At 68.3% G+C, this 55,478-nt stretch carries 53 protein-coding genes and 2 pseudogenes (2 of these 55 running past the window's edge); 34 read left to right on the top strand and 21 right to left on the bottom strand.

The features are described from left to right. The 3 genes in view from BM249_RS12315 to BM249_RS12305 are tightly spaced (each overlapping or abutting the next) and all read right to left on the bottom strand, a layout consistent with a single transcriptional unit that may run on beyond the window. Positions 1 to 999, bottom strand: partial view of an RNA ligase gene (locus BM249_RS12315; RefSeq protein ID WP_244528725.1) — the 5' portion only. Its footprint begins 141 nt before the window's first position; 999 of the gene's 1,140 nt are visible here — the first part of the coding sequence; the start codon lies at positions 997 to 999; the stop codon falls past the left edge of the window. Further along, the gene (locus BM249_RS12310; RefSeq protein ID WP_091972202.1) at positions 996 to 1,226 is read right to left on the bottom strand and encodes a hypothetical protein; all 231 of its coding nucleotides are present in this window, start codon (positions 1,224 to 1,226) and stop codon (positions 996 to 998) included. Before BM249_RS12310 ends, BM249_RS12315 begins: the two co-directional genes overlap by 4 nt. Continuing rightward, the gene (locus tag BM249_RS12305; protein ID WP_091972200.1) at positions 1,226 to 1,819 is read right to left on the bottom strand and encodes a hypothetical protein; all 594 of its coding nucleotides are present in this window, start codon (positions 1,817 to 1,819) and stop codon (positions 1,226 to 1,228) included. The genes BM249_RS12310 and BM249_RS12305 overlap by 1 nt, the downstream gene beginning before the upstream one ends. Positions 1,820 to 2,207: 388 nt before the next feature. On the opposite strand from BM249_RS12305, the gene BM249_RS12300 reads away from it, so the two are divergent. The 4 genes from BM249_RS12300 to BM249_RS12285 are packed head-to-tail and all read left to right on the top strand — an operon-like array spanning position 2,208 to position 5,629. Further along, on the top strand, positions 2,208 to 3,848 hold the full coding sequence (locus BM249_RS12300; protein ID WP_091972198.1) for an AAA family ATPase: 1,641 nt from the start codon (positions 2,208 to 2,210) through the stop codon (positions 3,846 to 3,848). A 14-nt stretch (positions 3,849 to 3,862) separates the two neighbouring features. Then, entirely contained in the window at positions 3,863 to 4,477 is a 615-nt protein-coding gene (locus BM249_RS12295; RefSeq protein WP_056354985.1) for a hypothetical protein, read from the top strand. After that, positions 4,470 to 4,781, top strand: coding sequence for a hypothetical protein (locus BM249_RS12290; protein ID WP_056354989.1), 312 nt, complete (start codon positions 4,470 to 4,472; stop codon positions 4,779 to 4,781). Before BM249_RS12295 ends, BM249_RS12290 begins: the two co-directional genes overlap by 8 nt. 17 nt (positions 4,782 to 4,798) lie before the next feature. Continuing rightward, entirely contained in the window at positions 4,799 to 5,629 is an 831-nt protein-coding gene (locus tag BM249_RS12285) for a metallophosphoesterase (protein WP_056354992.1), read from the top strand. Between the two features lie 628 nt (positions 5,630 to 6,257). Here the strand turns inward: BM249_RS12285 and arsH are convergent. Beyond that, the gene (gene arsH, locus BM249_RS12280; protein ID WP_091972197.1) at positions 6,258 to 7,010 is read right to left on the bottom strand and encodes an arsenical resistance protein ArsH; all 753 of its coding nucleotides are present in this window, start codon (positions 7,008 to 7,010) and stop codon (positions 6,258 to 6,260) included. 50 nt (positions 7,011 to 7,060) lie between these two features. Between arsH and BM249_RS12275 the strand changes: the two genes are divergently transcribed. From BM249_RS12275 to BM249_RS12245, 7 genes are all read left to right on the top strand, one after another. Then, positions 7,061 to 7,420 carry an ArsR/SmtB family transcription factor gene (locus BM249_RS12275; protein ID WP_056355295.1) on the top strand — a complete coding sequence of 120 codons (360 nt, stop codon included), beginning with the start codon at positions 7,061 to 7,063 and terminating at the stop codon, positions 7,418 to 7,420. Continuing rightward, positions 7,413 to 7,940 (top strand): arsenate reductase ArsC, encoded by a 528-nt coding sequence (locus BM249_RS12270; protein WP_056354998.1) that lies wholly within the window; start codon positions 7,413 to 7,415, stop codon positions 7,938 to 7,940. Before BM249_RS12275 ends, BM249_RS12270 begins: the two co-directional genes overlap by 8 nt. Beyond that, positions 7,940 to 8,365, top strand: a complete 426-nt coding sequence (gene arsC, locus BM249_RS12265) for an arsenate reductase (glutaredoxin) (RefSeq protein ID WP_091972195.1) — start codon at positions 7,940 to 7,942, stop codon at positions 8,363 to 8,365. The genes BM249_RS12270 and arsC overlap by 1 nt, the downstream gene beginning before the upstream one ends. Positions 8,366 to 8,401: 36 nt before the next feature. Continuing rightward, the gene (locus tag BM249_RS12260) at positions 8,402 to 9,697 is read left to right on the top strand and encodes an arsenic transporter (RefSeq protein ID WP_091972193.1); all 1,296 of its coding nucleotides are present in this window, start codon (positions 8,402 to 8,404) and stop codon (positions 9,695 to 9,697) included. Between the two features lie 7 nt (positions 9,698 to 9,704). Then, positions 9,705 to 10,877, top strand: a complete 1,173-nt coding sequence (locus BM249_RS12255; protein WP_056355007.1) for an MFS transporter — start codon at positions 9,705 to 9,707, stop codon at positions 10,875 to 10,877. A 109-nt stretch (positions 10,878 to 10,986) separates the two neighbouring features. After that, a complete protein-coding gene (locus tag BM249_RS12250; protein WP_091972191.1) occupies positions 10,987 to 11,373 on the top strand; it encodes an ArsR/SmtB family transcription factor in 387 nt (128 codons plus the stop codon). Next, positions 11,370 to 12,347: an arsenic resistance protein gene (locus BM249_RS12245; RefSeq protein WP_056355013.1), complete on the top strand. Its 978-nt coding sequence runs from the start codon at positions 11,370 to 11,372 to the stop codon at positions 12,345 to 12,347. The genes BM249_RS12250 and BM249_RS12245 overlap by 4 nt, the downstream gene beginning before the upstream one ends. Positions 12,348 to 12,474: 127 nt before the next feature. On the opposite strand, the gene BM249_RS12240 is transcribed toward BM249_RS12245, so the two are convergent. Next, positions 12,475 to 12,888, bottom strand: a complete 414-nt coding sequence (locus tag BM249_RS12240; protein ID WP_056355016.1) for a MerR family transcriptional regulator — start codon at positions 12,886 to 12,888, stop codon at positions 12,475 to 12,477. 44 nt (positions 12,889 to 12,932) lie between these two features. Here BM249_RS12240 and BM249_RS12235 point away from each other — a divergent pair, with 44 nt between their 5' ends. The 9 genes and pseudogenes from BM249_RS12235 (at position 12,933) to BM249_RS21700 (ending at position 21,351) form a co-directional block, all read left to right on the top strand. Further along, on the top strand, positions 12,933 to 13,370 hold the full coding sequence (locus BM249_RS12235; protein ID WP_177232402.1) for a mercury transporter MerT: 438 nt from the start codon (positions 12,933 to 12,935) through the stop codon (positions 13,368 to 13,370). A gap of 8 nt (positions 13,371 to 13,378) precedes the next feature. Beyond that, on the top strand, positions 13,379 to 13,609 hold the full coding sequence (locus BM249_RS21985) for a GDCCVxC domain-containing (seleno)protein (protein WP_056355022.1): 231 nt from the start codon (positions 13,379 to 13,381) through the stop codon (positions 13,607 to 13,609). A gap of 193 nt (positions 13,610 to 13,802) precedes the next feature. Beyond that, positions 13,803 to 14,198, top strand: a complete 396-nt coding sequence (locus BM249_RS12225; protein WP_056355025.1) for a hypothetical protein — start codon at positions 13,803 to 13,805, stop codon at positions 14,196 to 14,198. An 82-nt stretch (positions 14,199 to 14,280) separates the two neighbouring features. Continuing rightward, positions 14,281 to 14,676 (top strand): FixH family protein, encoded by a 396-nt coding sequence (locus tag BM249_RS12220; RefSeq protein ID WP_056355028.1) that lies wholly within the window; start codon positions 14,281 to 14,283, stop codon positions 14,674 to 14,676. Then, entirely contained in the window at positions 14,673 to 16,178 is a 1,506-nt protein-coding gene (locus BM249_RS12215; protein WP_091972187.1) for an efflux RND transporter periplasmic adaptor subunit, read from the top strand. Before BM249_RS12220 ends, BM249_RS12215 begins: the two co-directional genes overlap by 4 nt. Further along, positions 16,175 to 19,342, top strand: coding sequence for an efflux RND transporter permease subunit (locus BM249_RS12210; protein WP_056355035.1), 3,168 nt, complete (start codon positions 16,175 to 16,177; stop codon positions 19,340 to 19,342). The genes BM249_RS12215 and BM249_RS12210 overlap by 4 nt, the downstream gene beginning before the upstream one ends. Before the next feature lie 16 nt (positions 19,343 to 19,358). Continuing rightward, the gene (locus BM249_RS12205) at positions 19,359 to 19,835 is read left to right on the top strand and encodes a DUF411 domain-containing protein (RefSeq protein WP_056355038.1); all 477 of its coding nucleotides are present in this window, start codon (positions 19,359 to 19,361) and stop codon (positions 19,833 to 19,835) included. Between the two features lie 79 nt (positions 19,836 to 19,914). Next, a pseudogene (locus BM249_RS12200) lies at positions 19,915 to 20,685 on the top strand (cobalamin-binding protein); the annotation flags it as partial. Positions 20,686 to 21,009: 324 nt separating this feature from the next. Continuing rightward, the gene (locus BM249_RS21700) at positions 21,010 to 21,351 is read left to right on the top strand and encodes a hypothetical protein (RefSeq protein ID WP_056355041.1); all 342 of its coding nucleotides are present in this window, start codon (positions 21,010 to 21,012) and stop codon (positions 21,349 to 21,351) included. Between the two features lie 66 nt (positions 21,352 to 21,417). Here BM249_RS21700 and BM249_RS12190 read toward each other — a convergent pair whose 3' ends face one another. Further along, the gene (locus BM249_RS12190; protein ID WP_082487871.1) at positions 21,418 to 21,681 is read right to left on the bottom strand and encodes a hypothetical protein; all 264 of its coding nucleotides are present in this window, start codon (positions 21,679 to 21,681) and stop codon (positions 21,418 to 21,420) included. A 289-nt stretch (positions 21,682 to 21,970) separates the two neighbouring features. Here BM249_RS12190 and BM249_RS12185 point away from each other — a divergent pair, with 289 nt between their 5' ends. Next, positions 21,971 to 22,309, top strand: coding sequence for a type II toxin-antitoxin system RelE/ParE family toxin (locus tag BM249_RS12185; RefSeq protein WP_056355047.1), 339 nt, complete (start codon positions 21,971 to 21,973; stop codon positions 22,307 to 22,309). An 18-nt stretch (positions 22,310 to 22,327) separates the two neighbouring features. Then, positions 22,328 to 23,422, top strand: a complete 1,095-nt coding sequence (locus BM249_RS12180) for a HigA family addiction module antitoxin (RefSeq protein ID WP_056355050.1) — start codon at positions 22,328 to 22,330, stop codon at positions 23,420 to 23,422. 60 nt (positions 23,423 to 23,482) lie between these two features. Here the strand turns inward: BM249_RS12180 and BM249_RS12175 are convergent, their stop codons facing one another. The 3 genes from BM249_RS12175 to BM249_RS12165 form a co-directional block, all read right to left on the bottom strand. Continuing rightward, positions 23,483 to 24,553 carry a L,D-transpeptidase family protein gene (locus BM249_RS12175; RefSeq protein ID WP_056355301.1) on the bottom strand — a complete coding sequence of 357 codons (1,071 nt, stop codon included), beginning with the start codon at positions 24,551 to 24,553 and terminating at the stop codon, positions 23,483 to 23,485. Positions 24,554 to 24,641: 88 nt separating this feature from the next. Continuing rightward, on the bottom strand, positions 24,642 to 25,160 hold the full coding sequence (gene lspA, locus BM249_RS12170; protein WP_177232401.1) for a signal peptidase II: 519 nt from the start codon (positions 25,158 to 25,160) through the stop codon (positions 24,642 to 24,644). Further along, the gene (locus tag BM249_RS12165) at positions 25,157 to 27,322 is read right to left on the bottom strand and encodes a heavy metal translocating P-type ATPase (RefSeq protein WP_056355056.1); all 2,166 of its coding nucleotides are present in this window, start codon (positions 27,320 to 27,322) and stop codon (positions 25,157 to 25,159) included. Before BM249_RS12165 ends, lspA begins: the two co-directional genes overlap by 4 nt. A gap of 117 nt (positions 27,323 to 27,439) precedes the next feature. Here BM249_RS12165 and BM249_RS12160 point away from each other — a divergent pair, with 117 nt between their 5' ends. After that, positions 27,440 to 27,841: a MerR family transcriptional regulator gene (locus BM249_RS12160; protein ID WP_056355059.1), complete on the top strand. Its 402-nt coding sequence runs from the start codon at positions 27,440 to 27,442 to the stop codon at positions 27,839 to 27,841. 365 nt (positions 27,842 to 28,206) lie between these two features. On the opposite strand, the gene BM249_RS12155 is transcribed toward BM249_RS12160, so the two are convergent. The 7 genes from BM249_RS12155 to BM249_RS12125 all read right to left on the bottom strand — a co-directional run bounded on the left by BM249_RS12155 (position 28,207) and on the right by BM249_RS12125 (position 35,136). Further along, positions 28,207 to 28,548 carry a hypothetical protein gene (locus BM249_RS12155; RefSeq protein ID WP_056355304.1) on the bottom strand — a complete coding sequence of 114 codons (342 nt, stop codon included), beginning with the start codon at positions 28,546 to 28,548 and terminating at the stop codon, positions 28,207 to 28,209. A 5-nt stretch (positions 28,549 to 28,553) separates the two neighbouring features. Further along, a complete protein-coding gene (locus BM249_RS12150; protein WP_056355062.1) occupies positions 28,554 to 29,264 on the bottom strand; it encodes a hypothetical protein in 711 nt (236 codons plus the stop codon). A gap of 28 nt (positions 29,265 to 29,292) precedes the next feature. Next, a complete protein-coding gene (locus tag BM249_RS12145) occupies positions 29,293 to 32,550 on the bottom strand; it encodes an efflux RND transporter permease subunit (RefSeq protein ID WP_056355065.1) in 3,258 nt (1,085 codons plus the stop codon). A 14-nt stretch (positions 32,551 to 32,564) separates the two neighbouring features. Next, positions 32,565 to 33,989 carry an efflux RND transporter periplasmic adaptor subunit gene (locus BM249_RS12140; protein WP_056355068.1) on the bottom strand — a complete coding sequence of 475 codons (1,425 nt, stop codon included), beginning with the start codon at positions 33,987 to 33,989 and terminating at the stop codon, positions 32,565 to 32,567. Between the two features lie 135 nt (positions 33,990 to 34,124). Next, positions 34,125 to 34,487 carry a hypothetical protein gene (locus BM249_RS12135; RefSeq protein ID WP_244472794.1) on the bottom strand — a complete coding sequence of 121 codons (363 nt, stop codon included), beginning with the start codon at positions 34,485 to 34,487 and terminating at the stop codon, positions 34,125 to 34,127. A 65-nt stretch (positions 34,488 to 34,552) separates the two neighbouring features. Then, the gene (locus tag BM249_RS21695; protein ID WP_082487856.1) at positions 34,553 to 34,786 is read right to left on the bottom strand and encodes a hypothetical protein; all 234 of its coding nucleotides are present in this window, start codon (positions 34,784 to 34,786) and stop codon (positions 34,553 to 34,555) included. 101 nt (positions 34,787 to 34,887) lie between these two features. Beyond that, a complete protein-coding gene (locus BM249_RS12125; protein WP_056355073.1) occupies positions 34,888 to 35,136 on the bottom strand; it encodes a hypothetical protein in 249 nt (82 codons plus the stop codon). A gap of 579 nt (positions 35,137 to 35,715) precedes the next feature. Here BM249_RS12125 and BM249_RS12120 point away from each other — a divergent pair. The 7 genes from BM249_RS12120 (at position 35,716) to copM (ending at position 42,802) form a co-directional block, all read left to right on the top strand. Beyond that, the gene (locus BM249_RS12120; protein WP_056355076.1) at positions 35,716 to 35,925 is read left to right on the top strand and encodes a heavy-metal-associated domain-containing protein; all 210 of its coding nucleotides are present in this window, start codon (positions 35,716 to 35,718) and stop codon (positions 35,923 to 35,925) included. A 122-nt stretch (positions 35,926 to 36,047) separates the two neighbouring features. Then, complete coding sequence (locus tag BM249_RS12115) at positions 36,048 to 36,491, top strand: hypothetical protein (protein WP_342029856.1); 444 nt, start codon at positions 36,048 to 36,050, stop codon at positions 36,489 to 36,491. Between the two features lie 90 nt (positions 36,492 to 36,581). Next, complete coding sequence (locus BM249_RS12110; RefSeq protein WP_091972256.1) at positions 36,582 to 38,321, top strand: efflux RND transporter periplasmic adaptor subunit; 1,740 nt, start codon at positions 36,582 to 36,584, stop codon at positions 38,319 to 38,321. A 12-nt stretch (positions 38,322 to 38,333) separates the two neighbouring features. Continuing rightward, on the top strand, positions 38,334 to 41,480 hold the full coding sequence (locus tag BM249_RS12105; protein ID WP_056355082.1) for an efflux RND transporter permease subunit: 3,147 nt from the start codon (positions 38,334 to 38,336) through the stop codon (positions 41,478 to 41,480). 26 nt (positions 41,481 to 41,506) lie between these two features. Continuing rightward, complete coding sequence (locus BM249_RS12100) at positions 41,507 to 41,872, top strand: hypothetical protein (protein WP_056355086.1); 366 nt, start codon at positions 41,507 to 41,509, stop codon at positions 41,870 to 41,872. Between the two features lie 158 nt (positions 41,873 to 42,030). Further along, positions 42,031 to 42,273 carry a hypothetical protein gene (locus BM249_RS12095; protein ID WP_056355088.1) on the top strand — a complete coding sequence of 81 codons (243 nt, stop codon included), beginning with the start codon at positions 42,031 to 42,033 and terminating at the stop codon, positions 42,271 to 42,273. Positions 42,274 to 42,370: 97 nt separating this feature from the next. Then, the gene (gene copM / locus BM249_RS12090) at positions 42,371 to 42,802 is read left to right on the top strand and encodes a CopM family metallochaperone (RefSeq protein ID WP_056355092.1); all 432 of its coding nucleotides are present in this window, start codon (positions 42,371 to 42,373) and stop codon (positions 42,800 to 42,802) included. Here copM and cueR read toward each other — a convergent pair. After that, positions 42,738 to 43,223, bottom strand: coding sequence for a Cu(I)-responsive transcriptional regulator (cueR, locus tag BM249_RS12085; protein ID WP_082487872.1), 486 nt, complete (start codon positions 43,221 to 43,223; stop codon positions 42,738 to 42,740). The genes copM and cueR overlap by 65 nt on opposite strands. A 77-nt stretch (positions 43,224 to 43,300) precedes the next feature. Between cueR and BM249_RS12080 the strand changes: the two genes are divergently transcribed. Next, positions 43,301 to 45,697: a heavy metal translocating P-type ATPase gene (locus BM249_RS12080; RefSeq protein WP_091972183.1), complete on the top strand. Its 2,397-nt coding sequence runs from the start codon at positions 43,301 to 43,303 to the stop codon at positions 45,695 to 45,697. Between the two features lie 104 nt (positions 45,698 to 45,801). Here BM249_RS12080 and BM249_RS12075 read toward each other — a convergent pair whose 3' ends face one another. The 4 genes from BM249_RS12075 to BM249_RS12060 form a co-directional block, all read right to left on the bottom strand. Then, a complete protein-coding gene (locus BM249_RS12075) occupies positions 45,802 to 46,635 on the bottom strand; it encodes a hypothetical protein (protein ID WP_056355102.1) in 834 nt (277 codons plus the stop codon). A gap of 17 nt (positions 46,636 to 46,652) precedes the next feature. After that, entirely contained in the window at positions 46,653 to 47,198 is a 546-nt protein-coding gene (locus BM249_RS12070; RefSeq protein ID WP_056355105.1) for a hypothetical protein, read from the bottom strand. A gap of 211 nt (positions 47,199 to 47,409) precedes the next feature. After that, positions 47,410 to 52,365, bottom strand: coding sequence for an AAA domain-containing protein (locus BM249_RS12065; protein ID WP_091972180.1), 4,956 nt, complete (start codon positions 52,363 to 52,365; stop codon positions 47,410 to 47,412). A gap of 132 nt (positions 52,366 to 52,497) precedes the next feature. Further along, positions 52,498 to 52,920, bottom strand: a complete 423-nt coding sequence (locus BM249_RS12060; RefSeq protein ID WP_056355111.1) for a MerR family transcriptional regulator — start codon at positions 52,918 to 52,920, stop codon at positions 52,498 to 52,500. 239 nt (positions 52,921 to 53,159) lie between these two features. Here BM249_RS12060 and BM249_RS12055 point away from each other — a divergent pair, with 239 nt between their 5' ends. From BM249_RS12055 to BM249_RS12045, 3 genes and pseudogenes are all read left to right on the top strand, one after another. Beyond that, positions 53,160 to 54,137 carry a cation diffusion facilitator family transporter gene (locus BM249_RS12055; RefSeq protein ID WP_056355113.1) on the top strand — a complete coding sequence of 326 codons (978 nt, stop codon included), beginning with the start codon at positions 53,160 to 53,162 and terminating at the stop codon, positions 54,135 to 54,137. A gap of 7 nt (positions 54,138 to 54,144) precedes the next feature. Beyond that, positions 54,145 to 54,830 (top strand): annotated as a pseudogene (locus BM249_RS12050) (ZIP family metal transporter). A gap of 12 nt (positions 54,831 to 54,842) precedes the next feature. Next, positions 54,843 to 55,478 carry the 5' portion of a response regulator transcription factor gene (locus tag BM249_RS12045; protein ID WP_091972178.1) on the top strand. It continues 114 nt past the right edge of the window, so the window shows 636 of its 750 coding nt (coding positions 1-636); its start codon is at positions 54,843 to 54,845; its stop codon lies off the right edge, out of view.

Raw genomic sequence — 55,478 nt, 5'->3', positions numbered from 1 at the left:
GAACAGGAACGGGCGGATCGGATCGGGCACCTCGGACAGGCGCAGGCCGAGCTCCTTGTCCGTGAGGCCGGCGGCATCCTCGGCGGCATGGCAGACGCTCGCGGCCAACCTGATGAACCGCGCCTGCAGGATCTTGGCGATCTGGTCGAAGTCGGCCCAGAACTCCTCGGGCAGGTCCCGGCGCATCTCTTCGAGATCCCCGCCGGCGGCCATGACGTCCCACACCGCGAGAGGGGTGCATCGGCTGATCAGGCCGTGGATGCTCTTGTACGCGTTACCCTTGACCTTGACCCTGGTGCCGTCTGCGAAGCGGATCACGAAGCCCTCGCGGTCGCGGGGCAGGTCCGTCGCGGTCGAGACCATCTCCGCCAGACTGGCGAAGGCGTGGCGCGCTGCGACGGGGAACCCGATCACGAAACCGACCATGTCCAGGACGTCGGATGGCATCTCGCGTCCGTTGGCGAAGTAGGCAGCCAGCAGCGACAGGCTCGCCTCCGGGTACCGGACGACGATGACGTTCTCCGGGTAGATCGCCTCGAACAGGTACGTCGTCCCGGGCACCAGGCGTGAGGTGTCCATCGCGTCGAGGCGCGTCTGGGCCCACACGGCCTGGGAGCTGTTTAAGGCCCCCTTGGTCGCGGTGCGCCACTTGCCCGAGTGATGGAAGGCGATGATCAGGCTGCCGTCGAGCTTCTCGAACGCCTCGAACGGAAGGTCCGGGACGGTCGCGTGACGCTCGCCGATGTTGAAGAACTTGGGGAAGGGCGTCGCGACGACGACGCCGGCGGCCGGGTCGATGATGAGGCCCCGAGCCAGCAGAGAGTACCGGTCCCAGCCGTGGTCGTACACGCAGCGCTGCGTGTAACAGTAGAGGACCAGCCCGGTCGACCGGCACACCTTCCGACTGACGAGGGCGTCATGACGGGCGCGCTCCAGGCCATCGATCAAGTCGTCGAAGGGAATGGCGCGGGCGGGGTGAACGATGGAAGCCTCGCTCACGCCCGGCCTCCCGTCAGGAGCCCATGGCTCGCCAGCGCGGCGTAGACGCCCCCGGCGATCTGGGTGTCATCGAGGCCGTCCTTGCGTCCCTGCGCGAGGACGGAGCGGATCAGCTCCCACGGGGCGGCCGCCGGCTCGGGGGCTGGGGGCTGCCAACGGGGGCAGCGGGGGAACCGCCTGTGGAGGCGGTCCCGGAGCTCGGGGGTGATCTCGGCGCGGGGGGCCATCAGGACCTCACGCGGCTGCCGAGCCGCTCCAGGTCGCGGATCGAGATGCCGGGCGGCGCCTTCAGGTCAGCGTCGGCCTCATAGTCGAAGGTGCGCTTCTTGCCCTTGGGCTCCCCCTCCGGCTCGTCCTCCTCCTTCTCCCGGGCACGGTTGAAGAAGACCTGCACGCCGCCGACCTGGATCGAGTTGAGGTGCTTGGCGTCGAGAAAGACGCCTCCGCTCTCACCTTCCGCCCCCTTATGTTGAGGGCCTTGCCCGCGAAGGGCCGCCGGAACGAGATAGGCAATCCGGGCAAGCAGGTCGGTCTCATCGGCATAGATCGTGACGTCGCCGGCGAACTCACTCCACCCAAAGAGACACGCATCCCGGGTCGACTTGGCGTGAGGGTCCGAAACCCTAACAGCTTGCCGGACGCCGTCGACGTCCTGGGCATCGATCTCAAGAACCTCGCCCGGACGCAGATAGATCTGCCCCATGTCGAGGGCGCTTGCCTTGACCTGCTGCAGCCCGTCCGGGCTAACGAGCACCCGGGCACTGAAGCAGACCTTGGGGACGTGCACCCCCGTGACCATGAATTCCAGCTTCTTCGACATGCGTCCCACCCGTCCTGTGATCCCAGGACCAAAATGCCACGACACGCCGATTCGCACTGGACGCTGACACTGCAAAAACGCAGCGGACTGATTCGCGAGGGCGGCTCTCCCTAGGGAAGGGGACTTTTCGGGGAGGGCGGAGGGGTGGACAATATTGTCGCACCCCCGATTGCCGCCATTTGAGCGACCCCGTTAAGGCTGTCCACACCCTGTTCGTAACGCCCTTCGGAAGCCGGTTGCCCGCCGGGTCCGCTCAGGGCAGGGTGGCCTCTCACCTCCCGGGACCCCCGCCGTGAACGCTCGCATGATCTCGAAACGGATAGCCGTCGCCGCCTGAGCCTCCGCTCGGCCCCTTCGCGCGCCCTCCGTTCGATCCTGTGAGACCCCCATGTCCGAGAAGCTTTCCGCCGCCGCGGCTGCGGCTGCGTCCGTGCGCGCCGCCATGCTCGATCCCTCGAAGCTTGCCGGGCCGCGCCAGACGAAGACGCCGCTCCCCTTCGTCCAGCGCCTCGCCGGCGGCGAGATGCAGTCGTGGTGTGTCACCACCGACCTGCAGGCCGTCCTCACCCCGCTGCTCAGCCATCCGATCAGCCCACCGTGCCAGCGCGCGGTCGAGCGGGCTATCGTGGCCGTGTCCATCGTGACGATTGCGCGGGCGGAGCGTGTCCTCCGGCGCGAGGCGCTTCGCCGGGATCTCCCGCCCGGCGTATGCCCCGTGCTCCGGGCCGCAGCCGACGTCCTCCCATTCCACATGGCGGAGCTCGGGTGTCGTGTCTCCGCAGCCCGAATTGCCTCGATGGCGCTCGCGAACGCACATCTTGCAGTGCAGACCGGGCGTCTCGACCGGGCGTTCCTCCTGTTCCGGCACGCCCTGTTCCGGGCAGAGGAAGCGGACCACGGCCGCGGGGAGGACGCCGAGCTCGCACAGGGACCCCTCTACCAGTTCCTTGAGGCCTTCGATGAGCGGGCTGGCCTCTGGCTGCAGACCATGACGGCGTTCGAGAGTGCGGACCGGATGGTGGAGGACGAGCACGACATCCTCAGGGGCGGCGTCGGCATGGTGGCGCCCCCGCCGTCGGACCTTGCGGTCCTCGACCTCATCCTAGGGCAGGCGAGGGAGGCGAAGGTTGCTGCGGCATCCGGCCGGACGCTCGTCGTCTTCCCGACAATGGGGCACCTGCCGACGCCGTCGAAGTCCACCTCCGACCGGGGGGACTCCCCGCGCGCGATCGCGGAGCCGTGGGCCGGTAAGGGCATGCCCCTCACCCCGGCGCCGGATCCGTCGCCGTTCGCCGCGCGGCTGCGGGCTCTATTCCCGTGGGCCGAGTCCGTCATCGAAACGTTCGCCGGCGACCTCGTCGGGGCGCCCTACGCCGCGGTGCGGCCGCGCATCCTCCTCGGCCCGCCCGGCTGCGGGAAGACCGCCTTCGCCAGGGCGGTGCTCGAAGCGGCCGAGCTGGACGTCACCGTCTATGGGTGTGCGGGCCAGATGGACGGCGGCGCCTTTGCCGGCACGAGCCGTCAGTGGGGCTCGTGGCGCCCGTCGACGCCAGCGCAGGGCTGCCTTCGCCATGGGAAGGCGAGCCACGGCATCGTCGTCGACGAGGTCGAGAAGGCGGGCGACAGCCGTCGGTGGGGCAGGCTCGACGAGACAATTTTGCCCTTCCTGGAGCGCGGATCCACCGCGCGGGCGATCCACGACCCGGCTTTCGAGACGGCACTGGATCTCAGCGCAGTCTCCTACGTCCTGACGGCGAACTCCCTCGGCGGCGTCTCCACGGCGCTGCTCGACCGGTGCCAAGTCCTGACATGGCCGGCCCCCCGGGCGGAGGACCTTCCGGTCGTGGCGGCCGGGATCCTCGCGGAGATCCGGCGGGACCGGGGGCTGGATACCGCCTGGTGTCCTGACCTCGACGGCGAGGAGATGGGGATGATCCCCTGGGTCGGGGGGAGCATGAGACCGCTGAGGAGGATGGTCGAGGCGGTGGTCGCAAGCCGGGAGCTCGAAGCTCGCCGGCGGCCGAACTGAGGAAGGAACGAGCGATGATCGCGTCTGAATTCCTCACGATCGCCGGGCGCGCGCTGCGAGATCACTGCGGCGCCGACAGCGTCACGGTCAGGGCGATCGAGCCGACCGTCCACGGGCCCCGTGTCCGATGGGACGGCCCGCTCCTTCACCGCGAGCGCAGGCGGGATACGATTCCAGGCGGCGGCGTCTGGATCGGGCCGCCGGCAGGCCCGCTCCTCCTCAACATCCTCTCGCTGGCCACCGCCTTCCGCTGGGCGGACGGGGCGCCCAGGTGCGCCAAGGACTGGAGCGAGCGCCTAGCGCGTCGGTACCGGCGTGTCTTCGGACCGACGGGGCCGGCTACGGGGCCGGGCTGGTCCTGGCTATGGGAAGCGGGCGCGCAGGCGGTCAAGGACGCCGGGATCCCGTCAGACTTCCGAACGAGCGACGCCAAGGAAAAGTATGGCTCGGCGCGCTGGTACGTCGAGGGCGACACATCCGCGGCCGTCGACGATGTCATCGACGCGGTCGAGCACCTGTCGGCTCACATCTGCGAAGACTGCGGCGCCCCGGGCCGGATCCGCCAGGGCGGCTGGCTCCGATGCCTCTGCACGCGCCACGCCGAGGGGCGCTTGCCCACAGATGAGTGACGTCTACTGGCACCGCGCACGCCGGCTCTGGAGCGTCCGCGAGGCCGGCCGGGTCGTTGCCCACGTACCGGCGATCGCCCTCTCGGGCGTGGCGTTCCGGGCGTCGGAGGCGGGCCGATTGCGGTGCCTGCGGACGGGATGCCGGGACGTCCATGCTTGGGCGGTCGGCTCGGTCTGCGAGGTGTCCCGCACCGGGGACGCGGTCCGGATCAGGTACCGCATCGAGACGTGTGGTTTCAGGGTGGGGGACCGGGTCATCACGAAGGCGGCGCGGGTGTGGTTCGAGGCGGACGGAGCCGCATAGGTGGTCGGGGGAGAGTGATGACGAGCGTCTGGATCCTGTCCGACCTCCACGTGGATGCGGCCCCATGGGTCCCGCCGCCGGGGCCGCGCGTCGACATCGCCATCGTCGCCGGCGACGTCGCGAATGGGCTTTGCCGGAGGGCGCTGCCCTGGCTCGCAGAGCACATCGTTCCGCATGCCGACGCCGTCGTCTACGTACCGGGCAACCATGATCTATGGGGATGCCGCCTGCCGGACGAGATCGAGCGGGCTCGTGGGAACGCGATCGAAGCCGGGATCCGCCTCCTCGACCTCGGCCAGGTCCTGAACGTCGGGCGTCTGCAGGTGATCGGGGCGACGCTGTGGACGGACTACCGCATCGGCGGCGAGGGAACGCGCGCAGCGGCGATGGCCACATGCGGGGACCGGCGCGACGGCATGAGGGATCATCGCCGGATCCAGACCCGCGACGCACGCGGCACCCCGGCCGCGTTTCGTCCGCAGGATGCGGCCGCGCTCCACACCCGGCACCGCGCCCGCATTGAGGAAGCCCTGTCAGCCCCGTGGGACGGCTCAAGGATCGTCGTGACGCATCATGCCCCACACTCGGGCAGCCTCCTTCACGGCGAGGTCCGCGAGACGATCGACGCGGCCTATGCCAGCGACCTGTCGGCCATCCTGGAGGGGACCGGCGCGCCCGATCTCTGGATCCATGGACACGTCCATGTCAGCCGGGGCTACGTCGTCGGCCGGACCCGGATCCTGGCCAACCCCCGGGGGCACGACACCTCGTTCCGGCGGCGGGACGGCACGTGGGCTGACGAGAGGGAGAACCCCCGGTTCGACGGCAACCTCGTGGTGGAGATCTGAAACGAAGGAGGGCGCCACCCTCGCGGATGGCTCCCTCGAACATGGGCAAGAAAAGTCTGCCCTAGCGATCCCGGACGGCGTGCATCTAAATGATACCTACGGCCCGGATGCTTCCCCGAGAGGGGGTAAGCCATTGGGAGGATAAAGGGCCCGCACAATGTGCGGACCCTTTGGCGGCTGAAATTTCAGCCCTGATCCTGGGGTTCGCCCGCGTCGAAGAGGTCCGGCTCGTGCCGCCCCTCGGCCTTCCGGGCCTGCTCGGCTGCCCACATGGGGAAGTCGACGAGGATCCTGTCGAGCCCCAGGGGAGTGACCAGCGGCTGCGGGGTCTGCTCGACCGTGCCGTTCTACCGCCGGATCGGGGCGAGGCGCACGTGCATGTACTTCTGCGCCACCTGAGGACGGAACGGCCGCTTCTTCACGGTGCTGGGCCAGACGTAGATCTAAGACTTCTGGCGGTCGTTGTCCCGCAGGTTGAGTGAGGAATCCAACGGGGCAGCGCCTGTCGAACCGGCTAGCTATCCAACCCACTTACGGTTGTCTTGGCGCGACCTAGACACAGCCTTCGACGCAAATGGGCTTGACACCAAGACCGACGCTTAACCGGATCGATAAGGCACGCGCGTCGTCACGGCGCGCGCTTCACGAACCCAATGTCCACCGCCACATCCTTCAGGCGCTCGGGCTTTCGTTCCTTGCGCTCTGAATACCGGTCGACGAGGTAGGCTGACCGCTCGCGGGTCAGCAGCGTGAACTTCATCAACTCCTCGCAGACGTCGACCACCCGGTCGTAGAGCGGCCCGGGCTTCATCCGGCCGGCGTCGTCGAACTCCTTGTAGGCCATGGGCATCGAGGATTGGTTGGGGATGGTAATCATCCGCATCCAGCGCCCGAGGATGCGCAGGGCGTTGACCGCGATGAACGATTGCGAGCCGCCCGAGACCTGCATCACCGCGAGGGTCCGACCCTGCGTCGGGCGCACCGACCCCTCCGACAGGGGTAGCCAGTCGATCTGGCTCTTCATCACGCCGGTCATGTTGCCGTGACGCTCGGGACTAACCCAGACATGGCCCTCCGACCAGATCGAGAGATCGCGAAGCTCCTGGACCTTGGGGTGGTCGACGGTCGCGTCATCAGGCAGCGGCAGGCCGTGCGCGTCGTAGATCCGCACCTCGCCGCCCATCGCCTCCAGCAAGCGCGCGGTCTCGTAGGCCAAGAAGCGGCTGAACGACCGCTCCCGGAGCGAGCCGTACAGGATCAGGAAGCGTGGGGCGTGTGTGAACGGTGTCTGCACCTGCAGGTCGGTCGCCGTTGGGACCACGAAGTGTCCCTCGCTGAGGTTGGGCAATCCGTCGGCGAAAGGCTGTGGGGGCTTGTCCAAGACGCTTCAATCCTCTACGTTTCAACGATGGTTGAGATATTGACATCATGATGGACGAACGGCAAGCCGTGGCCGCCTTCGCGGCCCTGGGCCAGGAGCACCGCTTGCGCATCGTGCGCCAACTCGTGACCGCCGGTCTCGAAGGCATGGCGGCCGGCATACTGGCCGAGGCGGTCGGCGTCTCGGGCACTAACCTGTCGTTCCACCTAAAGGAGCTCAACCATGCAGGGCTGGTCACCTCGCGGCGCGAGGGACGCTCGATCATTTACAGCGCCGCCTACCCGGACCTGTCCGAGCTCATCCAGTTCCTAATGCGCGATTGCTGTCAGGGCCGCCCCGAGGTCTGCGCCCCCGCCGTGGCCGCGCTCGCCGCCTGCTGCCTGCCCACCGGAGACACCACCCATGCCTGACCGCGTCTACAACGTCCTGTTTCTCTGCACCGGCAACTCCGCTCGCTCGATCCTGGCGGAGGCCATGCTGAACAAGGAGGGCCAGGGACGCTTCCGGGCCTTCTCCGCCGGCAGCCAGCCCAAGGCAGATGTGAACCCGCTCGCCGTTCAGGTTCTTAGCGAGACGGAGTACACGACCGAGGGGCTGCGCTCGAAGTCGTGGGACGAGTTCGCCCGCCCCGACGCGCCGGTCATGGATTTCGTCTTCACGGTCTGTGACAACGCCGCCGGCGAGGCCTGCCCGTACTGGCCCGGCCAGCCGGTGACAGCCCACTGGGGCATCGAGGACCCCGCCTCGGTCGAGGGCACCGACCTGGAGCGCAAGACGGCCTTCGTCACCGCACAGCGCTACCTTAAGAACCGGATCGCCGCCTTCGTCGCGTTGCCCATTGCCAGCCTTGATCAGGTCGCCCTGTCCGCCCAGGTGCGCGAGATCGGCCAGCAGGCTGGCGCCACCTCACCCCGCCCGGAGGTCGCGTGATGGACGTCGTCATCTACCACAACCCAGATTGCGGCACGTCCCGCAACACCCTGGCGATGATCCGCGGAGCCGGCATCGAGCCTCATGTCGTCGAGTACCTCAAGACGCCGCCGAACCGGATCCTGGTTCGCCAGCTCGCCGAGCGTGCCGGCGTCTCGATCCGTGACCTCCTGCGCGAGAAGGGGACACCCTTTGTCGAACTCGCCCTGGACGACGCGACACTTACGAACGACCAACTACTGGATGCCATCGCCGAGCACCCGATCCTGCTGAACCGCCCCCTGGTGGTGAGCCCGAAGGGCGTCGCCCTGTGCCGGCCCTCGGAGAAGGTCCTCGACCTCCTGCCGGCCCAGCAGGGCGAGTTCGTCAAGGAGGACGGCGAGCGCGTCGTCGACGCGCACGGGCGCCGCGTCGCCACCGCCTGAGCCGTTCCAAGCCTCCAAGAACAAGAAACGGTCTCGATGCTTGCGCTTGCCATCTTCGTGGTCACCCTCGTCTTCGTCATCTGGCAGCCCAAGGGGTTCGGGATCGGGTGGAGCGCCCTCATCGGGGCCGCCGTGGCGCTCGCCACAGGGGTCATCAGCCCCGGTGACATCCCTGTGGTCTGGCACATCGTCTGGGACGCCACCTTCACCTTCGTCGCCCTCATCATCATCTCGCTGCTCCTCGACGAGGCCGGCTTCTTTCATTGGGCGGCGCTACACATCGCCCGCTGGGGCGGCGGCCGGGGACGTTTGCTATTCCCGCTGGTGATCCTGCTCGGCGCGGCCATCGCGGCGGTGTTCGCCAATGACGGGGCGGCCCTCCTGCTCACCCCCATCGTGCTCGCCATCCTGCTCCGGCTGAACTTCAAGCCGGCGGCGGCGCTGGCCTTCATCGTCGCCTGTGGGTTCGTGGCGGACTCGACCAGCCTGCCGCTGGTCATCTCGAACCTCGTCAACATCGTCTCAGCGAACTTCTTCGACATCTCCTTCAGCCGATACGCGGCGGTGATGGTGCCGGTGAACCTCGTCTCGCTGACCGCGACCTTGGTGGTGCTGTGGCTGTTCTACCGGCGCGACCTTCCGGCCACGTACCCCGTGGCCGAGCTCGAAGCGCCCCGCCACGCGATCAAAGACCCGCTGGTCTTCAGGGCGGCTTTCCCGCTCCTCGGGCTGCTGCTGGTCGCCTACTTCGTGACGGCACCGTTCGGCGTGCCGGTCTCGGTGGTCACTTGCGCCGGAGCACTGGTCTTGCTGGCGCTGGCCAACCGCAGCCGCGTCATTCCCATCCGCAAGGTCCTGACGGGGGCCCCCTGGCAGATCGTCCTGTTCAGCCTCGGCATGTACCTCGTGGTCTACGGCCTGAAGAACGTCGGCCTGACCGACTACTTGGCGCAGGGGCTCGTCTGGCTCTCGGGCCATGGTCCGTTCGTTGCCACCATCGGCACCGGGTTCGCCGCCGCCATCTTGTCCTCGGTCATGAACAACATGCCGAGCGTGCTCGTGGGTGCGCTCTCCATCCAGCAGGCTCCGGATCTCTCGCCCCTGATGCGCGAGCTCATGGTCTACGCCAACGTCATCGGCTGCGATCTCGGCCCGAAGTTCACCCCAATCGGCAGCCTGGCGACCCTGCTCTGGCTGCACGTCCTCGACACCAAAGGCCAGCACATCACCTGGGGCCAGTACATGCGGGTGGGTCTGGTCATCACGCCGCCGGTGCTGCTCGTCACCCTCGCCGCCCTGGCGCTCTGGCTCCCCGTGCTCGGGGCTGGGTAGCGGACCGATGGCTCCGACGCGCCGCTGGCCCGTGATCTCGGCCCTGGGGGTCGTCCAGATCCTGACCTGGGGCTCCTCGTTCTACCTGCTGTCGGTGCTCGCCGCCCCGATGTCGGAGGATACGGGATGGCCCTTGGCGTGGGTCATCGGTGGCCTGTCCCTGGGCCTCCTCGTCGCGGGTTTGGTCTCGCCGCGCGTGGGAGCCTTCATCGGGGAGCATGGAGGCCGGCCCGTCCTGGCCTTTGCGGCCCTGGTCCTCGCCGCGGGCCTCGCCATCCTCGGCCTGGCTCCGAACCTTCCGACCTACCTGGCGGGATGGCTTCTCATCGGTCTGGGCATGGGCACCGGACTCTACGATCCGGCCTTCGCCACCCTCGGGCGCCTCTACGGCTCCGAGGCACGGAGCGCCATCACGACGCTGACACTCTGGGGCGGCTTCGCCAGTACGGTATGCTGGCCACTCTCCGCCTTCCTGATCGAGCAGGTGGGCTGGCGCGGGACCTGCCTCGCCTATGCCGGGCTTCATCTCGCGGTCACGTTGCCCCTCGTCCTTCTCGTGATCCCCCAGCAGCCCGTACGTATTGTTTCGCGATCGGAAGGCGTGATCCCTGCCATCCGGCTTGAGGGACGAGAGCGTCGTGCCTTCCTCCTCATGGCGGGGGTGCTGACCCTTGGGGGCACGGTCATGGCGTTGGTCTCGGTGCACCTCATCACCCTGCTCCAGGCCCGTGGCGTGGCACTCACCTCGGCCGTCGCCTACGGCGCCCTGATCGGGCCGGCACAGGTCGGGGCGCGCATCGTCGAGATGGCTGGCAAGGGCCGGCATCACCCTCTCTTGACCCTCTCCGCGGCGATGATCCTGGTAGCCATCGGGGTCGCGATGCTGGCGGCCGGCCTACCCTTGGTCGGGCTGGCGCTGGTCCTCTACGGGGCTGGCAACGGGATCTATTCGATCGCCCGGGGAACGGTGCCCATGGCCCTGTTCGGTCCCGAGCGCTACGCCCCGCTCGTCGGCCGTCTCGCCCGTCCAGGGTTGGTAGCGCAGGCGCTTGCGCCCTCCGTCGGAGCCGTTGTCCTCACCCACGCGGGCGCGAACGCCACCTACGCCCTGCTCAGCGTGCTCGCCGTTGCGAACGTCGCGCTTGCCCTGTCCCTCTGGCGTGTTCGGCCCGGAGGATAGAAAAGCGACGGCCGCCGCGGACGTCCGCCGCGGTCCCCAATTCGATCCTTGCCTTCGACGGATCCCGAGCCTACTGACGCTTAAACGATTCCATAACGGTTTAAGTGTCGTGAAAGAAGAGCAAGCGCTCGATGGCTTCGCAGCCATCGCGCAGGAGACACGCCTGCGCATCATCCGCCTCCTGGTCACGGCCGGGGCGAAGGGCATGGCGGCCGGCGCCATCACTCAGGCGATCGCCGGGGCCTCCGCGCCGCGCATCTCGTTCCACCTCGGCCACCTTGAGAACGCCGGTCTTGTGGAGAGCCGCCGCGAGGGGCGCTCCATCATCTACAGCGCGATCTTTCCGGCCCTGTCCGACCTTGTCGCCTTCCTCATGCGCGATTGCTGCGAGGGGCATTGCGAGGTCTGCGACCGCGCCATCGACCTGTTCGCCAAATGCACCGGCCGGCCCCAGCGGGTCGAGCAAGCCCCCAAGATAGTCTGCGAGGAAGCATGACAAACCTGCGCGACACCCTCGAAGGCCACCAGATCGCGATCTACTTCGTGGCCATCGGCGTCGCCGCTCTTACCGCCCTGACGCTGCCCGGAACGACGGCCCTGGAGGTCGGCATCAACCCGGCCCTGGCGCTAATGCTCTTCGTCACCTTCCTCCAGGTGCCCCTGCCTGAACTTGGGCAAGCCTTCACGCGAGTCCGTTTCCTGGCGGCGCTCCTGGTCGCGAACTTCGTCGTGCTGCCGATCCTGGTGGCCGGCCTGATCCGGTTCGTGCCTGCCGATCCCATGCTGCGGCTAGGGGTGCTCATGGTCCTGCTCACGCCGTGCATCGACTACGTCGTGACCTTCGCACACCTCGGTCACGCGGACGCCAAGGTGCTGCTGGCGTCCACCCCGGCGCTCCTGATCGCGCAGATGCTCCTTCTGCCCGTCTACCTGAACATCTTCCTCGGCGAGGACGCCGCCAGGTTCGTCCAGGTCGGTCCATTCGTGCACGCGTTCGTCTGGCTGATCGCCGTCCCTCTCGGGCTTGCCGCGTCGGTTCAGCATTGGGCCGGACGCAGCCTAGCCGGGCAACGGGTGTCCACAGGCCTCGGACTCCTGCCGGTACCCGCAACGGCCCTCGTCCTGTTCGTGGTGATCGCGTCCGTCCTGCCCCAACTCGGGCCCGCGCTCGACGATGCCATCCGGGTGGTCCCGATCTACGTCGCCTTCGCCGTGGCGGCACCGCTTCTGGGTTGGACGGTCGGGCGCGCATTCCGCCTTGATGCGCCCACCGTCCGCACCCTCGCCTTCAGCGCGGCCACCCGCAACTCCCTTGTGGTTCTGCCACTGGCGTTTGCGGTTCCGGGTGCCGTGCCACTCCTGCCCGCCGTCATCGTCACACAGACGCTGGTCGAACTCCTCGCGGAACTCATCTACGTCCGCCTCATGCCCAGGTTCGATGCCCCGGCATCCTCGCCGGTCGCCGCCTAGGTCGACGGTCGTTCCACGGACGAGCGGCTGCGTGACCCCGCATCGCCACCCGCTTCCGGCCTCTTGGGACCAAGGCAAGGACGACCGGCGGTCCCGTTCCACTGCTGTGTGTCGGAGGGGCCGGCTTTCACATCGGTGCATCGAGCATGTCGAGAACCGGGCAGGCCGGCGTCGGGGCGCCGCTGCACCGCTCCACGGTGTCGCTCAGGATGCGCTCAAGCCGCGCGAGACGAGCGAGCTTGGCGCGGACCTCGGAAAGGTGGGCGGCGGCGACGTCCCGGACCTCGCCACAGGACCGGTGCCCGGGCGCGGCCAACGCCAGCAGGGTTCGGATGTCCTCGATCCCGAAGCCCAATGCGCGGGCCTGACGGATGAACGCCAGGCGCCGGACATGAGCAGGATCGTAGGCCCTGTGACCGCCTTCCGTGCGGGCGGGCGGCGGCATGAGCCCGATGCGCTCGTAGTAGCGGACGGTCTCCAGGTTGATCCCGGCCGCCGCCGCGATCTGGCCAATGGAGAGACCTCGCGAACCCTTCGCCATTTTTCGCTTGATCCCGTAGTGGCTACGGGATGCAGGGTGGCACGATGATGATCGACACACCATCCATGACGCCTTCCGCACGACCCGCCTCAGGTCCGCGGGACGGCCTGCCGGTTTTCTCGGGAAACTGGTTCGCAGGGCTGGGCACGGTCGCCGGGCTGGGTGCCCTGGCGGCTTCGTCCTGCTGCGCCCTCCCGGTGGCGCTTGCCGGTCTCGGCGCGACAGGGGCGGTGTTCGGAGGGTTGGCCATGTTGGCGAGCATCCGGCCGATCCTGCTCGGCGGGGCCGCCCTGGCCCTCCTCATGGGTTGGGCGCTGTTCTTCCGTCACCGGGCGACGGCATGCGACATGGCCGAACCATGTGCTCGCACGGGGCCGTCATGGCATACCCCTGGCCTTCTCGGGCTTGGGACGGCGCTGGTCGGTTTGGCGCTCGCGTGGGAACCATACCTTGAGCCTGTCGTGCTCAAGGCGATGCGGTGAGGCCGACGATGCAGCTTCGGTCCACCCTGACCTGCCCGCACTGCGGTCATCGAGCGACGGAGACGATGCCGACCGACGCCTGCCAATTCTTCTACGAGTGCACCAGCTGCGGCACGCTTCTGCGCCCGAAGGCGGGCGACTGCTGCGTCTTCTGCTCCTTCGGCGACGTGCCCTGTCCGCCCATCCAGGAAGCGCGCGAGAACGGCGGGTCCGCATCCTGCTGCTCGGGGTCCTCCTGAGCTGCGGACCGGACACGAAGCTTACCCGCTTGGTCCAAGTCCGGGCAGGGTGCCGTGCTGAACGATCCGACCCTCGATTTAGCGTGTCCGAAGCCGTCGGGTGCATGGCTTCGGAGGTCCGAGCGCGAGACGTCCTGCGCGTCCCGTACTCCAGTCCCTTCCTCGCCGGTCTACGATGTGGCATCGTCCAAAGGTGACCTTCTGGCTCGCCCTTCGCAGGCTGCTCCCGCTCCTGGCGGTCCTCAGCCTCGCCCTTGCGCCGGTGACCGCATCCGCGGCCGCCGCGGGCATGCGCGCGCCGACGGCCGTTCAAGGTCACGCCATGGCGATGCCCGACGAGGCCATGGACGACATGGCCGGGATGGCCATGGACGAGATGCCGTGCTGTCCCAAGGAGCGGCCGGGCATGCCCGACTGCTCGAAGGGTTGCCCCCTGATGGCGCTCTGCCTGGCGAAGGTCGCCACCGGGCTGCCGGTCGCCGTCGGACTTCCGGGCCGCGTCGCCGGCGTCGAGGGGCCGACCTGGGGCGTCACTGCCTCCTTCGACAGCCTGTCGCAAGGGCCGCCCACCGAGCCTCCCCAAGCCTGAACCCGATGCCGCCGGCGCCTGCGCCGGCCGATCCCGCGCGCCTGAAGGCCCGGGTCCCATCGTTTTCAGGAGATCATCGACCGTGTCCAAGACATCGTTTTCGCGCGCCCTCACGGCTGCGCTGCTCGGCCTCGTCCTCACCGCCGCGGCCCGGGCCGACACCAAGGACTACGAATTCCAGCTGGTGAAGGACGAAGCCAAGCAGGGCGAGGCCATCCTCGACGTCCGCCTCGTCGACAAGCGCACGTCCAAGCCCGTGCCGAACGCCGTCATCTTCGCCAAGCGCATCGACATGGCGCCCGACAGCATGGAGGAGATGACCTCCAAGATCGAGCAACTGCCCTCGCCGGAGCCGGGCCTTTACCGGTTCAAGGCGAAGCTGACGATGGCCGGCGGCTGGCGCCTCTCGCTCGGGGCCAAGGTCCAAGGCGAGACCGGCACCGTCGAGAACAGGCTGGTGTTCAAGGCCACCAAGTGAGCCGGTCGGCTTGGGCGGCCGGGACCCTCTCCGCGCTCGCGGCGGGGGTTTTGGGGTATGGCGCGGGGCATGAGGGCAGCCCCGTGCCGGCGCTCGTCCAGCAGGCGCGGACCGGGTTCGCCCATTGGCTGCCGGGAACCCGGCAGCCCTCTTCGGTGCCCGCTCGGGTCCCGGCCAAGGCGACGGGACCGGTCGTCTACTACCAGGACCCGGACGGAAAGCCGGACTACGCCTCCGAGCCCAAGCGCACGGCGGACGGTCGAGACTATCGCGCCGTCCACGCGAGCGAGGAGGTGCGCTTCGACGAACCCGACGAGACGGAGGCAATGCCCGACGCCGGGCACGGCGACATGGCCATGGCTCAGGCCACGATGCCGGAGACGAGTGCCCGCAAGGTGCGCTTCTACCGCAACCCGATGGGTCTTCCGGACACCTCGCCGATTCCGAAGAAGGACTCGATGGGAATGGATTACCTCCCCGTCTACGAGGGCGAGGACACCGACGACGGCACCGTGAAAATCTCGCCCGGCAAGCTCCAGCGCACCGGGGTCCGGACGGCGGTCGTCGAGCGACGCGTCCTGTCGATGCCGGTGCGCGCACCTGGCGCCATCGAGGAGGACGAGCGCCGGATCTCGGTCATCGCGATGCGTACCGACGCCTTCATCGAGAAGGTCGAGGCCATCACCACCGGCGACCACGTGCACAAGGGCCAGCCCCTCCTGCGCCTGTTCTCGCCGGAGATGAACGCGGCCGCCGCGCAGTACCTAACCGGCATCGGCTACGAGGGCGCCCGCCGGCGTCTTGAGAACCTCGGCATCCCGCCCGAGGTCATCGACGAGATCGAGCGATCCCGAAAAGTGCCCTCGACCATCACGTGGTCGGCGCCCCGCGACGGCGTCGTGGTCGAGCGCAACGTCTCGGACGGGATGCGCGCCAAGTCCGGCGACACCCTGTTCAAGCTCGTCGACCATTCCCGGGTCTGGGTCTTGGCCGACGTGACCGAACGCGACCTGGCGGCCGTGGCGGAGGGCCAGACGGCGACCGTGCGCGCCCGGACGTTTCCTGATCGCGTCTTCACCGGCGCGGTGACCCGGATCTACCCGCACCTCGCCATGGGGACCCGGACCGCCCGCCTGCGCATCGAGTTGCCCAACCCGAACGGCGACCTGCGCCCGGGCATGTTCGCCGACGTCGCCATCGCCACGGGCAGTGACAAGCCGGTGGTCGCGGTGCCCGATGACGCCGTCATCGATACCGGCATCAGGCAGGTCGTCCTGCTAGACAAGGGAGAGGGTCGCTTCGAACCGCGACCGGTCAGGCTCGGCGTCCGCGGCGACGGCTACGTCGAGATCCGCGCCGGCATCGCCGCGGGCGACCGCGTGGTGACCTCGGCCAACTTCCTCATCGACGCCGAGAGCAACCTGAAGGCGGCCCTCCAAGGTCTTTCCGAGCCGAAGCCCGATCCCGGGCCGCAAGCCGCCGCCGAGGGGAAGGCGCCATGATCGCCCGCCTGATCGCCTGGTCGGCGCGGAATCTGGTGCTAGTCCTGATCGGGACCATCTTCGCGGTCGGAGCCGGGCTCTACGCCCTGAAGACCCTGCCGCTCGACGCGATCCCGGACCTCTCGGACGTGCAGACCATCGTCTACACTGAGTACCCGGGCCAAGCTCCCCAGGTCGTGGAAGACCAAATCACGTACGTCCTCTCGACTGCCATGCTGACGGTGCCGCGATCCAAGGTCGTTCGCGGGTTCTCGTTCTTCGGGGTCTCGTTCGTCTATGTCATCTTCGAGGACGGCACCGACCCGTACTGGGCTCGCAGCCGAGTGCTCGAATATCTCAACACCGTGGCCAAGCGCCTGCCGGCGGGAGTAACCCCGACCCTGGGCCCCGACGCCACCGGCGTCGGCTGGGTCTACCAGTACGTCGTGGTGGCTAAGGAACGGACGCTGGCCGAGCTCCGCTCGCTCCAGGACTGGGTCGTGCGCTTCGGGGCGTCGCGTGCCGAGGGCGTGGCGGAGGTCGCGGGCGTCGGCGGCTTCGTGAAACAGTACAACGTCGTGGTCGATCCCAACCGGCTCCGTGCGCAGGGCATCACCCTGTCCAAGCTCCGGGACGCGATCCGGTCGAGCAATGCCGACGTCGGCGGCCGCACCGTCGAGCTCTCCGAGTTCGAGTTCGTCGTCCGTGGCCGCGGGTATCTCAAGAGCGTCGCCGACATCGAGAGCATCGTCCTGAAGACCGAGGCGGGCACCCCGCTGCGGGTGAAGGAGGTGGCTCGGGTCGAGCTCGGTCCCGACGAGCGCCGCGGCATCACCGAGATGAACGGCGACGGCGAGGTCGCCGGCGGGATCGTCCTGCAGCGGTTCGGGGCGAACGCCCTGAACGTCATCGAGAACGTGAAGGTGCGCCTTTCCGAAGTCGCCGCCAGCCTGCCCAAGGGCACGGAGATCCTGCCGGTCTACGACCGCTCGCACCTGATCGAGGCGGCCATCGAGACCCTCAAGGGTACCCTGATCGAGGAGAGCGTCATCGTCGCCCTCGTCTGCGTCGTGTTCCTGCTCCACGTCCGCAGCGCGCTGGTCGCGATCCTGATGCTGCCGGTCGGCATCCTGATGGCGTTCGCGGGCATGAAGGCCCTCGGGCTCGGGGCCAACATCATGAGCCTCGGCGGCATCGCCATTGCGGTGGGCGCAATGATCGACGCCGCCATCGTCATGATCGAGAACGCCCACAAGCACTTGGAGCGGGCTGACCCCGGAAAGTCCCGGGTCGAGATCCTCATCGAGGCAGCGAGCGAGGTCGGCCCCTCGCTGTTCTTCTCGCTTCTCATCATCACCGTGAGCTTCCTGCCGATCTTCACCCTGGAGAGCCAGGAGGGGCGCCTCTTCGGGCCGTTGGCCTTCACCAAGACATTCGCCATGGCGGCGGCGGCGGTGCTGTCACTGACCCTCGTCCCGGCGCTGATGGTCCTGTTCGTCCGCGGCCGGATCATCCCAGAGCACCGCAACCCGGTGAACAGGCTCCTCATCTGGGTCTATCGGCCCCTTATCGCCGGCGTGCTCCGGGCGCGCGTGTTGACGGTCCTGCTGGCCATGGTCGTCCTGGCGGCGACGGCATGGCCGGCGAGCCGGCTCGGCTCGGAGTTCATGCCCGACCTCGACGAGGGCACGCTGATGTACATGCCGACGACCCTGCCGGGCATCTCGGTGACTAAGGCGGGGGACCTGCTGGCGACCCAGGACAGGATCATCAAGTCCTTCCCCGAGGTGGCATCGGTCTACGGCAAGGCCGGTCGCGCCAACACCGCGACCGATCCGGCGCCGAGCGAGATGTTCGAGACCATCGTCAACCTGAAGCCGAAGGCGGAGTGGCGCCCCGGGGTCACGACGGCGAGCCTGAAGGCCGAGATGGACGCTGCACTCCAGTTTCCCGGGGTCTCGAACGCTTGGACCCAACCGATCCGCGCGCGGATCGACATGCTCTCGACCGGCATCCGCACCCCTGTCGGGATCAAGGTGATGGGGACCGACCTCACCGAGATGGAGAAGGTCGCCCGCCAGGTCGAGGCGGTGGTGAAGGCGGTGCCGGGCACGTCGAGCGCCTATGCCGAGCGCGTCCAGGGCGGCTACTTCCTCGACATCACCCCCGACCGCGAGGTGCTGGGTCGGTACGGGCTGACGGTCGGGGACGTGCAGGACGTCATCGCCATGGCGCTCGGCGGCGAGAGTGTCACCAACACGGTCGAGGGCCGCGAGCGCTACACCGTCAACGTGCGCTACCCACGCGCCTTTCGCTCCGACCCACGATCCATCGGCTCCGAGGTCCAGGTGCCCATCGCAGGCGGGGGTACGGTGCCGCTCGGCGAGGTGGCCAAGGTGCAGTTGAACCGTGGTCCGACCCAGATCCGGACGGAGAACGGCCGGCTCGCGGTCTTCATCTACGTCGACGTCGCCGGTCGCGATCTCGGGGGCTACGTCGCCGAAGCCAGGGCGGCGGTGACCAACGAGGTCAGTCTGCCGCAGGGCACACTCGTGCAGTGGAGCGGGCAGGTCGAGTACCTCGACCGGGCGACGGCCCGGCTGAAGGTCGTGGTCCCGCTGACGCTGCTGATCGTGTTTCTGCTCCTTTACCTGAACTTCCGGCGGCTCACCGAGACGTTCATCGTCATGCTGTCGCTGCCCTTCGCTCTCGTCGGCGGGGTCTGGCTGATGTGGTGGATGGGCTTCAATGTGTCGGTGGCGGTGGCCGTCGGCTTCATCGCGCTCGCCGGCGTCGCGGCCGAGACCGGCGTGATCATGCTGGTCTACCTCGATCATGCGTTGATCGAGGCGCGGGCTGAATGCGGTCGCGCTGGCAGGGCCTTCACCCGCGAGGGCCTGCGGCGGGCGATCATGGTGGGCGCGGTCGAGCGGGTGCGTCCGAAGATGATGACGGTTGTCGCCATCATGGCCGGGCTACTGCCCATCCTGTGGAGCACCGGCTCTGGCTCCGAGGTTATGCAGCGGATCGCGGTTCCCATGATCGGCGGCATGGTCTCGTCGACCATGCTGACCCTGGTCGTCATCCCGGCGGTCTACGGTCTCGTGAAGGGATGGAGCCTGCCCGAACCCGAGATGCCGACCGAATCCGTTGAAGTCGCCGAATTGCCCTTAGCGGCAGAGTGAGAACGGGAGACCGACCATGAACGAGACGATCATGACGACCCGGCGTGCCGCGATCCTGGGACTAGCGGCTTTGGTCGTCCCCGGGCACCGCGCTCTGGCACAGGACCTGCCGACCCTGTCCGTGACCAAGGACCCAACCTGCGGCTGCTGCGAGAGGTGGGTCGCCCACCTGCGGGAAAGCGGTTTCCCGGTGACCGTCACCGAAGGAGCGGTGAACCCGCTTAAGGTCCGCCTCGGGGTGCCGCGTGACCTTTCAGCCTGCCATACCGCCCAGGTTGGCGGCTACGTCGTGGAGGGGCATGTCCCGGCCGGGGCGATCAAGCGGCTGCTGGCCGAGAAGCCCAAGGGCACCGGACTGGCTGTCCCTGGCATGCCGACGGGTTCCCCCGGGATGGAGGTCGAAGGCATGGAGCCGGACACCTACGACGTCGTCCTATTCGGGCCGACCGGGCGGAGCACCTTTGCGCGCTATCGAGGCGGCGCAATTATCTGAGACGAAGCCGTGACCTCCGGGAGGGGAGGGTAAGCGTGAGGCCAGGGCGCGCCCGATGCACCTCATGCTATGGAGGCCCATGCGCCGCTTCCCGCCCGAACGCATCGTCTGCCTGACCGAGGAAACAGTCGAGACCCTGTATTTGCTCGGGGAGCAGGACCGCATCGTCGGCGTCTCCGGCTATGCGGTCCGTCCTCCACAGGTCCGCCGCGAGAAGCCGCGGGTCTCCGCTTTCACCAGTGCGGACATTCCGAAGATCTTGGCACTCGCGCCCGACTTGGTGCTGACCTTTTCGGATCTTCAAGCCGGTATCGTCTCAGACCTCATACGGGCAGGCATTGCCGTGCATGCGTTCAATCATCGGGACGTCGCCGGTATCCTTGCCATGATCCGCACCGTCGGCGCCTTGGTCGATGCCCGAGACAAGGCGGAGGCGCTGGCGCTCGGCTACGAGAACCGGCTCGCGCGGGTGGCTGCCCAGGCCCGGGGACAGGCGCGATTGCGCGTGTACTTCGAGGAATGGGACGAGCCCCTCATTTCGGGCATCGGGTGGGTTTGTGACCTGATAGACATCGCTGGCGGCAACGATGTCTTCCCGAACCTCGCCCGGCAGCCGGCCGCTAAGGACCGTATCGTGGCGCCGGAGGCGGTGCTGGAAGCCGCTCCCGAGGTCATCCTGGCATCTTGGTGCGGGAAGAAGGTTGTGCCCTCGCGCATCGCCGGGCGGTCGGGCTGGTCGGCCATCCCCGCCGTCGTGAACGGACGCATCGTGGAGATCAAGTCGCCCCTGATCCTGCAGCCCGGTCCTGCAGCACTGACGGACGGCCTCGACGCCATCCTGCAGGCATTGGGTCATCCGCTCCTGGATGACGACCCTTATCCGCTGACTCCGGCCTTGGGTATCGCCGCCGCGCCGTGGCGCCTCACCGAGAGGCACCGCACGCAGCTTCTCAAGGTCCCGGATGAGGGATGGATCGAGGGCACTCGCCTCGACGCACGCTCGCTGGAGGTCCTCGTCCGGCGCGGATGGATCCGACGCGCGCACGCCGACCCCCTCGGGCGGGCGCGCCGCGACGGATACCAGCGGACGGAGGCGGCTAGGCTCGCGCTGGGCATTACGACCGCGCCACCCTAAAGGGTGGGCGCCCCTCATGCGTGGCGCGCGATCCTAGAAATGGTGGTGATGCCGCCGATGATGATGATGGTGGTGGCCCCAGCCATGGTGGTGATGTGGCCGGAAGTGATGATGGTGTCCCCAGCCGTGATGGTGACCTCTGCCGTAGTAGCCCCCGCCGTGGTGATGGTGATGCCGGCGATGGTGATGGTGATGCTGAACGTGACGCATCAGGCCAGGGCCATCCTGCATCGCGATGACCCCGCTCGGTGTCACCGGAGCGGCGGAAGCGGCGGTGCCGAACGTCAGGACGGCGAGGATCGACAGAGCGATCAAGGAAAAGGTGCGCGTCATGGGCTTTCCTCCTCAATGAGGAACGAACGCCCGGCGAGGTCTCCTTAATCCCGCCCCCGGTCCTGAGCCAACGGTAATGGCGACGGAAAGGGGCCCCGAAGGGCCCCTGGACGATCACATGCGGTGGTGGCGATGGCCGTGACCGTGGCGCATCATGTGGCCACGGCGATGGTGGTGATGGCGCATGCCGTGCCCACGATGGTGGTGATGGCGCATGCCATGGCCGCGGTGGCCGTGGCTGTCGTGCATGCGAACATCGACGATGCTGGTCGGGGCATCGACGGCGCCGACCATACCGGGAGCGGCGGAGGCAGGTGCGGCGATGCCGATGGCACCGAGCGCGGCCAGGGCGGCGACGGCGAACAGGGACTTCCTCATGGGAGCTTCCTCGTTGGTTGTTGCTGGATCGTCTTGGCCCCGGGCCGGACCGGCGAACGGCCCATCGGGAGCGACGAGGAACGGCTTCGCTTCGAGGAGGGTTCCGCGGATGCGCAGTCTCCCGATGGTCATGGATAAGGAAGGCTTGTCCCTGACTTACCGCGATGTCGGCGTTGTTCGTCCGCGAGGCGGATCCCGGGTTCGAACGGAGTGGCCATGCGTCTGCGACCGTGTTACCTATTGGGTAACGTAGTGCGGAGCATTACCTTGCGGGTAACGGATTGGTGCGATGCAGATCCGTTTCCGGTCTAGGCGCCTGGGGAAGGCGCTGTCGGACCCGAAGGAGATGGCGAAGGCCTACGGGGACAGGGCGAAACCGATACGGAAGCGGCTGGACGTGTTGGGGCAGGCGGCCTGCCTCTCGGACGTTCCGACGGAGCCACCCGTCCGCCGGCATCAACTCGGCGGTAACCGGGACGGCCAACTCTCGGTCACGATCAAGGACAACTGGCGTATCGTCTTCGTGCCCGACCACGACCCGGTGCCCTGCCTGCCTGACGGCGGGCTCGACACGGGTCAGGTCACGGCGGTCGAGATCATCGAAATCGTCGACTACCATGGCAACTGAACGGCGGAGACCAAGGGGATGACGACGCAGGAAGCCTGGACGCCGCAATGGGCGACCCATCCCGGCGAACACCTCGAAGAGTACATCCAGGAGCGCGGCTGGTCCCAGGCCGAGTTCGCCCGCATCGCCGACATGACGCCCAAGCTAGTCAGCACGATCATCAACGGCTCCAACCCGGTCACGCCCGAGACCGCACTGAAGCTGGAGCACGTGCTCGGCCTCAAGGCCTACATCTGGACCGGCCTCCAGGCGAACTGGGACCTGTTCCAGGCTCGGCAGCGGGAGCAGGAGGCGGCCGTGCGGGAGGCCGAATGGCTCAAGGGGTTCCCTATCAGGGAACTGAAGGCCTGTGGTCGCCTTCCCCAGACCAACGACCCCGGCAGGATCATGGACGGTCTGCTGGGCCTCCTCGGGATCGGGGGACCGCACGCCTACGAGGCGAAGCTCGGTTCCCTGGCCGTGCACCACCGCAAGGCGAGGACCGGCACCACCTCGCCCCACCACATGCTGTGCTGGCTGATGCTGGGCGAGGAGAAGGCGCGCCGGCTCAGCCTGCCGGCCTACGATCCGGGGCGGTTCAAGCAGGGATGCGCAGAGATCCGTTCGCTGACCGTGGAAATGCCTGAGACCTTCGAGCCGCGCATGCTCGAAATCTGCCATGCGTCCGGCGTCGCCCTAGTGTTCCAGAAGCCCCTAAGCAAGACCTGCGTCTTCGGATCGGCGCGGTGGCTGAACGACGACCGTCCCATGATCCAGATGTCGCTGCGCATGAAGAGCAACGACCATTTCTGGTGGACCTTCTTCCACGAGGCGGCGCACATCAGCCTGCATCGCGGAATGAATTTCGTCGACGACAAGAACGGCGAGGACAACGACGTCGAGGCCGAGGCGGATGCCTGGGCCGAGGAGATGCTGGTCGGGCGCGAGCGGATCGATGCCTTCGCCACCACATGCCCACGGACGAAGCAGGAGGTCGTGACCTTCGCCGACGAGGTCGGGCTTCATCCGGGCATCGTGGTCGGCATGCTGCAACACCGACGCGTCCTCGCATTCAGCCACCTGAACGACCTGAAGGCACGTTTGGGATGGGCGGACGAGGTCGCCGCCGCCTGAGTGCGCGGGGCATCGGTCAGGCCGCCTCGGTCATGGGGGCGCTGATGGCCGACAGGCCCATCACCTCCGCCCGTCCCCCGCCGCGGCGAAGGTCTCAAGCAGGCGCCGACGCTCAGCCACGAGAATGCTAGTCCCCGGCGGCTTGGGCGCTGCCGTGCTCCGTACCGGCTCCCGCCTTCCGACGAGCGCGACCGGCCCCTGCGCTGGCATGTCCACCTCTCGCGGGCCTGATGCCAGGGCTTCGGGTCGGCTTACCTCGCCTAGTCCGTTGCCGGCAGCCATCATGGTCTCGCGGAACGCCCGGTGCTGACCGCCGTCCTCGTACACCAGCCGGACCGCCGACGTTCCGCTCGCCACGAGGGCGGCGACCTGCCGCTCGTCGTCCGCCTGCTTCCGGGCGACCGCGTCGGCGGCGGGGGCGTCAACGCCCGCATCGAACGCGTAGCGTCCGCCCGCCACGTCGACGGCCGGTTCCGCCCCCGTGACCTCGAACCGGTCCGACCCTTCCTTGAGGTTCCTCCAGAAGGCCATGTTCGGGTCCTGCCGGTGCCGGGCGAGGTTCTCCGGGGTCATGCGGAACGGGTAGGACTGGAACTGGACGGCTCGCTGCCCGCCCGCGAACGCCTCGCGGACGACGGCGTAAAGCTCCGAGATCGCCTCGTCCGTCATCGCGAAGCAGCCCTGGGACGAGCACGAGCCATGGACCATCAGGTGCGTCCCCGTGCGCCCCAGGGAGCGGTCGTACGCGTTCGGGTAGCCGAGGTTGAACGACAGGTAGAGGCTGGAATTCGCGTTCATGGACTCCGGCGTGATCGCGTAGAAGCCCTCGGGGGCCTGTCGGTCGCCCTCCCGGGTCTTGGGCCCGAGCTGACCCGACCACCGGCACATCGGATACGTCTTCAGCAAGGCGTACCTGCCGTCCGCTCCGCGCTTCCAAAGCTCGATCTCGGACTCCTTCTTGTAGGCCCGCATCAGGATCGGGTCGGCGGAAGACACACCCTTGGTGGACATCAAGGCCAGGGTCTCAGGCGGGATGGGCGCGAGGTGGCGGGTCGAGCCAGCGTACCGTCCGTCCTGGCAGGCGGACAGCGCCGACAGGAGAGCCAACCCGAGCGTGATCTTCTTCAGCATGTCGGCCTCGACGGTATCTGTGTCCGAGCCTGGGCCCGGGAGGGGCATGACGGGTTGCCGTGGCCACGGTTCGGCGGGATCGGGGCTATCATGAGGTCAATTCCCCGGCATCGGGATGCCGCCGGCGCGTTCGGAAGCCGTCGATGAGCAGCAGGACGACGCCCAGGGAGATCCAGGCATCCGCCAGGTTGAAGGTGAACCAGCGCATGCCGCCCATGTGCAGGTCGAGGTAGTCGGTCACGGTCCCATCCATGAACCGGTCGATGAGATTGCCCGCGGCGCCGCCTGCCATCGAGGCGAGCCCGAGGCGTTCGAGCCCGCTTCCCGCTGCCACGGCACAGCCGGCGATGAGGCAGGTAAGCGTGCCCTGGATGCCAAGAAGAAGGGTCAGGGAAGACGGATCGCGTGCCGGGAACAGGCTGAAGCTGATGCCGTGGTTGAACGACAGGCTCAGGTCGACGAAGGGCAGGAAGCCCTGGACCCCACCCTCGGCCAGCCAACTCTCGGCCGCCGCCTTCGCGGCGAGGTCGATGGCCGCGGCGGCCACCAGGATGGCGCCCACCGTCGCGACCCGGCGGGCCAGTCCCTCGGATGGGGTGGTCATCATGCCCTCAGAAGGCGGAGCGCGTTGGCCGTCACCAGGACGGTCGCACCGGTATCCGCCAGGATGGCCGGCCACAGCCCGGTGATGCCGGCGAGCGTGGTCACGAGGAACACCGCCTTCAGTCCGAGTGAGATGGCCACGTTCTGATGGATGTTGCCGAGCGTGGCCCGGGACAGCGCCACGAGGGCGGCGACGTCGGACACCCGGTCGTTGAGAACGGCGGCATCGGCAGTCTCCAGCGCGGCATCGGTACCGCCGCCCATGGCTATGCCGACGTTGGCTGCGGCAAGCGCGGGGGCGTCGTTGATGCCGTCGCCGACCATTGCCACAATCCCCAATTCCTTCAGGGCATTAACCTCGGCGAGCTTGTCCGCAGGTAGAAGATCGGCCCGGGCGGTGAGCCCGAGGCCCCTTGCGATGGCCTCGCCGGTACGGCGGTTGTCGCCCGTCAGCATCACGCACTCGACGCCGAGCCTGCGCAAGGACGCGATGGCGGCGGTCGCATCCTGTCTGGGCTCGTCCCGGACCGCTATGGCGCCGAGGGCCTCGCCGTCCCGGACCACGATGACCGCGGTCTTGCCTGCTTCCTCCAGCGCCGCCACGGTCCGCTCGGCCTCGTCTCCGAGGGGGGCCAGCGTCGCCGCGTGGCGGGGGGAAGCCACCACGACGAGCCGTCCTGCTACGGTGGCCTGGACGGCCTTACCGGGCACCGCCCTGGCGTCACGCACCGGCCGTAACGGGATGCCGTCCACCCCCGCGCGTTCGATAAGAGCTCGGGCGATGGGGTGGCTTGACCCCGCCTCCACCGCCGCTGCCAGCCCGAGAAGGGCCCGGTCCGTCATGCCCGTGGCGAACGGCAACACGTCCGTGACGAGCGGCCGACCGACCGTGAGCGTCCCGGTCTTGTCGAAGGCGACGGTTCGAACCCGCCCGATGGTCTCAAGGGCGGCGCCACCCTTCACCAGAAGTCCGCGACGAGCCCCGGCGGCCAGCCCGGAGGCGATGGCGGCGGGAGTCGAGAGGACGAGTGCGCAGGGGCAGGCGATGAGGAGCAGAGCCAATCCACGATAGATCCAGGTGCTCCAGTCGGCACCGAGCAGGAGGGGCGGCCCAAGCGCGGCCAGCGCGGCGAAGGCGAACGCCACCGGGGTGTAGACGGCGCTGAAGCGGTCGATGAAGCGCGCGGTCGGCGACTTCGACGCCTGCGCCTCCTCCACCATATGCAGGATGCGGGCGACGGTGTTGTCGGAGGGCATCCGGGTCACCCTGACCTGCAGGGCGCCGTCCGCGTTCACGCTGCCAGCGTAGACCGCGTCCCCGATTTCCTTTGGCCGGGGGACGGATTCCCCCGTGATGGGGGACTCGTCGAGGCTCGACGACCCGTCCGTGATCTCACCGTCGGCGGGCACGCGGTCGCCGGGGCGGACCAGCACGGTCTGCCCGATCCGAAGGGCGGCAGCCGGCACCTCGCGCACGATACCGTCCTCCTCGATCAGGCGCGCCGTCTTCGGCACGAGGCCTACGAGCGCCTTGATGCCGGCCCGGGATCGGCCTGCCGCGAAGCCTTCGAGCATCTCGCCGACCGTAAACAGCAGGACCACGACCGCGGCTTCCTCGGCGGCATGGATGGCGAGCGCGCCGACCGTCGCAACCGACATCAGCATCTCGATGGAGAAGGGCGAGCCATTGCGCGCCGCAGCGATGGCCCGGCGTCCGTAGAAGGCAAGCCCAAGGAGCGCCCCGGGCCAGTAGGCGTACTCGCCGACCAGCGCAGGCTGGGCTTGATCCAGTAGGAAGCCCACGGCGAACAAGGCTGCGATGGCAATGGCTAGGAGCCCCTTGCGGCTGCGCCAGGCGGGGGGCTCCGCCTTCTCGTCCTCGACCGAAAGGATATCGGTCCCGGACGAATGGGCATGGGCGAGGTCGGCTGCCGTGGGCAGGGAGGCGACGCCGTAGCCGAGGCCGGCGATCCGCTCCTCAAGCGCAGCCCGGGGCGTCGCGCCCTCATCAAGCACGAGGTCGAGGACCTGGGCCGTGTAGTTCACGCGCACGTCGCCGACGCCGGGGAGGCGGGTCACCGCCGTCTCGATCTTGGCCGCGCAACTCGGGCAATCCATGCCCTTCACGCGGTAGCGCAGTGCGGCGGCTGCGGGGATCTTCCCCATGGTTCCTGTCCCCGGCATGGCATGCTCCGTCGGCCCGGGCGTCGCGCCGGGCGGTGGGACCCCCTATGTGCACCCTGTAGCAACTACAGGGTCAAGACCGTGGCGAACGCATCCTCCATGACCATCGGCGACTTGGCGGCGGCGACGAACACCCGTGTCGAGACGGTCCGGTGGTACGAGAAGGTGAAGCTCCTGCCGAAACCCGCGCGGTCGGCGGGCAACTATCGCCTGTACGGCCCGGAGCACCTGCGTCGTCTGAGCTTCATACGGCGTGGCCGGGACCTCGGCTTCACCGTGGACCAGATCCGCGAGCTTCTGGCTTTGGCCGACGAACGCGGCCGGTCCTGCGCCGAAGTCGACACGATCGCGCGTGCGCACTTGGCGGAGGTCGAGCGGAAACTCTCGGACCTCACCAGGCTCGCCCGTGAGCTGAGCGACGTCATCGGTCAGTGCAAATGCGGCTCGGTCGCAGACTGCCGCATCATCGAGGCCTTGTCGCCTCACGGCGACCTGGCCTGAGCGGGGGACCGACCAAATCGGGGCACCGGCGGATGGAGACGGCCGAGCCGGCGTCAGCCCGATGGGGGTGATCGCCCATCGGTCCAGCGGCGCTCACGTCATGGAGCCAAGGAGATAGAGCAGGATCCAAACGCCAGGAACGAGGAGCAGCACCCAGGCGAAGGAGCGTAAAGCCGCCTTGCGAACGTGCGGCCGCACCCGCCGCCGACGCCGTGGATTGCCTCGCCCCCAAACATTCTCATTTCGCGCAGCCTTCTTGCCGGCCATTGGGCATTCCTAAGTCCGGGGACCTACCTGGCACTTCGAGGGCGGCCGTACCGCCCCGCCCCCTGTTGTCTCCCCACCGTGTCGATTCCGGAGCCTTGCTAGAGGGTCTGTTGCGTCCTCAGGTGCCGGTAAAGGGCATGCACGGCGTCCATGTAGTCGAGGGAGGGACTTTTCCGGCAAAACGCCCGGAGGAAGTTCGCCTGCGCGCTCAGTGGCATCGAGGCCGGCGCCAAGTCGAGGCCCTCGTCGATGCCTTCGGGTGCCCGTATCAGCGCCCCGCTCATGAACCCCTGGGCCCAGGCGAGGTAATCCCGCTCCCTCTCCGGCGCTTCCCCGATGTCATGGATGAAGCGCGCGCAGGTGGATGCGCCGATGCCCACGATCTTCGTGGCCGGCGCCTGCGCCAGGATCACGAAGACGCCCGAAAGCACAGCCGGCATCGCCATCATCGTCCGTTACCATCGGGATCGAGGAGCCTGGAAGCGTGCACGCCGGCCGGATGGCCGGTCATGGCCTCGTGGGTGGCCGAGCATCCCGCGTAGCGCCCGCCCTGGGAAACCATCAAGAGGCGCCGGTCCCCCGAAGCCGATGTCCGGACCGCCAGGAAAGTCCGAGCCGCAGGCCATGCGACGGTTCCCGGAGCGTCACCCTCCCGCGGCGTTCCATGGCGTTGAACGCCTTCCTGGAGGATGGCGGCGTAACGGGCCGGGAGTTCCACGTCGGAGAAGGGGCGGCTGAGCCAGATGACTTGCTGCAGGCCCTCGTCCTTGCAGACCTCCAGGACGACCCGGTCGGTGTCCCGTCCGGCCGAGGGGGGACGGTCATGGAAGTAGATCAGGGCGGTGATGTTGCCTTCCCGGTCCACCATCGAGGGTTTTGGTACCTCCGTCAGCGGCCCCCACGAGAGCCCGAACGGCGCTTCTTCCGGCTTGGCCGGCTCGGGGGTATCCATCGCCATGGTGCCCGGCTGTCCGACCTGGCAAGGACCGGCGTGCCCTAGGGAATAGCCGCAGGGTTCGGGCACGGAGACCGTCGGGGACGGCATGAAGCCGCTTCGCAAGGGAAAACGGCCGGGGATCACGCAGCTTTGGTCGCTCGCCGCGGAGGTTCCGCCCATTCCAAGGAAGCAGGCGAGGAGCAGCGCGGCGACGTTCATGGCAGGGCTCCGTCCGGTGGGGGCTGCCTCACTCCGCCGCGACCTCGACCTGGTGCCTCGCTTGGCCGGCACCAACCGGCCGGGCGCCCCCCGACGGCAGGACCGCTCCGGCAAAGCGTGCGTACAGGGCCGGCAGGACGACCAACGTCAGCAGGGTCGCGCTGATGAGGCCTCCGATCACCACGGTGGCGAGCGGCCGTTGGACCTCGGCCCCCGTCTCGGTCGCCAACGCCATCGGTACGAACCCGAGGGACGCCACCAAGGCGGTCATCGCCACCGGTCGGAGCCGGGTCATCGCGCCTTCGAGGATCGCCTCGCGCCGGGGCTTCCCCTCCGCGATGAGCTGCTTGATGTACGTCAGCATCACCAAGCCGTTGAGGACCGCCACCCCCGACAGGGCGATGAAACCCACCGCCGCGGGCACGGAGAACGGCATTCCCCGCAGCCACAGGGCGGCGATGCCGCCGGTGAGCGCCAGCGGCACCGCGCTGAACACGAGTAAGGCGTCCTTGGCCGAGTTCAGGGCCGAGAACAGAAGCAGGAAGATCAGGAAGAAGCAGACCGGCACGACCACCATCAGTCGCTGGCGGGCCGAGGCCAGGTTCTCGAATTGTCCGCCCCAGGTCACGTAGTAGCCGGCCGGAAGCTGCACCCCGGACGCGACCTTGGCCTGCGCCTCGGCGACGAGCGAGCCGATGTCGCGGCCCCGGACGTTGGCGGTGACCACGACGCGGCGCCGACCATTTTCCCGCGAGATCTGGTTCGGGCCCTCGGTGACAGAGAAGCTCGCCACCTGCTTCAGGAGCACGGAGGAGGCCCGCCCATTGGCGCCCGGGGGCAACGGAACAGGGATGTTCTCCAGGGCCTCGCGGTCCTCGCGAACCTTGTCGTTCAGCCGCACGACGATGGGGAAGCGGCGATCCCCCTCGAACACCATGCCGGCCTCGCGGCCGCCGATGGCCGCCCCGATGACGTCTTGGATTGCGGACGTGCTCAGGCCGAGGCGCGCGGCCTCGGTCTTGTTGATCTTGATCTCCAGGAACGGCAGGCCGGCCGTCTGCTCGACCTTGACGTCGTCGGCCCCCTCCGTCCCGCGCAGGATCGCGGCGACTTGGTTGGCGGTCTTGAGCATCGGCTCGAACTCCTCACCGAACACCTTTACGGCAAGGTCGCCGCGGGTGCCGGCCAGGAGCTCGTTGAAGCGAAGCTGGATGGGCTGGGAGAACTCGTAGACATTGCCGGCAAGCGACCCCAGGGCCTTCTCGATCTGCTCCTGCAAGTCCGCCTTGGACAGGTCGGGGTCGGGCCATTCCTCCTGCGGTTTCAGAATGACGAAGGTGTCGGACGAGCTCGGTGGCATGGGGTCCGAGGCGACCTCGGCGGTGCCGGTCTTCGAGAAGACGTAGGCGACCTGGGGGAACCGACTAACGGCCTGCTCGACCTTCAGCTGCATCGCCTGCGACTGGGTGAGCGAGGTCGACGGGATGCGCTGGGCGTTCAGCGCGATGCTCTTCTCGTCGAGCTGCGGGATGAACTCCTGCCCGAGCTTGGTGAACAGGAACCCGGCCCCGACGAGCAGCACCAGGGCAACCGCGACGAAAGTCATCGGGACCCGCAGGGCGGCACCGAGGACCGGACGGTAGGCGGCTTTGATCCCGCGGATGAGGACGTTGTCCTTCTCCGTCACCTTGCCGGTGATGACGATGGCGATCATCGCCGGCACGAAGGTCAGCGACAGGACGAAGGCCGAGAGAAGGGCGATGATGACGGTGAGTGCCATCGGCTCGAACATCTTGCCCTCGACACCAGTGAAGGTGAGGAGCGGCACGTAGACGAGGATGATGATAGCTTGCCCGTAGAGGGAGGGCTTGATCATCTCCTCGGCCGAGGCCCTCACCGTGACGAGGCGCTCCTCCAGTTCGAGCTTGCGCCCGAGCTCCCCCTGCCGCTCCGCCAGGTGGCGCAGGGCGTTCTCGGTGATGATGACGGCCCCGTCGACGATTAAGCCGAAGTCGAGGGCGCCGAGGCTCATCAGGTTGGCGCTGATGCGGCCCTGGACCATGCCGGTCATGGTCATCAGCATCGCCACCGGGATGACGAGGGCAGCGACGATGGCCGCGCGGATGTTGCCCAGCAACAGGAACAGGATGACGACGACGAGGGCCGCGCCCTCGGCCAGGTTCTTCGCGACGGTCCTGATGGTGGCCTCGACGAGGACCGTACGGTTGAGCACGGTCTGGACCTGGATGCCGGGCGGTAGCGTGCGCCGGACCTCGGTCATGCGAGCGTCGACGCCGGCCGCCACGGTCCGGCTGTTCTCGCCGATGAGCATCAGGGCGGTGCCGATCACCACCTCGCGCCCGTCCTCGCTGCCGGAGCCGGTGCGCAGGTCGCGCCCGATCCGAACCTCTGCGATGTCGGAGATGCGGACCGGCACGCCGCCGCGCGTCGTCACTACGACGGAGCCGATGTCCTCCATGGTCTCAAGGCGGCCGGCGGCGCGCACTACGTAGCCCTCGCCGTTGTCCTCAAGGTAACGTGCGCCTTGGTTGGCGTTGTTGGCCTCCAGCGCCCGGGCGATGTCGGCGAAGGACAGGTCGAGGGCGGTGAGCTTCATCGGGTCGGGCTGGACGTGGTACTGCTTGTCGAAGCCGCCGATGCTGTCGACGCCGGCGACCCCCGGCACGGTCTTCACCTGGGGGCGGATGATCCAGTCCTGAACGGTGCGCAGGTAGGCCGTGCGCTCCAGCTCGGTCGTGAGCCGCTGGCCCTCGGGGGTCAGGTAGCTTCCGTCCGACTGCCACCCGCCCTTGCCGTCCGGGGAGACCTTGCGCTCCTCGGGCTTGGCGTAGTGGATGGACCACATGTAGATCTCGCCCAGGCCGGTCGAGATCGGGCCCATGTGGGGCTCTGCCCCGGGCGGCAGGGTCGACTTCGCCTCGTTGATGCGCTCCGCCACCTGCTGCCGGGCGAAGTAGATGTCTAACTTCTCGGAAAAGACCGCGGTGACCTGGGAGAACCCGTTCCGCGAGAGCGAGCGGGTGTATTCCAGGCCCTTGATCCCGGCGAGGGCGGTCTCGACCGGATAGGTCACCTGCTTCTCGATATCGACCGGCGAGAGCGACGGCGCCGTGGTGTTAATCTGCACCTGGTTGTTGGTGATGTCGGGCACCGCGTCGATGGGGAGCTTGGTCAGCGAGAAGACGCCGAAGCCGGCGGCGAGAAGCGACAGGAGCACCACGAGCCAGCGCTGGTGGACCGAGAAGTCGAGGATCTTCGAGATCATGTCCGCGCCCGCCTTCAGTGGTCGTGGTCGGCTTCGGCCTTGCCGAGCTCGGCCTTCAGGACGAAGGAGTTGGCCACCGCGACCTCGTCGCCTGGGTTCAGACCCGAAAGGATCTCGTAGGCCTGGTCGTCGGCCTTGCCGATGGTCACGTCCCTTCTCTCGAACCCCGCCGGGGTCCGCACGAACACCACCTTCTCGCCGCCGATGGTCTGGATTGCGGATTTCGGCAGTCGGACCTTGACGGGATCCTGGGCGATCTCGACTTCCGTCGTCACGAAGGTCCCCGGCCGCCAGGCCATGTCCTTGTTGGGCAAAGAGACGATGACACGGGCCGAGCGCGTCTCCGGGTTGAGGATCGGGCTCACGAAGACGACCTTGCCCTCTGCGCGAGGGCGGTCGTCCCCCGCGACGATGGCCACCCGGGCGCCCTCTCGCACCTTCGCCAGCTCGGTTGTCGGGACCGAGAGCTCGATCCACACGGAGGACAGGTCGGCCACGGTGTAGACGTCCGCGGGGTCGCCCTCGCTGCCGACCTTCGTGCCGACGTCGACCTTTCGCTCGACGACCCGTCCGGCGAGGGGGGACCTGAGCTCGTATCGTCGAAGGGTCGACAGGTTCGGGGTTGTCTCGTCCTTCTTGGCCGAGACTGCGACCTCGGCCGCGTTTAGCCCCAGGGCCGAAAGCTTCTGGCGGGCGAGGTCGACGCGAAGGGTCGCTTCCGAATAGGCCGCCTTCGCGTTGAGAAAGGCCGATTCCGCCGAGATTCGCTTGTCCCAGAGCGCTTGCTGGCGGTCGAAGTTGGTCTTCTCCAGGTCCGCCTTGACGGTCGCCGTCAGGAACTCGCTCTTGGCCTCTGCAACCTCGCGGCTATCGAGGACCGCTACGACCTCGCCCTTGGCTACGTCCTCGCCGAGACGCTTGCGCATTTCCGCCACCGTCCCGGCAACCCGGGCGGGCACGCGGGCGATCCGGTCGGCATCCTGGACGATGGAACCGGGAACGAGGAGATGGCGCGAGAGTATGCCGGCGTCGACGCGAGCCAGCTTGATGTCCTGCTCCGCGGCCTGTTCGGCCGTCATCTTGATCTTGCCCTCGCCCTCCTCGCCGTGCGCCTCGCCCTCGGCATGCGCGTGGCCGGGGGCCTTCGGCTTGGGCTTGGCCTCGTTATCCGAATGCCGATGTGCGGCCTCTCCATGCGCCGGCTCGCCCGCCGAATCCGGGCGCTCGTTGGAAGCATGCTCGTGATCCGGCTCGCCGTGTCCCTCGTCGCCCTTCCCGGACGCCGGCCTCGATACGGCGGCGTTCGTCGGTGGAGGCTTCGGGGCCGTTGAAAGACCGGCGGTCGCGAGGGCGCCCTGCACGATTTCGGACACACGCGGGAAGGCACCGCCGATGGCGATGCCTATGGCCAGGAAGGCCACGGACAGAAGTGCACGCATGGAAGGAGGCCGTTTGCCTGGAACACGAAGGCCCGTTCTCTGGGCTTCGGTGCTCCGTACTGTTCACGCTCTGTGGGGGCCGATCATCCGCTGGGATGGTCGGAGGACGCGCGCCACGGACGTGACGACGCCATCTCAGGCGCGGGGAGGCCTCGGAAGGCGGTCCGGCGAGACCGAAACCATAGTCGCGTCCACGAGGGCGTAGGTCGGCCGCTTGGTCATGGCGCTCAGCGCCAAAGCCGGTCCCTCGGGATTGATGGCTTGGTGGCATCCGCAGTTTGCGTGACAGGTCAGGCAGCCATCGGCATGGCTTGCCGGAGCCGCGTCGGAATAAGCCGACATCGACACTTCGGCACCGGCGAAGCGATGGACCTCTGCGGAATGGATGGTTCCGGGAGCGACAAGCGCCAGGGCGAGCACGAGCGAGAGCGCGCGGACGGCGATCGCCCACCAACCGCGCATTGCCTCGTAGGCCCTAATTGGGGATCCCGCGCTCATGGCTGCCTTATGAACGATTCCGGGCCACTCGTACATGCCGGATGGCCCCCGACGGGAGGCAAGCCTCAATAGTCGTGATGGTGATGATGGTGGTGGCGACGCTCGTAGTAGACCGGCCGCTCCTCGTAGTGGCGGCGATGACGATGCACGACGATGTCGTCGTGGTCGCCGTGATGGTAGCGGTCGACATGGACGTCGCGACCGCGCCTCTCGAAGTCGCCCCCGTAATACTGCGCCGATGCGGCGGCAGGGACGAGGATCAGGGTCGCGGCGAGAAGGGCTGGGATGCGGACTCGCATGGCTCTTTCCTCAAGGATTGATGCCGTGAGCATGGGTCCGGCGACTTGAACGGGGTCTGAAACCCGCGTTCATCTTGCCGGACCTGGGAGCGGCGAACCGCTCAGTGGCGCTCGATGACCGTGGTTCGGCGCTCGCTGCCATGGTTGTCATCGTGATGGTCGTCGTGGTGGTGATGCTCGCGGACGACCTCATGGTGGTCGTCATGGTGACGGTCGCCGTGGCGCTCGCCATGACTGTCGCCATGGACGCCGACGCCGCCCGGGCCGACGTCGATGTGCTGGGCGAGGGCCCCGACCGGCGCCAGGGCCAGGGTCGTGGCGGCGGCGTAAGCGAGAAGGTTGCGCTTCATCGTGGTGCTCCTAGAAACATTGTATGGCCAGCAACGCATTTCGTTCGGAAACCGATCCGAGACTATTTTGGTGTTTCAGACGTATCGCTTAGCCAAAGATGAGAAGCGCACGAGATAATCGCGTGTATTGTTCGGGGTTCAGCGGACGCGAAGGCGCCTCGTTGGTCCTTTCGCTGGCGAGGTCTAGGATCGTCATTGGTCCGGACTGGTCGACGTGCGCCGGATACGCACGCCTCGGCACGGCGAAAAGGGGCGGTCGTCAGCCGGAGATGGCTATTGGCCCCGAAGGACGAGCTTCCACGCATGGTCGGGGCTTACAGGCATGGACGGATCGGAGCATGCCGGGTCGTCAAGGTCATATCGGTTCATGGCCTGCACGTGGACGGAAATTGACGCCCATGGTCAGCCCCTTACGTTGAGAGCAAGGGATAGGCCGGGCGGGGGCCTGCACCAAGCTTGAGATCACGCCAAGACAAGCCGCTCCGAGGTATCCGTCTGCCGCCGGACAAGAAGCTCTTGACCTTCCCATCATGGGAAGCCCCATATCGCCGTGACGTCACTTCTAAGAGGAGAACCGTCATGATCCGGCTCAAGGTCACTCGAATGAACTGCGGCGGCTGCGCCAAGTCCGTTACGCGCGCGGTCCTGGGCGTCGATCCGAATGCCACCGTCGACATCGACCTGGGCGAAGGCATCGTCTCCATCGCGTCGTCCTCGGATGCGGCGCGGTTCACCGACGCGGTCAGTTCCGCGGGCTATGGCGTCGAACCGCTGACCGCCGCGGCTTGACCGACCGGCAAGCGGAAACAATATCGGCGCTCGGCCATTTGTGTCCCGGGGCGAGTATTCCTCGGCCCATCGAAACGGTGTAAGCAATCCCGATGAGACCCGACCGGCAACTCGTGCGCCTGATGGCGGCGATGATCGTGATGATCATCGCCTACGTCGCGCCGTCTGCCGTCCAGGCTCACGAAGGCCATCATCACGGTGGCCATGACCATGCCGCCATGACGCGGGCGCCCAAGGCGTCCGTCGCGCCGCTGGCGGCCCCCGCACCGCGCGACGTCGGTCGGTCGGCGGCTGCCGTCGATGCAACGCCCGTGCTGCTCAAGGCCGCGGTTCCCGCCCGGGTCGCCGTCCTCCAGTCCGAGGACGCGGGTCGGGGTTGCTGCCCCGGTCCCTGCAAGGGCGCATGCTGCGGGACGATGTCCTGCTGCGTTCCTGGCATCCTCTCGGCTCCGATGACAATGCCGACGCTCGCCTTCGGGCATGTCGTTCTGGTCACGCACGACATCGACGGCCGCTCCGGCCTCGGCCCCGAGGCCCTGCCCAGGCCCCCACGAACCCTCGCGTAACGAACGGCGCGCCAAGGGCGCGCAACGGTCGGATTCCGTCCGCAAGCCGCGGATGTGCGTCCGGTGTTCGAACGCGAGGATGCCTCTTCCATGTCTTTTCGTATTGCCGCCGCCCTTGGCGCGGCGTGGCTGGCCGTCGCTTCGCTGGCGGGTCCCGCACGTGCCCATGAGGGGCACGACCACGGCGCACCGCCCCCGCCCGTCTCGAAGTCCATCGCCCCGCGCGGCGAGGCCGCGTCGGACGCGTTCGAGCTGACCGCCATCCCACGGGACGGGAAGGTCACGTTCTACCTCGACCGCTTCCGGACCAACGAACCCGTCCGCGGCGCAGTCCTGGAGGTGGAGACGCCCGAGGGGCAGAGGACCGCCACCGAGACCGCCGAGGCGGCCTACGTGCTTCCCGCGCCCTGGCTCGCGCAGGCGGGATCGCACGACCTCCTGGTGACCGTCACCGCCGGGGAGGCGGTCGACGTCCTCACCGTCCCGCTGTCCATCCCGCAGACCCAGGCGCCCGTCGCCGCCCCGGCCGCAGCGCCGGCCGGCACCGCCATGGCCAAGGCGTCCGCCGCCGTCGCCGACCTGAAGGCCCGCCTCGCGGCCAAGGACCCCGTCCTGATGCTGACCGCGGCGGCCGCCTTCCTCCTCGGCATGCTGCTCACCGTGCTCATGCGGGGCCGGCGCAGCCTTCCCGCCGTGGCCGTCATGGCGGTCTTCGTGACCCTGGCGCTCGGGACCGTGGCCTTCGCCCATGGCGACGAGGACCACGGCACCCCGTCCAAGGGCGACCCGGTTCAAGGCGCGGCCCTGCTCGACCCCGCGCAGCCGTCGTCCGACCTTGCCCAGCGCCTGCCTGACGGCTCCGTGTTCGTGCCCAAGCCGACCCAGCGCCTCCTGGTCCTGCGCACCACCATGACGGAGCAGGCGACGTTCCACCGGACGGTCGAACTGCCGGGACGCGTGATCCCGGACCCGAACGCCAGCGGCGTCGTGCAATCCTCGGTCGGCGGCCGGCTCTCGCCGCCGTCCTCAGGCCTGTTCCCGCGCCTCGGGACGACGGTGAGGAAGGGCGACGTGCTGGCCTACGTGACGCCCCCGGTCCAGGCCATCGACGTCTCGGACATGCGCCAGCGCCAGGGCGAGCTCGACCAGCAGATCGACGTCGTCGAGCGCCGCGTGGAGCGCTATCGCAAGCTCGCGACCACCGGCGCCGTCGCCCAGACACAGCTCGACGACGCCCTCTCCGAGCTGAAGGGCCTGCAGGACCGCCGCACGGCCCTCGACAAGGCACGACAGCAGCCGGAAGCCCTGGTCGCGCCCGTCGACGGCGTTATCGCGCAGGCCTCCGCGGTGGCGGGCCAGATGGCGGCGGCCGGCGCCATGGTGTTCCAGATCGTCGACCCGACCCGTCTCTGGGTCGAGGCCCTGAGCTTCGACGCCCTCACGCCGGCTGGGAACGCCACGGCCCGCTTCGCCGACGGGCGCACCCTATCCCTCGTCTACCAGGGCGCCGGCCTCGCCGACCGCAACCAGGCCATCCCGGTCCAGTTCGCGATCAAGGGCAACACCGCCGGCCTGCGGGTCGGGCAGTTCCTCACGGTGCTCGCCGGCACGGACGCCGAGCAGTCCGGCCTCGCCCTGCCGCGTGCGGCGGTGGTCCGCTCCGGCAACGGGCAGGCCATCGTCTACGAGCACGTCGCCGCCGAGCGCTTCGAGGCCCGCCAGGTCCGGGTCGAGCCCCTCGACGGGACCAACGTGCTCGTCGCCGAGGGGGTAGGCGCGGGCAAGCGCGTCGTCACCGAGGGCGCCGAGCTCCTCGATCAGGTCCGCTGAGGAGGCACGCCCATGTTCAATTTCCTCGTCACGCAGTCACTGCGCAACCGCCTGCTCGTCCTCGCGGTCGCCGCCGTCCTGATCCTGTACGGCGCCTTCACCGCCACCAAGCTGCCGGTGGACGTGTTTCCCGACCTCAACAAGCCGACGGTCACCATCATGACCGAGGCCGAGGGGCTCGCGCCGCCCGAGGTGGAGCAGCTCGTCACCTATCCCATCGAGACCCGGATGAACGGCCTGCCCGGGGTCAGCCGGGTGCGCTCGGTCTCCGGCGTCGGGCTCTCCATCGTCTACGTCGAGTTCGACTGGGGCACCGACATCTACCGGAATCGGCAGCAGATCGCCGAGCGTCTGACCCTGGTCCGCGACCAGCTCCCGCCGAACGTCACGCCCCAGATGGGGCCGATCTCCTCCATCATGGGGCAGATCCTGCTGGTCGCGGTGACCGGAGACAACGCGACCCCGATGGAGGTGCGCGAGGCCGCCGACTTCATCCTGCGGCCTCGCCTGCTCACCATCCCGGGCGTCGCCCAGGTCATTCCCATCGGCGGCGAGGTGCGCCAGTTCCGGGTAAGCCCGAACGTGGCGGCCATGCGGGCGCTCGGCGTCACCAACGCCCAGCTTGAGGCGTCCCTGACCCAGTTCGGCACCAATGCCGGCGGCGGCTTCACCGACCAGTACGCCCGCGAGTACCTCATCCGGAACATCGGCCGGACCATGAGCCTCGACGACCTGCGCAGCGTCGTCGTCGCCAACGTCGCGGACGCGCCGGTCTACCTGCGCCAGGTGGCGGAAGTCTCCTTCGCCCCGAGGGTGAAGCGCGGCGACGGCGGCTACATGGGCAAGCCCGGCGTCATCGTCTCCGTCGAGAAGCAGCCCGACGTCGACACGGTCAAGCTCACCCGCGAGATCGAGGCGGCGCTGAAGGAGGTCACCGCGACCCTGCCGAACGGGATCAAGGCCGACCAGATCCTGTTCCGGCAGGCGAACTTCATCGAGACCTCCATCGCCAACGTCGAGCGCGTGCTCGTCGAGGCCATCGTGGTTGTGGCCATCGTGCTCTTCGCGTTCCTCCTGAACGTGCGCACCACGGCCATCTCGCTGACCGCCATCCCGGTCTCGATCCTGGCGACCGCGGTGGCCTTCCACCTCGCCGGCCTGTCGATCAACACCATGACCCTGGGCGGGCTCGCCATCGCCATCGGCGAGCTCGTCGACGACGCGGTGGTCGACGTCGAGAACATCTTTCGAAGGCTCGGCGAGAACCGGGCGGCCGGCTCGCCGCGCTCGACCTTCGAGGTGGTGGTTGCCGCCTCCTCGGAGGTGCGCTCCGGCATCGTCTACGCAACGATGATCATCGTCCTCGTGTTCGTGCCCCTGTTCGCCCTGTCGGGCATCGAGGGCCGCCTCTTCGCGCCCCTGGGCCAGGCCTACATCATCTCCATCCTGGCGAGCCTGCTGGTGTCCGTGACCCTGACGCCGGTGCTGGCCTACTACCTGCTGCCCGGCCTCAAGAGCCTGGCCGAGCACGACAGCGCCCTGCTGCGCTGGCTCAAGCGGGGTAACGCCCGGTTGCTCGGCGTCGCCTTCCGGCACCAGCGCCTGCTCGTCGCCACGGTGGCGCTGTCCGTCGTGGCGGCCGGGATCGCCGCCTGGAACCTGCCGCGCGCCTTCCTCCCGCCCTTCAACGAGGGCTCGTTCACCGTCAACACGACGTTCAACCCGGGGATTTCGCTCTCCGAGAGCAACCGCGTCGGCCTCATCGCCGAGAAGCTGCTCCTGGACATTCCGGAGGTCGCCTCGGTGGGTCGCCGCACCGGCCGGGCCGAGCTCGACGAGCATGCTGAGGGCGTCCACTCCTCCGAGATCGAGGTCGAGCTCAAGGGCGGCGGCCGGCCGAAGGACGCGGTCGTGGCGGACATCCGGCAGCGCCTGTCCCGGCTGCCGCTCTCGGTGAACGTCGGCCAGCCGATCTCGCACCGCCTCGACCACATGCTGTCCGGCGTCCGGGCCGAGCTTGCCCTGAAGATCTTCGGCGAGGATCTCGACGCCCTGCGCAGCGTGGCCAACGACCTGCGCGACCGCATGGCAAAAATCCCCGGCCTGGCCGACCTGCAGGTGGAGAAGCAGGTCCGCATCCCGCAGCTGGAGATCCGGGTCGATTACACCCGGGCCGCCCTCTACGGGGTCCAGCCCTCGGCCGTAGTCGAGCAGCTCAGCCGGCTGTCCAACGGGCGCGTCGTTTCGACGGTGGCCGATGGCTACAAGCGCTTCGACGTGCTCTTGCGCCTGCCCGAGCGCCAGCGCACGACCCAGGGGCTCAAGGACCTCCTGATCGAGACGCCGTCCGGCTGGGTGCCGGCGCGCCAGGTCGCCGACATCCGCGAGACGGACGGCCCCAACCAGATCCTGCGCGAGAACAGCCGGCGCCGTCTCGTCGTCCAGGCCAACACCAACGGGCAAAGCGACATGGCCACCATCGTGGCGGCCATCCGCAAGGAGGTGGCGGAAGCCAAGCTCCCGCCGGGCTTCTTCGCCAGCCTGGAGGGGACCTTCCAGGCGCAGGAGGAGGCGAGCCGGACCATCGCGGCCCTTTCGACCCTTTCCCTCGCCCTGGTCTTCGCCATCCTCTACAGCCGCTACCGCTCGGCCGTGCTGGCGCTGATCATCATGGGCAACGTGCCGCTCGCCCTCATCGGCAGCGTGATCGCGCTGTGGCTGGTGGGCCAGCCGCTCTCGGTGGCGTCGATGATCGGGTTCATCACGCTGACCGGCATCAGCGCCCGCAACGGCATCCTGAAGATCAGCCACTACCTGAACCTGTCGCTGCACGAGGGCATGCCGTTCGGGCGCGACCTCGTGGTGCGCGGCAGCCTGGAGCGCCTGACGCCGGTGCTGATGACCGCCCTGTCGGCGGGCGTCGCCCTGGTGCCGCTGCTCTACGACGCCGCGAACCCGGGCAAGGAGATCCTGCACCCGGTCGCGGTGACCATCTTCGGCGGCCTGATCAGCGCGACCCTGCTCGACACGGTCCTGACGCCCGTCCTGTTCCTGCGGTTCGGCAAGGCCCCGCTGGAGCGCTTGCGCGCCGTGCAGTCCGAGACACCCGATGCACCGCGTCCGGACGGCGCCAAGCCGCGTCCGGTCGAGGCGTTCTGAGCCCCCACCCAAAAAGGAGAAACCCGATGATTCCCTGGAGAATGGCCCTGATGGCGGGCGTGCTGCTCGCCCTGCCGGTCCACGCGCACGAGGTGTCCGGCCAGCACGGCGGCCGGGTGACGGATGCCGGCAAGTACCACGTCGAGCTCGTTGCCAAGGGCGAAAGCGTCGACGTGTTCGTCACGGACGGCAGCCAGAAACCGGTTCCGGCGACCGGCTTCAAGGGCACCGCCATCCTCGTCGTCGGCGGCAAGCCGGCTCGGGTGCCCCTCGAACCGGCCGACGGTAACCGCCTCTCGGGCAAGGCGTCCGTGGCGCTCGGTGAGAGCCCGAAGGGCGCCGTCCAGCTCACCGCCCCGGACGGCGCGACGACGAGCGGCAAGTTCAACTGACCAACGGCCCTCCGGCCCCGGACGCGGGCCGGAGGGGACCGACCGATCCCGTGCAGGGATGCAGGAGGACCGCCGAAGGCTGTCCCTCCTGTTCGAGCCACCGGCCGGAAAACGCTTTGCCGGCCTGTCCAACACGACGAACCAAGGAGACCGAAGCCATGAAGACCATGACCGCCGCCGCCCTGCTGATCGCCCTCTCGGCGGCAACCCCGGCCCTCGCCGACGACCAGGGCAATGCCAACGCCGAGCAGCAGACCCAGCCGACGCCGAACCGTGGTGGCACCTCGGGTGGGCCGGCCCACGACGCGCGCCCCGGCGAGACGGGTTCGACGGGGTCGGGTGAACGCATGGACCACGCCCATCCCGATGGATCGGCCTCCAAGCCGTCCCGGAACCGCTGATCGGCCGCCCGGACCGGGAACCCTCATGCGTCCGTCCAGGGCGCAGGGCTCCCACTGCCCCACCACCAAGTTACGTCACGTAGGAATGGAAACGACCATGAAGACCATCGGCACGATTGCACTGGCCGCGCTGCTCGGCCTCGGAACGGCTGGGCCGAGCCTCGCCCAGTCGACCCATTCCCACGGCGGGCACGAGATGCCCGGCGACCCGAAGGCGTCGCATGACGAAGACATGATGAAGATGATAAACGACATGAAGCCGGACCCGAAGGACCCGGCCTCGACCAAGGACTTCAAGGCCGCCGACATGGCGATGATGCACGACATGCACGTGCCCTACACCGGCAACCCGGACGTGGATTTCCGCACCCACATGATCCCGCACCACAAGGGCGCGGTGGCCATGGCCAAGGTGGCCCTGAAGCACGCCAAGGACCCCGAGACCAAGGCGATGGCCCAGAAGATCATCGACGACCAGGAGAAGGAGATCGGCGAGATGGAAGGCTGGTTGAAGAAGAACGCGAAATAAGCCGTTCACCCGAGGGGCTGGAGGCCGGCACGGATCCGGCCTCCAGTCCCTCGATGATCGGGCAGTGGGGTCGTCCGTCCCCGTCGCAGGCGTCGGCCAGACCACGAAGGACGTCCGCCATTTCCTGAAGGTGGCGGGCCTTCTCTTCGAGTTCCTCGATGTGGGTCAAAGCGAGGGCCTTCACCTCGGCGCTGCTGCGTGTGGGATCGCCCCACAATCCCAGAAGGACCCGGATGCGTTCCAACGGGAAGCCGAGGTCCCGAGCCCGGCGGACGAAGCTGAGCCGGTGCACGTCCTCCGGGTCGTAGTCGCGGTAGCCGCTGTCCCGGCGGTCGGCCTGGGGCACCAAGCCGATGCTCTCGTAATGGCGGATCATCTTGGCTGAGACCCCCGATGCGTCCGCCGCCTGCCCGATGTTCATGACGATCCCCATGGTTGACCTTCCCATGATGGGAAGGCGCACACCGATAGGCAACATCGACGAACGGGAACACGATCATGATCCACGGCACCGCAGCGAACGACCATGCAGACCCCCACGGTGCCCATGCCGGGCATGACCACGCGCATGGCCATCAGGTCGAGCCGCCCGCCGGCGCCGGGACGGTCAAGGATCCCGTCTGTGGGATGACGGTCGACCCTCACAGGGCGAAGCATCGGGCCGAGCATGCCGGGCACCCGTACTACTTCTGCTCGACAGGCTGCGGAACGAAGTTCGAGGCCGATCCGGTCCGGTACATCGACCCGGCCCAAGCCACCGCGAAGTCCGATCCCGTGCCCGAAGGCACGATCTACACCTGCCCGATGCATCCGGAGGTGCGCCAGGTCGGCCCCGGCGCCTGCCCGATCTGCGGCATGGGGTTGGAGCCGGCCATGGTCGGCGCGGACGCTGGCCCGAGCGAGGAGCTCGTCGACATGACGCGCCGGTTCCGGGTCGGGCTCGTCCTGACGCTTCCGGTCTTCGTGCTGGAGATGGGCGGCCATCTTTTCGGCCTGACCGAGCGGCTCGGCCAGCAGGCCTCGAACTGGATACAGTTCGCGCTCGCGACGCCGGTCGTGCTCTGGGCCGGCTGGCCCTTTTTCGTGCGGGCCCTTCACTCCGTGCGCTCGCGCAACCTCAACATGTTCACCCTCGTCGCCCTCGGGACCGGGGTGGCCTGGGCCTACAGCGTCGTCGCCACCGTCGCTCCCGGCTTGTTCCCCGAGGCGCTGCGCGGTCACGGCGGGGCGGTGCCGGCCTACTTCGAGGCGGCGGCCGTCATCACCGTGCTGGTGCTTCTCGGCCAGGTCCTGGAACTGCGGGCGCGCGAGAGCACCAGCGGGGCCCTCAGGGCGCTCCTCGACCTGGCGCCGAAGACCGCCCGGCGCCTTCATCCGGACGGCACCGACGACGAGGTTCGCCTGGAGGACATCCGCGTCGGCGACCGCCTGCGGGTGCGCCCGGGCGAGAAGGTGCCGGTCGACGGAACCGTGAGCGAAGGTCGAAGCTCGGTCGACGAGAGCCTCGTGACCGGGGAATCGATGCCGGTCACGAAGGAGGCCGGCGCCACGGTCATCGGCGGCAGCCTCAACCAGTCCGGCTCGCTCGTCATCGAGGCGACCAAGGTTGGTCGGGACACCATGCTGGCCCGCATCGTCCAGATGGTGGCCGAGGCGCAGCGCAGCCGGGCCCCCATCCAGCGCCTCGCGGACCGGGTGGCGGGCTGGTTCGTGCCCGCCGTCATCGGCGTGGCGCTGCTGGCCTTCGTCGCCTGGATGGCGTTCGGCCCCGAGCCGCGCTTCACCTTCGCCCTCCTGGCCGCCGTGGCCGTTCTCATCATCGCCTGCCCCTGCGCGCTCGGGCTCGCCACCCCGATGTCCATCATGGTCGGCGTCGGCAGGGGCGCCGGGGCCGGGGTGCTCGTGAAGAACGCCGAGGCGCTGGAGCGGATGGAGCGGGTCACGACCCTCGTGGTCGACAAAACCGGTACCTTGACGGAGGGCAAGCCCACGGTCACCCGGATCGTGCCCGCGGCGGGCTTCGACGAGGCGGAGGTCCTGCGGCTTTCGGCAAGCGTGGAGCGCGCGAGCGAACACCCCTTGGCGGTCGCGGTCGTGGCGGCCGCCGAGAAGCGGGGGCTGGCCTTCGCCCCGGTCACCGGCTTCGACAGCCCGACGGGCAAGGGCGCGCTCGGCACCGTCGAGGGACGGCGTGTGGCGCTCGGCAACGCGAGCTTCCTGCGCGAGCAGGGCGTGGACGTCTCCGCCTACGCGGTCCAGGCCGATGACCTGAGGCGGGACGGGGCGACGGCCATCTTCGTCGGCGTCGACGGACGCGTGGGCGGCGTCCTCGCCATCGCCGACCCGGTCAAGGCGACGACGGCAGAGGCACTGGCCGCGCTCCGGGTCGAAGGCATCCGTGTCGTCATGCTCACGGGCGACAACCGGACCACCGCCGAGGCGGTGGCGCGTCGGCTCGGCATCGAGGAGGTCGAGGCGGAGGTGCTGCCCGACCAGAAGGCCGCCGTGGTCGAGAGGCACAAGTCGGCGGGGCAGGTGGTCGCCATGGCGGGCGACGGCGTCAACGACGCCCCGGCGCTCGCCGCGGCCGACGTCGGCATCGCCATGGGAACGGGGACCGACGTGGCCATCGAAAGCGCTGGGCTGACGCTGCTCAAGGGCGACCTCATGGGCATCGTGCGGGCACGGCGCCTGTCGCGGGCGGTGATGGGCAACATCCGCCAGAACCTGTTCTTCGCCTTCATCTACAATGCCGCGGGCGTGCCGGTGGCGGCCGGGGTGCTCTATCCGTTTCTTGGCATCCTGTTGTCCCCGGTCATCGCGGCCGCGGCGATGGCGCTCTCCTCGGTCAGCGTCATCGGGAACGCCCTGCGGCTGCGGGCGGTGCGGCTTTAGAAGACGCCGTGGCGGTACATCCTTCCGGAAGCGGTGCGTCATCGTGGAGGGGCGTGAAGGGGCAAGCTTCGCGGACGGCATCCAGCACAGGCCCCGGTCCAGAGCTAGGCGCCGAGGACCTCGCCGGTCTGATCGATCAGGCGGGTGGCCTCGTCCGCCAAACGGCCTTCCTCCTGCTCACGGGCTTCCTCGATGGCACGCCTGACCGACTGGGCCGTGACCGCCCGAGCGATGGCGATGCCCATGACGAGGACGAGTGCGACGAGCGTGAAGAGGGCGCCGAGCTGGGCGAGGTCGGTGATCATCGGCCAGGGCCCGTCCACGACGGCATCGAGGGCTACAAGCCGGACCATGAAAAGGGCGGCGAACAGCACAGTCAGGGCAGTGAGCCCCGCGAGCCAGGCGACGCAGGAAACGTCGCCTGCGCGTACGAACACCGCGATGCGGGTTCCCCGCCAGACGTTCCGCAGACCGTTCCCTAGGGCCTGCAGCTGCTTGTGGCAGGGCCGAAAGGTCCAGGGCGCAATGGAGTGGATGCTAATCAGCGTGTAGAGGGCGATGAGTGAGGGACGGGATTTTTCGTTCTTCTCAATGGCGGCTTGCGCCCGCTTCAACTGCTCGGAGGATTCCTCCCGGTTCTGGTACATCTCCCCGAATGCCTGCTGTGCCAGTCGTTGCGCGGCCTCGCTAAAGCGTTCCTGTGGTAGGGAGAGATACCCCACGGTGCAGGTGAGGGTGATGCCCCCGAGGGTGATGATGGTGCCGAAAATGACCTCAAGCGCCTTGCGGTTCTCATCGGCCGCAAGGCGCCTCAGGTCTGGGGTGTCGAACTTCGGGTGGAAGTGCTCCACCATAGCGGAGACCCCGGTCACCCCGAGCACGTGATAGACAGCAAGCCCGACCAGGACGCCGAGGGCGAGCAATCCGAACGCACGCATGGGGCGGGACCGTTCGCCTAGCGGGTCGCGGAGGCGCCGAGTTCCTGGGCGGTGACCGGTACCGCGGCATCCCAGAGCGACTTGAACTTGCGGGTTGCGGAACGCGCGACGACGGGGTCGCCGAAGACGACCGTGGCCTTTCGGGACTGGGTGTCGGTCTCGATCCGAACGTCGCGTTCGTCGGCGATGCCGAAATGCACCGTGGCCGGATGTTCGAGACGACGGACCCTCAGCTTTGGGTCGTCGCCGACCATGTATGCGCCGAGTTCGGACAGCGCGGAACGATGGGCAGCATCCGGCATGTGGTCCAGCAGGACCGACATCTGGGCGCCGGGACCGTCGAGGAACTCGCGGGTCTTCGAGGCATCGAAGATATCCGACGAGAAGTACCCGCACAGGAACGCGAGATGTCGCTCCGCGCTGGTAACGAGCACGTCGGTCACGGCGCGCGCATGCTCGGGCCCGCGATTGCTCACGACCCGGCGACTGCCGGTTGCCCGACTGGCACGAAGGGCGTTTTCCGCCATTGTGCGATACTCGGTCATGTCGACGGGACTGGCCATCAAAGGGGTTCGGCCTCACGCTGGAATGGATGCGGTTACCAGCGGGTGAATGGTACACCTCCGCCGGCCGTCTGCAACGGTGATATGGGGTGCCAACGGCTCCACCGCATCAACATGTGCCTTTAAGCGCACGTTCCAGCAGGCCGCAAGGATTTCCGGACACGAGGTAGTTCGCAAAGCCGCTCAACCAACCGAGCGACGACACGCTCGATCAAAGGGCTGCACGCGGCCGCTCAGTTCTTAATACCAGTACGCGACGGATGCGCCCGCCCGCGTCGAACTCGATCTCGTCCTCCTCCGATACCCCGAGAAGCTTCGACCCCAGGGGTGAGCTGATGGGAAGCTGTCCGTTCACCTCGTCGTGGGATCCATGCCCAAGCGTGAAGGTCGCCGTCCTATTGTCATCGAGGTAGCGCACCACGACCCGGTCGCCGGCACGTATCCCTTCTTTCGAAGGTACGCTTTTCGGGGTTCCGGCGCGCTCCAGCGGGTCGCATTCGGCGCGTGGTTCGAGGAGGTCCTGTGAAGCACCGGCCTCCGGCCGTCCTTCCGCTCGCTCCCGCGACGTCGGAGCCGTCCGGTGCGCGGTATAGGATGGCTGGCTCTCTGCAGCTCCTCCTGGCTCGATGCCGGACCGTTCGAGCGTCTCGAACAGGTCCAGCATGCATCCATCCGGGTCGAGGGTGAAGCTCGACGACCAGCAACGCCAGAAGCGCCAACCGACCCGTTCCAGAATGCGCTGGCGGCGCATGTCGTCCGCCCAGCGCTCCGGCCCATGGTACCTGTCGCCGTCGCATTCGACCGCGAGACGACGCCCGTTCACGCCCTCCACGACGAGATCGATCCGGTACCCGAGCGCGCCCACCTGCGGGGTCACGCGGTATCCGCGCTCGACGAGACGCCGAAGAACGTCGCGCTCGAAATCGGAATCGCAGTGTGCCTCCAGGTCTCCCGAGCGGGCCTCGGCGCCGGCCATGGGCTCGCGGAAGTGCCGGATCACGCGCGCCTTGAGGTCGTCGGGCTTGAGCTCGTCCTCCCGGACGGAGCGCACCAGGACCAGCCTGTCCCGGGCCCGGGACAGTGCCACGTTGAAGCGTTGCTCGAACTGGGTGGCGGTCTGGGCCTGCTTGCTGTCCGGATCGGCGATCATCGACAGGAAGACCACGTCGCGCTCGTTACCCTGGAAGGTGGCGCTGTCTCCGCAGGCGATGCGGTGTCGCCTCACGAGTTCCTCGCCGAGTTCGTCCAGGAGCATGCGGTTGATGAGGGCGGCCTGCTTCGCTCCGATCAGGGACACGACGCCGATGGTTCGCCAGCGGTCCAGGGCCTCCACGCGCGCAAGGCTCGGGTCGTCGACGAGCTTGCGGATCTCGTCGACGATCACCTCGGCCTCGCGGGGGTTCTGCTTGTCGCCCTTGCGGCGTCCGTCCGGCACGTAGATGTCGACGAGGGGAGGGTCGAGCCGCTCGTGCGCGGTGGGCACGCGAAGGGGGACCAGGGGTTCGGGATAGAACTGCATCGAGAACCGGATAATGGGTTCGACGCAGCGGAAGTGCTCCCGCAGCATGACCAGCTTGTCCGGGAACATCACCTTGGCGAGGTCGTAGAGCGAGGCTCCCGGCAGGAGGAGGGTTCGGAAGGGCTGGCCCTTGAGGAAGCCGTGTTCGAGCCGGTCGATCTTCGCGTTCTCGATGAACGCCGCGCTCGGGCTCACCTGCTTGTCGTCGCCGACCACGAGGATCTTCCTGCCGCGGAGCAGGGCCGGAAGCTCGCGGATGTCCGACTGCGAGGCCTCGTCCATGATCACGAGGTCGAAGGAACCGACCTCGCCGGGCAGCTGCTCGGCGACGCGCCAAGCCGGCATGATCCAGCATGGAATGGCGGCGTAGCATTGCGCCATGGCCAGGCGGGCGTCACGTCGGTGGCGCACGGCGCCCTTGCCGGTGCCCTTGCCCGTCTTGCGCAGGGCCGTGGCGAACATCATCAAGGCCGCACGCACCGTACCGGTCATCGAGCGACCGAGCTCGTAGAAGGTGCGCTCGCGGACGAGCCCTTCAAAGGTTTTCCGCACCTCGGCATCCAGCCGGACGCGTTCGTCCGCAAGCGACCTCAGCCTGTCCCGGTCATCGATCCGCCCCAGGTAGGCGGCCATCGCGCCCCATTCCCAGGCCTCGCGCCACTCCTTCGGCAGCAGCGGGTCGGCCAGGTCCTTGGCCGGTTCCCGTCGAAGGCGCGAAGCCCAGATCGGCGCGCCGCACGCGTGGACGGCTTCGGTGACCTCTCGAACGACATCGAAGTGGGCTCGGCTCTGCCCCAGGTCCTCGATCTGGCGACGCAGGGCCGACCAAAGATGCGAGACCTGCTCCCCTTCCACCCCCTGACGCCCGACTGCCTCCGACAGGAAGTTGCGGGCGAGCTGACCGATCTTTCCTGCCGTCTCCGGGAAAAAGGTCTGAAGCCGGCCGATCTCGCTCCGGGAGGCCGAGAGTTGCGCCGCGGCCGCGGCATTTCGAAAGGCTGCCTCGACGAGATCGAGCCGACGGCGATCCAGCCAAAGGTCGCGGACGGACCCGCCACCCGGAACAAGGGCGGCGAACGTAGCGCTGAGAACCTTCGTCGCGCGTTCCGCCTCAAACAGAACGGCATCGAGCGTGGCAACGAGCTGGTCGAGCTCGCGAGCCGTGGCGACGGAGGGAGCGCCGATCTCCTCCGCCAACGCCCGCCAGCGGATCGCGAGCGATGCGACCGCATCCCGCCAAGCCAGATGGTCACGAACATGTGCCCATTCCCCGGGTCCGGCCGGAGGGTGCCCCTGCACCCGGATGGCGTCGACGGTGGGACGCAGCGACCTCTCGCGGAATGCGAAGAAGCCGAACACCGGTTCGTCGGCAGCGAGGCGGCGGACGATGCCGGCGACCTCTTGGGATGCGGGGCCAAAGCCCTCGGGAAGCTCAACGGGAAGGCCGAGGTACCGCTCCCGCTCGCGAGCGACAGGTCGGGCATCCTCGGCGAAGCGCCTGACAAGGTCGACGAGGCGGTTCTCGCCGGTCGCGAACAGCATATCCTCAGCCAACGGCTGCAGCCAGGGAGCGCCATCGGAGAGGTGCTTGGCGCGGCGCAGGGCCCCCAGCTCGAAAGCTGCCTCAAGCGCTCGGGCCACGTCCTGCAGGGACGCGATCCGCACTCGGATCGAGGGTTCGCTCGCCGCAGCCTCGGCAAGGTGGACGGACCGGACCAGATCGTCGTGGAGCCTCGCGAGGACATCGCCGTCCGGCAGGTCGTGGACGGAGGGAAGGAAGCAGTCGATGTGTTCGAGGCGGGTTCCCAAGGCGAGGCGGGCCGTGCGCAGGGCGGCGACGTCTTCGTCCCGCGGTGTCGCCTCGGAGGAGGCGTCGCCCGGACGGTCCTCGAACCAGCCATGCCGCGTGGCCGAGTGCGCAACCCGCCGCGCGAGCTCGGCGGGACGCTCGTCACCAAAGGCGGGGGAGAGTTGGCGGAGTGCGAACCGCTCGATCTCGGCGTCGACAGCTTCCAGCCGGCCCCGGAGCCCCACGACCGACGCTTCCAGGTCACGGATCAGCCGTGCCTGCTCCGACGGCTTGATGCTCTCGACCACCGACTGCAGGAGGCGAACCGCAGTTTCTAGTTGCCGAAAGCCCTCGCGCTCGGTCGCGGTAATGCTGATCGCCAGGTCGCGGACCCCGTCGGGTAGTTGGTCCCGTAGAACGGCCAGGGCCGGCTCCCCATGGGAGACGACCAGGATGCGCCGACCGGTCGCCATGTAGTGGCAGATGATGTTCGAGATGGTGTGGGTCTTGCCCGTTCCGGGCGGGCCCTGAACCACGATTCCGTCGGTGGCTTCGAGCCGCCGCACGATTTCCATCTGCTCGTCGTTGAACGGCTTGGGGAAGAAGAGGTCGCCTGCCTCGGATGCGCCTTCCGGCTCGGGCGCGCGCTCGGCCGTCCCGCCTACCCGGTCGCTCAAGGGTCTCCAGAAGTCCCGCGACGGCTCGTCGGCCGGCCCCATGACCAGCGTCCGCGCCGGACCCGGCAGACCGTGCTCCTGCGCAGCACGTTCGACGGAGCGCTTCAGGTTCTCGATGTCCGCGAGCAGGAAGCTGTCCGACCTGCGGCGGGCGAAAAGCACCCAGCGGTCGGACACCGACAGGTTCTCCCCTGCAGCCGGAACGGGTTCGCCGGGTGCGAGCGTCAGACGGTCGGGCAGGTATCCACCCTCGACGTCCAGCCTGGCCTGGCAGGACCGGAGGATCGGCTCGAAGCTGTCGCGCCGGTAGGGCGAGATGCCTTCGTCCGGATCGAGGATGGCGATGGCGCGCCGGGCCGCGTCGTGGGCCAGCGTCACGCCCTCGACGCCCAGCTCCTCGTAGGCCCGGAGGTTCACGGCGGCCGCGGCGGCACGGGGACGAACCCGGATCTCGGCGCCGCCGGCATCGTCGACCTCGATCTCGACCAGGCGTTCCACCAGGGGCAGGTCGATCTCCTGCGCGTCCTTTCGCCAGCGCGCGAGGCCGATGCCCCAGACGAGCTCGAACGGGCGCTCCCCGCCGCCGAGTTCGGACAGCTGCGCCACCTCGAACAGGCGTTGGTACAAGGCAAGGGAGCGACGGACGGGCCCCTCCGCCAGCGACCAGGGTAACCACCGCTCGGTGATCCAGGCCTCCGCGGCCGTCCTCAGGTCATCCCTGTCTTCGAGCCGGAGCCGCACGTCCCAGAGGCGGACGTCCTTGTCGGGTTGGGCGAGTGCCTCGGCGCAATCCTCGGCTCGTGCCAACCCATCGGAGACGAGGGCATCCTTCTCGCCGGCCGGGACCGTCCGGATCAGGAACGGGCGAAGCTGCGGCCGTCTCTCCGGATCGGGAGCCAGTTCAAGCCATTCCGCGGCCGTCTCGGGCGGTGCCGGCGGCCCGCTCCGCCGCAGCCGCTCGACCGCCAGCCAGATCGGACCCTCCTCGTCGACGAGGTCGTGCCTGACGCCCGGCAAGGCGTGGAGCTCATGCTGATGGAGGGTGAAAGCCTGGCCGGTCGGGAGACGATGCTCGCCGAGTCGCATGGTCGCCCGTTCGTCGAGCCTGACAACCTGCTCGACGTAGCCCAGCAGGCCGTGAAGCCGTTCGCCGGCGGGATCTAGCGTCACTTGCTTGGTCATTGCCCGGGAGCGCTACTCCGGCCGCGTGTCCTGGGCGAAGCTTCCGAGCGGGACAGTCCGACACGCCTCCGGGCGGCGTCAAGCGTCCCCGGCTTGTTCAAGGCAGATGCCCACCCCAATCCGTTTGCGTGCTCAGTGAGCCTCGTGAAGGCATTCCTCGTGGTCGGCGAGGACCTCGATGACCCGGCATTGGGCGATGCTGCCTCTCGCGCATTGGTCGACCATGGCCTGCACCTCGGTGCGGAGGGCGGTCAGGCGGGATAGGCGGTTATCGATGTCGGCGAGGTGCCGCCGGGCGATGACATCGGCATCGCCGCAGGGGCGGTCCGGCTGGTCCGCCAGATCGAGGAGCGTCCGTATGGCGTCCACCTCGAAGCCCAACTCCCTCGCATGACGGATGAACCTGAGACGTCGCACAGTCGCATCGTCGTAGGTCCGGCGGTTGGTGCCCGTGCGTTCCGCGACCGGAAGCAACCCGATGCCCTCATAATAGCGGATGGTCGGGATCTTCACGCCGGCCAGTTCGGAAAGGGCGCCAATCGGCAGGGGTTTCATATTTTCCGCTTGCTCCTCCAGCCACTAGAGGATTTACGGCATCGCCGGTCGATAAGGAAGACGTTCCGTGGTTGCCGAACCTTTCCAATTTCGTCCCGCCGAGCGGACGCAGGCCTTGGACGGGTGACCTCATGACCTGACTTGGCGGACGCACGAGCCGACCTCTCCCGCGACGTGGGCCGGAGGTTTTTTTCCCGACGGCCGACATACAACCGAACCCCCGTACCGGATCCGACCACATGGCAAGCGAGCACGACCACGACGGACATGACCACGGCGACGGGCACCAGGGCGGGCATTCCCATGCGGGACACCGGCATGGCCCCGGCCATGCGCACGCCCCGGCAAGCTTCGGACGAGCCTTCGCCATCGGCATCGCCCTCAACGTCGGCTTCGTCGCCATCGAGGCGACCTATGGCGTCCTTGCCAACTCCGTGGCCCTACTCGCCGATGCGGGACACAACCTGTCCGACGTGCTCGGCCTTCTGGTCGCCTGGGCCGCCACGGTCCTGGCCAAGCGTGCGCCGACCTCCCGCTACACTTACGGGATGAAGGGCTCGTCGATCCTGGCGGCGTTGTTCAACGGCGTCTTCCTGCTCGTCGCGGCCGGGGCCATCGCCTGGGAGGCGGTCCAGCGCTTCGGGCAGCCCGTGCCGGTCGCCGGAACGACTGTGATGGTCGTTGCGACCATCGGCATCGCCGTGAACGGCATCACCGCCTGGCTATTCGCCTCCGGTGCAAAGGGAGACATCAACATCAAGGGCGCCTTCCTTCACATGGCCGCGGACGCCGCCGTCTCCGCCGGCGTGGTCATCGCCGGCTTGGTGATCCTTTATACGGGGTGGACATGGATCGACCCGGTGGTGAGCCTGTGCATCGTGGCCGTCATCGTCTGGAGCACCTGGGGGCTCCTGAAAGACAGCCTCGTCATGTCCCTCGCCGCGGTGCCGCCGGGCATCGACCCCGAAGCGGTGCGCCGCCATCTCCTGTCCCTGCCCGGCGTCGTCGCCCTGCACGACCTTCATATCTGGCCGATGAGCACCACAGAGACCGCGCTGACCTCCCACCTCGTCATCCCCGCGGGACATCCCGGCGACGGGTTCCTGATGCAGGCCGCCAGTGAAATGAAGGACGAATTCGGGATCGGGCACACCACGCTCCAGGTCGAGACCAGCACGGACACCGCCTGCGCGCTCGCCTCCGACGCGGTCGTCTAGGCCGGCCATGCAGGCATGGACCTACACCCTGATCCCGGCTGCGGCGGCCATCGTCGGCGCCGCCGTCGCGGTCAACTTCCGGCCCGGCCCCGTCCTGGTCAGCGCCATCCAGCACTTCGCGGCGGGCGTCGTCTTCGCGGCCGCCGCCGGCGAGATCCTGCCGGACCTCAAGCACGCCGGCGCGCCATGGGCGACCCTGGCCGGCGGGGCCCTGGGCGTCGCCGCCATGCTGCTCGTCAAGAGCCTGGGCAGACGCGCGAAGGGGCCCGTCGGGTTGATGTCCGTCATGGCCATCGACATCCTGGTGGACGGCCTCGTCCTCGGCATCGCCTTCGCGGCGGGAGCCAAGGCGGGCCTCCTCCTTACGGTGGCGTTGACCATCGAGGTGCTCTTCCTCGCCTGACTGTCGCCAACGAGCTCGGCGCCTCCGGCTCCTCGAAGGGCAAGGTGGTCGGCTTGACCGCGGGCATGGTGGTCCTGCTTCCGCTGGGGGCCTTGCTCGGTGGCCCCGTCGCCACCCTGTCGGCCACTGTCCAGGCCGGCTTCCTCGCCTTCGGGCTGATCGCACTGCTCTACCTTGTCACCGAGGAACTCCTGGTCGAGGCACATGAGGTCGAGGATCGCCCCTGGGTCACGGCGATGTTCTTCGCGGGCTTCCTGCTCCTGCTCCTGCTCGACCAGACCATGGGCTGACCTGAGGAATCGATGGTTCTCCAACCCGGCGAAAGCCCGCTTGGCGGTGATACCGGCCACATCGTGCTCGTCGAGGACGATGACGGCCTGCGCATGCTCGTGACCCGCCTTCTCCGGGAGGCCGGCTATCGCGTCACCGGCTGCAGGAGCGCCATTGAGTTCTGGCGCGTCCTTCCAGCCGGTGGCATCGACCTTGTCCTGCTCGACGTGATGCTTCCGGGCGCCTCCGGCCTCGACCTGCTCCGGGCGTTGCGGGCCAAAAACACGGTTCCGGTGATCATGGTCAGCGCCCGAAACGAGGAGGCCGACCGGGTGCTCGGACTGGAACTCGGCGCCGACGACTACGTGGCCAAACCCTTCGGCCGCCCGGAACTGTTGGCCCGTGTCCGGGCCGTGCTTCGCCGCGCGGCAATCGCGGCGACATCGCCCTCGGCCCCGACATCGGAGACCCTCGCCTTCGCTGGCTGGAGGCTCGACCTGCGCAGCCGATCGCTCCTGGATCCCGAGGGGGCGGCCGTCGACCTGTCCGGCGCGGAGTACGACCTCCTCTTGTTCTTCCTGGAGCACCCGGGACGTGTGCTGGGCCGCGAGATGATCCTCGAACTCTCCCGCGCCCGGCTCGGATCGCCCTCGGACCGCAGCGTCGAT

Origin of the sequence: Methylobacterium gossipiicola (assembly GCF_900113485.1) — a bacterium.
GTDB classification, from domain to species: Bacteria; Pseudomonadota; Alphaproteobacteria; order Rhizobiales; family Beijerinckiaceae; genus Methylobacterium; species Methylobacterium gossipiicola.
This window is presented reverse-complemented; position numbering and strand designations above follow the sequence as displayed.

Excerpts from the sequence above, each read along its gene's own strand:
- BM249_RS12235 (WP_177232402.1), top strand. The coding sequence starts at position 12,933 with ATGATGATCGACACACCATCCATGACGCCTTCCGCACGACCCGCCTCA.
- BM249_RS12070 (WP_056355105.1), bottom strand. The coding sequence starts at position 47,198 with ATGGCCAGTCCCGTCGACATGACCGAGTATCGCACAATGGCGGAAAAC.
- BM249_RS12135 (WP_244472794.1), bottom strand. The coding sequence starts at position 34,487 with ATGAGCGCGGGATCCCCAATTAGGGCCTACGAGGCAATGCGCGGTTGG.
- BM249_RS12240 (WP_056355016.1), bottom strand. The coding sequence starts at position 12,888 with ATGGCGAAGGGTTCGCGAGGTCTCTCCATTGGCCAGATCGCGGCGGCG.
- BM249_RS12055 (WP_056355113.1), top strand. The coding sequence starts at position 53,160 with ATGGCAAGCGAGCACGACCACGACGGACATGACCACGGCGACGGGCAC.
- BM249_RS12255 (WP_056355007.1), top strand. The coding sequence starts at position 9,705 with ATGGCTCCGACGCGCCGCTGGCCCGTGATCTCGGCCCTGGGGGTCGTC.
- BM249_RS12300 (WP_091972198.1), top strand. The coding sequence starts at position 2,208 with ATGTCCGAGAAGCTTTCCGCCGCCGCGGCTGCGGCTGCGTCCGTGCGC.
- BM249_RS12190 (WP_082487871.1), bottom strand. The coding sequence starts at position 21,681 with ATGAGGAAGTCCCTGTTCGCCGTCGCCGCCCTGGCCGCGCTCGGTGCC.
- BM249_RS12140 (WP_056355068.1), bottom strand. The coding sequence starts at position 33,989 with ATGCGTGCACTTCTGTCCGTGGCCTTCCTGGCCATAGGCATCGCCATC.
- BM249_RS12165 (WP_056355056.1), bottom strand. The coding sequence starts at position 27,322 with ATGGGGAAGATCCCCGCAGCCGCCGCACTGCGCTACCGCGTGAAGGGC.
- cueR (WP_082487872.1), bottom strand. The coding sequence starts at position 43,223 with ATGAACATCGGGCAGGCGGCGGACGCATCGGGGGTCTCAGCCAAGATG.
- BM249_RS12100 (WP_056355086.1), top strand. The coding sequence starts at position 41,507 with ATGATTCCCTGGAGAATGGCCCTGATGGCGGGCGTGCTGCTCGCCCTG.
- BM249_RS12290 (WP_056354989.1), top strand. The coding sequence starts at position 4,470 with ATGAGTGACGTCTACTGGCACCGCGCACGCCGGCTCTGGAGCGTCCGC.
- BM249_RS12245 (WP_056355013.1), top strand. The coding sequence starts at position 11,370 with ATGACAAACCTGCGCGACACCCTCGAAGGCCACCAGATCGCGATCTAC.
- BM249_RS12105 (WP_056355082.1), top strand. The coding sequence starts at position 38,334 with ATGTTCAATTTCCTCGTCACGCAGTCACTGCGCAACCGCCTGCTCGTC.
- BM249_RS12080 (WP_091972183.1), top strand. The coding sequence starts at position 43,301 with ATGATCCACGGCACCGCAGCGAACGACCATGCAGACCCCCACGGTGCC.
- BM249_RS12305 (WP_091972200.1), bottom strand. The coding sequence starts at position 1,819 with ATGTCGAAGAAGCTGGAATTCATGGTCACGGGGGTGCACGTCCCCAAG.
- copM (WP_056355092.1), top strand. The coding sequence starts at position 42,371 with ATGAAGACCATCGGCACGATTGCACTGGCCGCGCTGCTCGGCCTCGGA.
- BM249_RS12065 (WP_091972180.1), bottom strand. The coding sequence starts at position 52,365 with ATGACCAAGCAAGTGACGCTAGATCCCGCCGGCGAACGGCTTCACGGC.
- BM249_RS12260 (WP_091972193.1), top strand. The coding sequence starts at position 8,402 with ATGCTTGCGCTTGCCATCTTCGTGGTCACCCTCGTCTTCGTCATCTGG.
- BM249_RS21985 (WP_056355022.1), top strand. The coding sequence starts at position 13,379 with ATGCAGCTTCGGTCCACCCTGACCTGCCCGCACTGCGGTCATCGAGCG.
- BM249_RS12115 (WP_342029856.1), top strand. The coding sequence starts at position 36,048 with ATGGCGGCGATGATCGTGATGATCATCGCCTACGTCGCGCCGTCTGCC.
- BM249_RS12275 (WP_056355295.1), top strand. The coding sequence starts at position 7,061 with ATGGACGAACGGCAAGCCGTGGCCGCCTTCGCGGCCCTGGGCCAGGAG.
- BM249_RS12175 (WP_056355301.1), bottom strand. The coding sequence starts at position 24,553 with ATGCTGAAGAAGATCACGCTCGGGTTGGCTCTCCTGTCGGCGCTGTCC.
- BM249_RS12160 (WP_056355059.1), top strand. The coding sequence starts at position 27,440 with ATGACCATCGGCGACTTGGCGGCGGCGACGAACACCCGTGTCGAGACG.
- BM249_RS12060 (WP_056355111.1), bottom strand. The coding sequence starts at position 52,920 with ATGAAACCCCTGCCGATTGGCGCCCTTTCCGAACTGGCCGGCGTGAAG.
- BM249_RS12270 (WP_056354998.1), top strand. The coding sequence starts at position 7,413 with ATGCCTGACCGCGTCTACAACGTCCTGTTTCTCTGCACCGGCAACTCC.
- BM249_RS12310 (WP_091972202.1), bottom strand. The coding sequence starts at position 1,226 with ATGGCCCCCCGCGCCGAGATCACCCCCGAGCTCCGGGACCGCCTCCAC.
- BM249_RS12285 (WP_056354992.1), top strand. The coding sequence starts at position 4,799 with ATGACGAGCGTCTGGATCCTGTCCGACCTCCACGTGGATGCGGCCCCA.
- BM249_RS21700 (WP_056355041.1), top strand. The coding sequence starts at position 21,010 with ATGGTGGTGATGCCGCCGATGATGATGATGGTGGTGGCCCCAGCCATG.
- BM249_RS12125 (WP_056355073.1), bottom strand. The coding sequence starts at position 35,136 with ATGAAGCGCAACCTTCTCGCTTACGCCGCCGCCACGACCCTGGCCCTG.
- BM249_RS12145 (WP_056355065.1), bottom strand. The coding sequence starts at position 32,550 with ATGATCTCGAAGATCCTCGACTTCTCGGTCCACCAGCGCTGGCTCGTG.
- BM249_RS12155 (WP_056355304.1), bottom strand. The coding sequence starts at position 28,548 with ATGCCGGCTGTGCTTTCGGGCGTCTTCGTGATCCTGGCGCAGGCGCCG.
- BM249_RS12180 (WP_056355050.1), top strand. The coding sequence starts at position 22,328 with ATGACGACGCAGGAAGCCTGGACGCCGCAATGGGCGACCCATCCCGGC.
- arsC (WP_091972195.1), top strand. The coding sequence starts at position 7,940 with ATGGACGTCGTCATCTACCACAACCCAGATTGCGGCACGTCCCGCAAC.
- BM249_RS12205 (WP_056355038.1), top strand. The coding sequence starts at position 19,359 with ATGAACGAGACGATCATGACGACCCGGCGTGCCGCGATCCTGGGACTA.
- BM249_RS12110 (WP_091972256.1), top strand. The coding sequence starts at position 36,582 with ATGTCTTTTCGTATTGCCGCCGCCCTTGGCGCGGCGTGGCTGGCCGTC.
- BM249_RS12185 (WP_056355047.1), top strand. The coding sequence starts at position 21,971 with ATGCAGATCCGTTTCCGGTCTAGGCGCCTGGGGAAGGCGCTGTCGGAC.
- BM249_RS12095 (WP_056355088.1), top strand. The coding sequence starts at position 42,031 with ATGAAGACCATGACCGCCGCCGCCCTGCTGATCGCCCTCTCGGCGGCA.
- BM249_RS12075 (WP_056355102.1), bottom strand. The coding sequence starts at position 46,635 with ATGCGTGCGTTCGGATTGCTCGCCCTCGGCGTCCTGGTCGGGCTTGCT.
- BM249_RS12150 (WP_056355062.1), bottom strand. The coding sequence starts at position 29,264 with ATGAACGTCGCCGCGCTGCTCCTCGCCTGCTTCCTTGGAATGGGCGGA.
- BM249_RS21695 (WP_082487856.1), bottom strand. The coding sequence starts at position 34,786 with ATGCGAGTCCGCATCCCAGCCCTTCTCGCCGCGACCCTGATCCTCGTC.
- lspA (WP_177232401.1), bottom strand. The coding sequence starts at position 25,160 with ATGATGACCACCCCATCCGAGGGACTGGCCCGCCGGGTCGCGACGGTG.
- BM249_RS12120 (WP_056355076.1), top strand. The coding sequence starts at position 35,716 with ATGATCCGGCTCAAGGTCACTCGAATGAACTGCGGCGGCTGCGCCAAG.
- BM249_RS12210 (WP_056355035.1), top strand. The coding sequence starts at position 16,175 with ATGATCGCCCGCCTGATCGCCTGGTCGGCGCGGAATCTGGTGCTAGTC.
- BM249_RS12295 (WP_056354985.1), top strand. The coding sequence starts at position 3,863 with ATGATCGCGTCTGAATTCCTCACGATCGCCGGGCGCGCGCTGCGAGAT.